Consider the following 56948-nt stretch of genomic DNA (forward strand, 5'->3'; position numbering starts at 1 on the left):
TTCGGCAGCCCAAGCTGCGGCTTTGGCGGCGCTGCGGTTGTACACGGTGACGTGGTGGCCCGCACGGGCCAAATGGCCCGCCATGGGGTAACCCATGACGCCCAAGCCCAAAAAGGCCACTTTTCGGGCAGGTGCGGTTTCGTATGTTTTGGCGGCGATTTGGCTCATGGTCGTCTCTTTGTAGAGTGAATAAAAAGACTAATTTAGCAGCCTGTCGGTGTTCTGGCGCGCAGCGGGTGCTTTAGGCTGACCGCTGGGCGACACGGGCGGGTTTGGTACGCTCGACGCCATGAACACTTCGATCGCCGACAACATCGCACGGGTGCGGGCACAAATGGCTGCCGCATGCCAATCCGCCGGTCGCGCGCCAGACAGCGTGCAACTGCTGGCCGTGTCCAAAACATGGGGGCCCGAGGCGGTCCGCCAAGCCCATGCTGCCGGACAGACCGCCTTTGGCGAAAACTACATCCAAGAAGCGGTGGACAAAATCGGCGCCTTGAAAGATTTGCCTTTGCAATGGCACTGCATTGGCCCCATCCAAAGCAACAAAACCCGTCTGGTGGCCGAGTACTTTGACTGGGTACACAGCATCGACCGCCTCAAAATTGCCCAGCGCCTGTCAGACCAGCGCCCGGCCCAATTGCCCCCTTTGCAGGTGTGCATTCAGGTGAATGTGGATGGTGGCGAGACCAAATCTGGGGTGAACCCGCCAGACTTGGCCGCGCTGGCGCAGGCTGTGGCCGCTTTGCCACGGTTGCAGTTGCGCGGCCTGATGACCATTCCCGAGCCTGCCGAGACCGATGCGCAGATGCGCGCCGTGCACCGCCAGGCCAAAGACCTGTTTGAACAATTGCGCGCGCACGGCCTGCCGCTGGACACCTTGTCGATGGGCATGAGCGCCGATATGGCGGCCGCCATTGCCGAAGGCAGCACCATGGTGCGGGTGGGCACGGCGATTTTTGGCAAACGCTGAGGTACCTGTCTCAGCGCTTCAGAACGAGCGGCTCTGACCCTTCAAGCTTGCGCGTCCATTTGCAGCTTGAACACGCTGCGCCGCTCCCCCACAGGAACACCCGCCACATTGAGCAGCACCTGGGCGCGCCAGGGTGCCAGTGCTTGGCGCTGCGCATCGTCCAACCAACCCAATTGGTCCATCGCTTCGACGGTGGCGGCAAACAAAGCGGCCTTGTTGCCGTCCATGATTTTGATGGCCAATGCTTGTCCACGTGAGCGACTGCCCACCACCTGCACGCCATCTGCGCCCACTTTGGTCACCCAATCGCCTTGGCCAGCCCGCATGAAGTCGGCGTCGTTGCGGTCCGTGCCCGAGACAAGCTCTGGGTGGGCGGTCATGGCCTCACCCAATTGTTTCAAGCTCTCACCATAAAGACCGTCCGACTCAGGCTTGGCCAAGCGTGCATAACTGCGAGCCAGTCGCGACAAGGGCATGGCGTAGTTGGGGGCTGAGCAACCATCAATGCCCAGTGCCAGTTGTTCTTCGGTCAACCCCGCCAAGTGCGCCACCGCTTGACGAATTTGCTGTTGCAGCGGGTGATCCACCTCGGTGTAATGGTCGGTGGACAGACCGTGCTGCACGCAATACGCCAAAAAGCCGCTGTGTTTACCGCTGCAGTTGTGGTGCCGCTCGTCGTAGGCAAATCCTTCGGGCATGGGGCGGTCAAGAAAAGTGAAGCGGTAGGGCACATGGCAGCCGCAGCGCATCTGGCGCGTGCTGCTGCCGCTTTTGCGCAGGATAGATGTGACTTGCTCGACATGCATGTCTTCGCCGTTGTGGCTGGCGCACATCATGGCCAGCTCTGGCGGTGTCAAGCCAAAATGCGCGACCCCGCCCGACTGGATCAGCGGCAAGGCTTGCATGGCCTTGAGGGTAGAGCGTGTAAAGCACAGCCAATGCGGATTGCCCACTTGGGCCAGCACGCGGCCTTCGGTATCGGTCACTGCCAATGCGCCCATGTGGACGCATTCTTGGATGCCGTTTCGGGTCAGCTCGATCAAAGGTTCAAAGTTCATGGCTTGGGTTTTGTGACGAGAAAAATCCAGTTTAATTTGTCGCGGACTTGACCCGCTGTCGCACGGGCAGCCCCGCACAATGAATGGATGCAAAACATCCATTCCCCTCTTCAGGCGCAACTGGTTCAATGGTTGGTGGCCCCCGGTTCGAACGTTGCCGCTGGCGACGTCTTGTTGATTCTGGAAGCCATGAAGATGGAGCACGAAGTCAGGGCCAACCAAGCTGGGCGTGTGGGCGAACTGTACTTTCAGCCAGGCGAGGCGGTGGGTGAAGGCGAGGTGCTGGGTGTGCTCATGCCCTTGACCGAAGATGCCCCCCAGCCAGAGGCGCGTAAGGTCAACACCCAAGCTGCTCTTTATTCAATGGACCGTGCCGACCTGCAAAAGCTGCTGGCCCGCCTGGCTTTCACGCAAGATGCTCAACGCCCAGAAGCCGTGGCCAGGCGCCATGCCTTGGGGCTGCGCACCGCCCGAGAAAACATTGCCGACCTGTGCGATGCGGGATCATTTGTCGAATACGGCGCTTTGGCTGTGGCCGCGCAAAGCCGCCGCCGCAGCGCCGACGATCTTGTACGCAACACGCCAGCGGACGGCATGGTCACGGGCATCGGCTGCATCAACGGTCAGCGCATGGTGGTCATGGCCTACGACTTTACTGTGCTGGCAGGCACTCAGGGTATGCGCAACCACCAAAAGACCGACCGCATGCTGAGCGTGGCCTTGCAAAACAAGCTGCCCGTGGTGCTGTTTGCCGAAGGCGGTGGCGGCAGACCGGGTGATGTGGACGTGGCCATCGTGGCGGGTCTGAACCTGGCCACCTTCGCCTCGTTTGCCCGTCTCAACGGCCGGGTGCCGGTAGTGGGCGTGGTGGCGGGGCGCTGCTTTGCAGGGAATGCGGCTTTGCTCGGCTGCTGCGACGTGATCATCGCCACGAAGGGCAGCAACATCGGCATGGGCGGCCCGGCGATGGTCGAAGGTGGAGGCCTGGGCGTGTTCAAGCCCGAGCAGATTGGCCCAAGCGAGGTGCAGCATGGCAACGGTGTGATCGATGTCTTGGTGGATGATGAAGCGCAGGCCGTCACGGCAGCGCGGCATTACCTGACGTTTTTTCAAGGGGTCACCCAGACCTGGCAAGCGCCTCCTGCCCAGGCCCTGTGCCATGTGGTGCCCGAAAACCGCTTGCGCGTGTATGACACACGCACGGCCATGCAGGGCATTGCCGACGAGGGCAGCCTTTTACATCTGCGCACTGCTTTTGGCACAGGCATCCACACCGCGCTGGCCCATATCGCAGGCCGCCCGGTGGGCCTGATGGCCAACAACCCGCTGCACTTGGGCGGTGCGATCGACGCCGATGCCGCCGACAAAGCCGCCCGTTTCATGCAGCTGTGCAACGCGCATGGCCTGCCCATCGTGAGTTTGGTGGACACCCCTGGGTTCATGGTCGGGCCCGACACCGAAGCCACGGCGCAGGTGCGCCACGTCTCTCGCCTGTTCGTGGCGGCGGCGCATCTGCGGGTGCCGCTCTTAAGTGTGGTGCTGCGCAAAGGCTACGGCCTGGGTGCGATGGCCATGACGGGCGGAGGCTTTCACGAAACGCTGGCCACGGTGGCCTGGCCCACCGGCGAGTTTGGCGGCATGGGCCTCGAAGGTGCGGTTCGCCTGGGTTACCGCAAGGAACTCGAAGCGCTGCCCGAAGGCTCAGAGCGCGAAGCGCTGTTTGAGCAACTGCTGGCGCAACAGTACGACAACGGAAGCGCCATCAACATGGCGGCTACGCTGGAGATCGACGCGGTGATCGACCCAGCCGAAACGCGTGCGTGGTTGATGGCGGGGCTGGAGGCTGGGTGTGTGAAGCCCTTGACAGGTTCACTGCCCATCGACACTTGGTGAGTCTGCTGCAGCCTGACCCAGTGCACTCACAGGTCTTGCAAAGCTGAGCTGATCTGCTGCTGAAAAAGCTGGGCATCGCCCAGAGCATTGGCGTTGAGCAGGGCAAGTTTGACGAGGAACAAGTTCGCTTTGTCCGGGCCAGCATCGTCGATGGCGGTGGCCAATGCGTCGTAAACGGCCTCAAGACCGTCGATGGTGAGTGTGGGTTGTGACATGGAACGTCCTTATTGGGGCAAGGCCGTGGCCAGCGCGGCTTGCAGTCGGGTGGCGTCGAGTGTGAGCCAACGCGCACAGATGTGTTGGTCGGGGCGCAGCAGGTACGCGCTGCCGTTGGCGGTGACGCCATAACGCTGTCGCAGATGACCCTCTGCATCAGGCAAATGCTTGTCGGCCCCGGCCACCGGCTGGGCCGCGCCGACCGCGATCACTTTCAAAGGCATGCCTTGTTGTCGTGCGGTTTGGATCACTTGCTGCAACGCTTCAGGCAAGGCCATGTCGGTGAAATACAGCAAGTCGAAGCCACCACCCAAGTGGTCGAGCAGAAATTCATCCGCAGCCAGGCGAACGTTTTGCGGTGGTGCCCCGTGTGCCGGACCGCTCTTGAACAGGCCATTGTCGTCATCCCTGCAGTTGAGCATGGAGTGGGTGTATTCGTGGGGCCGAGAGGTACGCCAGTGGTAGAGCGGTCGCACAAATTCGTGTGTCAGCGATAGCGACAAGACCGCATCGCGCAGAAGTCGGAAGCCGGGGCTCGGCGGCGCCATGAAACGGGTGCTTTTGCCCGCCTCGGTGATGATCTCGCGCGCCGCGCCCACCCGCTCGGTGCTGTGGTTGGTCAGCAGCTGTGGGCCCCCCAGTCCTTTGACCACAAAAGCCAGGTGCCAGCCCAGCGACTGCGCATCTTGAAAAGCGGTATTGGCCCCGCGTACACCAAAGATGGGCAGCAGGTGCGCGGCGTCACCGGTGAAGATGACGCTGCCGTTGACAAAGTCGGGCAGCGTGAGTGTGCGGGCCGAGTAGACCGAGGACCAGTCCATCTCCCACTTGGCCCCAGCGTGGCCGATCATGGCCAGCTGGGCGTCAATGCGGGTCTTGAGCGACTCTGGGCGCAGTGCCTCGTCGGGCGTTTCACCCGGGGGCAGCTGGTAGTCCACGCGCCAGATGCCATGGGGCTCGCGGTGCATCAAGATGGTGTTGCCGGGGTTCCACTCGGGGTCAAAAAAAGCCAGACGCTCGGTAGGAAAGGGCAAATCAATTTGGATGTCGGCGATCACGAAAAAGCCTTCGTAAGACGCGCCTTCCATCTGCAGGTTCATGGCGCTGCGGATGCCAGAGCGGCCCCCGTCAGCGGCCACCACCCAGTCGCTTTCCAGCGCATACGGCCCTTCGGGTGTGTCAACTTCAAGTACCGCATGAGCTTCTTTCTGCTCGATCTGGGTCACCTTGTTGCCCCAGCGGAAATCGATCAAGGGATTTGCTTTGCAGGCGTCGTGCAAGTACTCCTCCATGAACTGTTGCTGCACGTTGATGATCGGGAAAAAGCGGTCATCCGGATCGTGCGGTGCTTCCATGCGAAACACACGTTGGCCCCGGAAAAAAGAATTGCCAAAACGCCAGGGCAGCCCGCCTGCCGTCATGCGGTCGGCGACACCCACTTGTTGCAGGATTTCCATGGAGCGGCGCGTGAAGCAGATCGCCCGGCTGCCCTGCGAGAACTGCAATTCGGCCGACAGCACCACGCTGGACACGCCGTGGCGTGCCAGCTCCAGCGCGGTCACCATGCCAGCAGGGCCTGCGCCGACGATCACGACTTTTTTGCGGTCTTGCTTCGGGTGTGACGAGGCCAGCCAGGGCTGAAAGACCTCATACTGGTAATAGATCGAAGGCCGGGCTTCAGTGGTAGGGGTGTGCATGGTGTGGTGTCGTTGTATGGGCTTTAGCGAGGCCGCTTGCTTGGCTCGAGGGCGGTACGGACGTCCGTCGCACCGTCAACACCAGGCGCCTTGCCCACACCCGGTCTGGCATGGGCAATCAAACGGTCAAAGAGGGTGCTCAAAGTGCTTTGCTCCTTGTCCGTCAAGCAACCAAAAATGTCCTTGTTGCGCTGGTGGATCATGGCCATGGCGCGCTCAAACACTTCGCGTCCGGCAAGCGTCAGCGTCAGAACCACACCCCGAGCGTCGCCCGGGTGGTCGGCTTTGAGCACCAGCCCCTGATCGACCAAGGCCTGCGCGGCGCGGCTGGCCTGACCTTTGTTCAGGTTGGCTTTGTCAGCCAACTCCTTCACCGACAAGGGCTCAAAAGTGCCAATCGTGGTCAGGCACCGCCCATCGCTCATCGACAAGCCTGTGCGTTCAGGATAGACCGCCTGGCTGTCCATGTCCGTCATTTTGTGCAGCTGGTGCAGCCGGTAGGTCAGCGTGCGGTCGAGAGGCGTGGGCATTCGGCTCATCCGTCTGAAGGGGTTGAAGAAGCTGATATCTTAGGTTTATTTGGTTGCGCACGCAACCAAATAGATATAAAAAAGCCTGAGGCTTGCTCAGGCTTTTGGGGGACGTGAGGGCTCAAAAACGTGGCAAATCCGGGTGCTTGATCGCCCCCGCTCGCACCAACATGCGGCCATATTCGGCGCAGCGGTTCAGGGTCGGGATCACCTTGCCGGGGTTGAGCAAGCTTTGCGGGTCAAAGGCGCGTTTCACCGCGAACATCTGCTCGTTTTCTTCCGGACTGAACTGCACGCACATGCTGTTGACCTTCTCGATGCCCACGCCGTGCTCGCCTGTGACGGTGCCGCCCATGGCCACGCTGGTTTCCAGAATGTCGGCACCAAACAACTCGCAGCGGCGCAGCTGGTCGGCGTCGTTCGCATCGAACAAAATCAAAGGGTGCAGGTTGCCGTCGCCCGCGTGGAACACATTCAGGCAGCGCAGTGCGTATTTGGTTTCCATCTCCGAGATGGCTTGCAGGATGTCGGCCAAGCGCTTGCGCGGGATCGTGGAGTCCATGCACATGTAGTCGGGGCTGATGCGGCCCGAAGCGGGGAAAGCGTTTTTGCGACCGCTCCAGAACTTCAAGCGCTGGGCTTCATCGCGGCTGACCGAAATGGCCGTGGCACCGCAGTTGCGCAGCACCTCGCTCATGCGGCCAATTTCTTCTTCGACCTCTTCGGGCGTGCCGTCGCTCTCGCACAGCAAAATCGCAGCCGCGCTCAGGTCGTAGCCTGCATGCACAAAGTCTTCTACGGCAATCGTCATGGGGCCGTCCATCATCTCCAAGCCTGCGGGGATGATGCCTGCCGCAATGACAGCAGCCACCGCGTCGCCCGCTTTGCGCACGTCGTCAAAGCTGGCCATGATGCAGCGCGCCAGCTGCGGTTTGGGCACCAGCTTGACGGTGACTTCGGTCGTCACCGCCAGCATGCCTTCGCTGCCCACCAGCACGGCCAGCAGGTCGTAGCCCGACGTATCCAGCGCATCGCTGCCAAATTCAATCGGGTCACCTTCGACGGTGAAACCGCGCACTTTGAGCACGTTGTGCACCGTGAGGCCGTATTTGAGGCAGTGCACACCACCCGAGTTTTCAGCCACGTTGCCGCCAATCGTGCACGCGATTTGGCTAGAGGGGTCGGGCGCGTAATACAGGCCGTAAGGCGCCGCCGCTTCGCTGATGGCCAGGTTGCGCACACCGCACTGCACCACGGCCGTGCGGCTGACCGGATCCACGGTTTTGATCTGGTTGAAACGCGCCATCGACAGTGTCACGCCCATGCGGTGCGGCATCGCCCCGCCCGACAGGCCGGTGCCTGCGCCGCGTGCCACCACGGGCACCGCCAAGGCGTGGCAGGCCTTGAGCACAGCTTGCACCTGCGCTTCGGTCTCGGGCAAGGCCACCACCAAAGGCCGCTCGCGGTAGGCGGTCAGGCCGTCGCACTCGTAAGGCGTGGTGTCTTCGGGCGTGTAAAGAATGGCGTCAGCGGGCAGCACCCGACCCAAGGCCTGCACCACAGCGCGTTGGCGCTCGGCACGTTCGGTGGCGGTCAGTTGCTGGGTTTCGGCGGGGGTGTTGGCGCTCATGGCATTCAAAACCTTGAAATGAAGCCCCCAATGTACGCCCATCCGGACGCGGATGGGCTGAATATTCTTTGACGGGCTTGTGAAATCAGGCCAATGCTTTTTTCAGCCAGTCGGCAAAGGTGGCGCATTCCCAGCGCTCCATGGTGCCGGTGCGCCAGCACAGGTAGTGGGCATGCGGGCTGGGCACGCTGCGCTCAAACAAGCGCACGAGTTGCCCACTTTCGACCCATGGTGCGCCCAGCTTGGTGCGGATCAGGCCAACGCCCAAACCTTGGGCAGCGGCGTCGCACATCAGGCCAATGTCGTTGAAAGACGAGCCATCGGTGGGTTCGGGCCAATCCAGATCGTGCGCCGCAAACCAGGTGCGCCAGGGCTCCAGAGGGCTGCGCAACAGAGACACGCCGTTCAAGTCCTCAGCACTGGCAAAGGGGCCGTTCTCGCGCAGCCAAGCGGGTGAAGCCAGCGGGGTCACATCGTCTTTGGCCAAGCAAACATGTTCCACGTCCGAATAGCGGCCGGTGCCAAAACGGACCATCAAATCGGCGTCTTCGGCCACCACGTCGAGCAAAGGAATGCTGACCTGGAGCGTGATGTCGATCTCGGGGTAGGCGTCCAGAAAGTGCTTGAGCCTTGGCATCAATACCGAGCGCGCAAAAGTGGGCGTGACGGCCAGGCGCAGCTTGCGACGGCCAGGGGTGTTGCTGGCGCTGGGAAAGCGCTGCAACGACACCAGGCCTTCGCGCACATGGGCCAGGTATTCGTTGCCTTCGGTGGTCAGGGAAAAGTCGGCCCGGCCAAACAGCTTGGTACCGATGATCTGCTCCAGCTGTTTGACCCGGTGGCTCACCGCGCTGGGCGTCACGCACAGCTCTTCGGCCGCCTGGGTCACGCTGCGCAAGCGGGCCAGCGCCTCAAAGGTCAAGAGACATTGGATGGGCGGAATGCGAGAGGTGGCGGACATTGTGAATCAGTTGGGGACAGAGCTGAAGATCTGTCCCACAAAAACATTTATTTAAAAATCACGGTCTTGTGGCCGTTGATCAGCACGCGGTGCTCGCTGTGCCACTTCACGGCGCGGGCCAGCACTTGGCTTTCGGTGTCTCGACCTTGGGCTGTCAGGTCTTCCACGGTTTTGCTGTGGTCCACACGCGCCACGTCTTGCTCGATGATCGGGCCTTCGTCCAAATCGGCCGTCACATAGTGGGCCGTGGCCCCGATCAGCTTCACACCCCGGTCATGTGCCTGGTAATAGGGCTTAGCCCCCTTGAAGCTGGGCAAAAAGCTGTGGTGGATGTTGATGGCGCGACCGGCCAGTTTGCGGCACAGGTCGTCAGTGAGGATTTGCATGTACCGCGCCAGCACCACCAGTTCGGCCGCCTCGGACTGGATGATTTCGTATTGTTTGGCTTCGGCCTGCGCCTTGTTGTCCTTGGTCACCGGAATGTGGTGAAAGGGCACGTTGTAACTGGCTGCCAATTGGTAAAACTCGCGGTGGTTGCTCACGATGGCGCGAATGTCCAGAGGCAGCAGACCACTTTTCCAACGAAACAACAGGTCGTTCAGGCAATGGCCTTCTTTGCTGACCATGATGACCGTCCGCATGGGCTGGGCGGTGGCGTGCAAATCCCACTTCATGTCGAAGTTCTTGGCAAACGCAGCCCACTGAATGTTCAAAGTCTCGCCATCGAGCTGATCACACGCAAACTGAACCCGCATGAAAAACAAACCCGTGTCGTGGTCGTTGTATTGCGCCGCTTCTTCGATGTTGCCGCCACGCTCCAGCAAAAAACCCGACACAGCATGCACGATGCCGGTGCGGTCTGGGCAAGAGAGGGTGAGGATGTAGGTGGTGGTCATGGGGCATGAGCAGGGGAAAACAAAGTCTGCGGCCTGAGCACAAGGCAACGCACGGTGGGTCGTTTTTTAAACTTCTATTGTAAAGACCCCTCTCTTTGCAACAGGCGAACTGTCACGCCCGGGCGCTCACACGTCAATTTGCCCATTAAACTGAAAGGGTTTACCGATCCAAAGGAGTAACGACTGTGGCCCACACCGACTTCAACATGGACAACCAGTGGTTGCCCTTCACGCCCAATCGCACTTTCAAGCAAGACCCGCGGGTGTTTGTGGGGGCCGAGGGCATGCACTTCACGACCCACGACGGCAAAAAAGTCATCGACGGCATCTCCAGCTTGTGGTGCGTGGGCGCGGGCCACAACCGCCGCCCGATCAACGAGGCCATCAAAAAGCAGTTAGATACGCTGGACTACGCCACAGCGTTCCAGGCCAGCAACGACAAGGCTTTCAAGGCTGCGCAAATGATTGCCGACATGGCACCCGGCGACCTGAACAAGGTGCTGTTTTGCAACTCCGGCTCTGAGGCGGCCGACACCGCACTCAAAGTGGCGCTGGCCTACCACCGTGCCCGTGGCGAGGGCCACCGCAATGTGTTCATTGGCCGGGAAAAGGGTTATCACGGCGTCAACTTCGGCGGCATGAGCGTGGGCGGCTTACCCGCCAACCGCAAGGTCTACGGCGCGCAACTGCTGCCGCGTGTGGACCACATGCGGTTCATCCACGATCCGGTGAACCACGCCTACATTCACCACGAGGAGCCCGTGTGGGCGGAAGACCCGCTGCTGGAGCTGGAAAACCGCATCTTGGTGCTGCACGACCCGAGCAATATTGCCGCAGTGATCGTCGAGCCGATCGCGGGCAGTGCGGGCTGGTACATCCCGCCCAAAGGTTATGTGAAGCGCTTGCGCGAGATTTGCGACAAACACGGCATTTTGCTGATTTTTGACGAGGTCATCACCGGCTTTGGCCGCTTGGGCGTGAACTTTGGCGCTGATTTTTATGGCGTGGTGCCCGACATGCTGAACTTCGCCAAAGCGGTGACCAATGGCGTGATTCCCCTGGGTGGCGTGATTTGTCGCGATTTCATTTACGACGCGATGATGAACGCCAACTCGCCCCAGCATGCCATCGAGTTTTTCCACGGCTACACCTATTCTGGCCACCCGGTGGCCTGCGCCGCAGCCATTGCCACGCTCGATTTGATGAAAGAAGAGAACCTGTTTGCCCGCGCAGGACAAAAGGGTCGGGTGCTGGGCGACGCCCTGCACAACACCATGAAGGGCTTGCCCAACGTGGTGGGCATCCGTACGCTGGGCCTGGCGGGTGCGGTAGAGCTGGCCAGCATCCCGGGCTCGCCGGGCAAGCGGGCCTACGACATCTTCATGGACTGCTTCCACCACGGCGTTTGGGTGCGCCCCGCTGGAGAGAACATCGTCATTTGCCCGCCCTACATCGTGGAAGACGCCCACATCGACCAAATCGCACAAACGGTGGCCGACAGCATCCGCAGGCATGCCTGAGCTGACCCTCGCGGGTCGCAGCATCAGAACCGCATTCACTTTGCTGGCGGCACTGGCCGCCGCCGAACTGTGCGTTTGGCTGCGCACACCCATTCCCTGGATGCTGGGGCCACTGATGGTGACGGCATTGGCATCCATGGCAGGCGCGCCCACACGCAGCTCTAATTTGCTGCGCAACAGTGGGCAATGGGTGATTGGCTCAGCGCTGGGGCTTTATTTCACGCCACAAGTCAGCGCCTTGGTGCTGGCCCAATGGTGGGCCATTGCCTTGGCCGTGGTTTGGGCACTGGCATTGGGGGGTTTATTTGGCCTGTGGCTGCAACGCCGTCATGGGGCCGAATTGGCCCACATGTCCCCTCGGGCTTTGCTGGCGACCACGTATTTTTCTGGCGCCATTGGGGGTGCCTCCGAGATGACCTTGTTGGCCGAACGCTATGGGGCCCGCACTGATTTGGTGGCCGCCGCACACAGCATGCGCTTGGTGCTGGTGGTGATCGCCGTGCCCTTTGGTATGCAGTGGGCGCAACACCAATGGGGCTTGACGGTCGACGCCTCTTTGTTACCCGGCCCTCGCGAAGCCCAGTGGCCAGGCTTGCTTTGGCTGGGCTTGGCGACCGCAGCGAGCAGTGGGTTGATGACCCTGATGGGCCGCACCAACCCTTGGTTCATGGGGTCTTTGTTGGCGGCGATGGGTTTGACTTTGGCAGGCTGGGAAGGCTCGGCCGTTCCCACGGTGCTGACGAATGCGGCCCAACTGGTGATTGGCGTGAGCCTGGGGATTCGCTTCAGGCGGGAGTTCATCCAAACCGCACCCCTTTGGCTGAGTTCTGTGGCCTGGGGATCCTTGTGGATGATGGGCGCTTCTGTGCTTTTTGGCATGGCGATGGCATGGGGCACTGGATTGCACCCGGCGACACTGATTTTGGGGACTGCGCCCGGCGGCATCACCGAAATGGCCATCACGGCCAAAGTGTTGCAACTGGGGGTGCCCGTGGTCACGGCATTTCAGGTCTGCCGCTTGGTGGCCGTGCTCATTTTGGTCGGACCAATTTTCAAGTGGGTGACCAGGCATCCATAAGCCGCCTTGATCAAACCCGAGCCAGCGGTGGCTGATGGTCAGCGGTTATCTGGCAAGAGACTGTTTGAAGGCGAAAGCCGCTGTGTCAATGCACCACCACGGGTTGCTGGGCCAAACCGGTGTAGCCCTCCAGCGTGTCTTCAACTTCTTCTTGCGTCGGTGTGTGCTGCTGCCAGGCTTGGATCTGTTGTTGGAACATCTCTGCCCAAGAACCGTCCAAATAGACCTCTTTGCCAGAGCGCTTGTCCACGATTTCAAAACCATGCCGCTCCAGCACAGGCTGGCTGCTGGCCGGGGCCGTCTCACTGGGCGCATTGGCCAAAACATGCATGACAGCAAAAGTTTCAGATTCGTACAACAAGTTCATGCACTCATTCTCCCTTATCTTGTCGTTTGCACATGGGTCCGCATGCAACAACTTCAAGTGGCTGTGGTTTTTAGGCCGTGAATTAACCGGGGTTGGGGGTCAGGGACAAATCGGGCAAGGCCACACGGCCCGTCAACAGCAAGTCAATGAAACTGCCGCTGACTTGGGTGATGCGGATGCGAACGGGTAACCAGTCATAGGCAGCGGCCACCCAGAATTCCACTTTGGCATCAAAACGGTTGCGCGGTTGGCACACCCATTTGGTTGCAGCCAGCTTTTGTCCATCCATTTGCAGCGTCTCCTCTTGTTCCAAGGTCAACAGCCAAGGCAAGGCATCACGCACTGTGGCAGTTTGCACCTGCAAACGCGCGCCAGGCTGCAAACGCCCAGCCTCTTGGGCCATGAACGCCGCCAATTGGGGGTACAAGCTGATTTGGTCTTGAGCGCCGGGTTGCAACGTGGCGGCTGGGGCATTGCTGCTGAACACAATCCGGTTTTGAGCCCCCTCAAAATGCGTCGCCCTCTCGCTGCGCCAGCTGTCTGAGAATCGCACAGGTGCTAGACCTTGTGCCGTGATCAGGCCCTGACTTCGCCATTGCCTTGACCCCAACAAAAAAGCCCTGACCGTCAAAGACATGGCGTATGCACCTGCGTTGCGTTCCCAACGCAGCTCACCTGTCGCTTGGTAGGAAATGCCCTTTTCTTGACCATTCAAGCGATAACTGAGCAGCGCCGGTGCGGGCATTGCAGCCAAGCCCAAGGGCGGGAAGGCCATGGTGACTTCAGTCAATCCTGTGGGCTGTGCCGGTGCAACGGGTAGTTTGTCTGCGGTCGCTTGCAACAGGCTTTGTGCGCCATCTGCCAGTGCCTCTTGTCGCTCGGCGCCTGCCTCTTCCGGTTCCCTTGCCTTGTCCGTTTGTGCACGCTCTGTCAAATCCAAAGACTGTTGGGTGGGCTCAGCCCTGCGTTCGGTCGGTGCACCGGCGTGGGGTGACACAGGGCTTTGCACCGGCAAGGACTCGTCTGAGGGCCACAAAGAAGAAGGCGCTGATGACGATGCTGTTGGTGACGCAGCCGATTGAGGCACTATGCCTAAGCGCGTTTGGCGCTCCACTTTGGCTTTGGGTGCAGGGACCCGGGCAGTAGGCGTTGGCTGTGGCGCCAACAATCGGGTTTGCACAGGGCCCACACGCAGGGACTGAGGTCCTTGAATTTGCCAAACCGTTGCGCCCACCATCGCCATCCCCAAAGCCCCATGCAGCGCCAGCACCACCAAACCCCAACGCCACAAAGTCCCTGCTGCCGGGCCACTGGCCTGGGCATCAAGCCTTGGGACGGAGGTTGCAGCCATCGGCATGTTGAGAACGGACTTAGGCGGTACAGGACTGGACGGGGTTCAGGCTGAAGACCAACCCAAATCGAACGAGAGTTGCACCGCGAATGCGCGCAAGGCCTGCGCCACGGGGCCATTCCAATCGGTGTCCAACGTGGCTGTCGAGCCGAGCGACACCACACCCAAAGCCAAATGCCCATCCGCGTCAAAAACGGGGGCACAAAACCCGGAAATACCGGGCAACAAAACATTGACCACTCGGCCCAAACCTTGCGCTCGGGTTTCGGTGTTCATCGCCTGCACTTGAGCAGCCGTCGAGGGCAGATCGCTGCGTCCGAGTTTGCGGGCAAGCGCCAGCTCGGCCTCCATCATGGGCTGGGCCTTGTCGGCCGCACCACCATGACCCATGAAGGCGGCAAAACACCGACCCGTGGCCGAAGACAGCAGAGGCATCACATCGCCCAAACGCAAGCTGACGGGCATGGCCAAAGGGGCTTCTTGCCAGTGCACCAAGGTCGGGCCGCGGTTGCCCCAAACTGCCAAGGCCAGGGTGTGGCCCGTTTGATCCATTAAAGTTGGCAAGCGCTCACGCGCCAGTTTGACGGCGTCAAGCCTGGACAGTGTGGCCAGCCCTAAACGCAAAGTGGCCGGACCCAGCTCATAGCGGGTGTTGGCATCCTGCACCACCAAATTCAGGCGCTGAAAGCTCACCAGATAACGGTGGGCCTTGGCCGCACTCATGCCGGCCGCACTGGCCAGGTCGCGCAACATCAAAGGACCCGGCGCTTGGGCCAGCACATCCAGCAAGGCAAAACCCACCTCAACCGACTGGATGCCAGCGCGTTCTTTGTCCCCGTCTGGGGTCGTGTCCAAGGTGCTTTCGGTGGCCATATGCTCTAGAATCAGGTTTCGTTTAGTTAAACGAGTTTAACAATGCGTAATTTGCTGTGCCATTGAATTCATCATTGAATACAGCATTCAACCCGTGATTCAGCCCAGATACACTCGGCTTCAAATCACGGAACCAACAGGCAAACATCATGAAATTGGCGACCTATAAAGACGGTTCACGCGACGGACAACTGGTGGTGGTCTCGCGCGACCTGTGCACTGCACATTATGCGACCGGCATCGCCAACAAACTGCAACAGGTACTGGACGACTGGAACTTTGTGGCCCCGCAACTGGAAGACCTTTACAGCACCCTCAACCAAGGCAAAGCACGTCACGCTTTTCCTTTCGACCCGGAGCGCTGCATGGCCCCCTTGCCACGCGCTTACCAGTGGGCAGACGGCTCAGCCTATATCAACCACGTCGAGCTGGTCCGTGCGTCACGCAACTCCGAAGTACCCAGCAGCTTTTACACCGACCCCCTGATGTACCAGGGCGGCAGCGATGACTTCATTGGCCCCTGCGACCCGGTGGTTTGTGCCAGCGAAGCCTTTGGCATCGACTTCGAGGCCGAAATCGCGGTCATCACCGGCGACGTGCCCATGCAAACCAATGCCGACGATGCGATCGAAAGCGTGCGTCTCGTCATGCTGGCCAACGACGTGAGCCTGCGCAACCTGATTCCTGCCGAGCTGGGCAAAGGCTTTGGCTTTTTACAAAGCAAACCCGCCACCGCCTTCAGCCCCGTGGCCATCACCCCCGATGAGCTGGGCGACGCCTGGCAAGGCGGCCGGGTGCACCTGACGCTGCAATCGACTTGGAACGGCCGCAAAGTCGGCATGTGCGAAGCCGGCCCCGAGATGACCTTCCATTTCGGCCAGCTGATCGCCCATATCTGCAAGACACGCAACGTGCGTGCCGGCTCCATCGTGGGCAGCGGCACCGTGAGCAACAAGAGTGTGGAAGTGAATGGCCAGCCCGAGTGGCCCAAAGGCTACAGCTGCATCGCCGAAAAACGCGCCATCGAAACCATCCTGGACGGCAAGCCCTCGACCGAGTTCATGCAATACGGCGACACCATCCGCATCGAGATGAAGGGCCAAAACGGTGAGAGCTTGTTTGGGGCGATTGAGCAGGAAATCGTGCCATTGGCTAGCTGAGCCAGGGGTTCAAAAGCGCCACACCCGTTGCTTCAAAATCTGGCACGTTGCGGGTCACCACGGTGAATCTGTGTTCAAGGGCTGTGGCCGCGATCATCGCGTCCCGGTCTGAGCGCGGGTTGGGGCTGTGCAGTGATGCGCACACGGGTGCTGTGTTCTCTGCAAAGGGCAAGATGCGCCCGGCAAAAGCGGCGCGAACGCCTCCTAGCCAATGGCGCTGTGCGCTGCCCTGCGGCGGTGTTCTGCGCTCCAGCGCTTGAACACCCAATTCCAACTCAAGCAGCGTGATGGCGGACAAAAAGAGTTGGCTGCTGGGCTGGCCTGCGGCCCATTGACGCACCGCCATGGAAGGGTTGGGTTTGCCTTGGTGCAGCTCGAAAATGACGTTGGTGTCCAGAACGAACATGGATGCGAACAGCACCCGCAACTCACACCAACACAAGCGAGTCACACACTAAGGCTTACGGGGAACTCTCCGTGCTGTACGAGATGGGGGTGTTGGTCCAGACAGGCACGGAGCGGAGATGCGGCATCAGCTCACTACGGTGTCACTGGAAAGTTGGGCTGTGATCTCGCGACCTGCATGAGCCACTTTCCAAGTTTATGGTTCACGCAGCTCCGCTTTAACCGCCCAGCTTCGTCATCAACAGCGCATTCACCTGCCCCGGATTGGCCTTGCCCTTGCTGGCTTTCATGATCGGGCCCACCAGACCGTTCAGGGCCTTGGCGTTGCCGGCCTTGAACTCTTCCACGTTCTTGGGGTTGGCGGCCAGGACTTCGTCAATGATCTTTTCCAGTTCGCCGGTGTCGTTCATCTGCTTGAGGCCTTTGGCTTCGATGATGGCGTCGACCTCGCCTTCTTTGTTCCACAAGCCTTCAAACACCTGACGCGCTGCGTTGTTGCTGATGGTGTTGTCGGTGATGCGGCTGATAAGAGCCGCCAGTTGGGCGGCGCTGACCGGGGCTTGTTCAATCGACAACTCGCTGGCGTTCAAGCGGCGCGACACTTCGCCCATGATCCAGTTGCTGACCAGTTTGGCTTGGCCGCAGGCTTTGGCAGAGGCTTCAAAGTAGGCGGCGATTGCTTTGCTTTGGGTCAGCTGCGTGGCGTCGTATTCGGGCAAGGCGTAGTCGCGCACAAAACGCTCGGCCATCACGCGAGGCAACTCGGCCATCTCGCCTTTGACGCGCGCGACCCAGTCGCGGCCGATCACCAGCGGCGGCAGGTCGGGGTCGGGGAAATAGCGGTAGTCGGCGGCGTCTTCCTTGGTGCGCATGGCGCGCGTTTCCCCAGTGTCGGGGTTAAACAGCACCGTGGCTTGCTGGATGCTGTGGCCGTCTTCGATCTGGTCAATCTGCCAACGCACTTCGTAATCGATGGCCTGCTGCATGAACTTGAAGCTGTTCAGGTTCTTGATCTCTCGGCGCGTGCCCAAGGGGCCACCGGGTTTGCGCACCGACACGTTGGCATCACACCGGAATGAGCCTTCTTGCATGTTGCCGTCGCAGATACCGATCCAGGTCACGATTTTGTGCAGTTCTTTGGCATAGGCCACGGCCTCCTCGCTGCTGCGCATGTCGGGTTGGGTCACGATCTCCAGCAGCGGTGTACCGGCGCGGTTCAAGTCGATGCCACTCTGTCCAATGAAATCCTCGTGCAGCGATTTGCCCGCGTCTTCTTCAAGGTGGGCACGCTCCAGGCGCACGGTTTTGCGCACCGTCTCTTTGCCTTCTTCGAGGAAGAAAGACACCTCGCCGCCTTGCACCACCGGGATTTCGAACTGGCTGATCTGGTAGCCCTTGGGCAGGTCGGGGTAGAAATAGTTTTTGCGCGCAAAGATGCTGCGCTCCGCAATGTGCGCGTTGATGGCCAGACCGAATTCAATGGCACGTTCGACAGCACCGATGTTCATCACGGGCAGCGTGCCGGGCAGGGCCATGTCCACCGCGCAGGCTTGCGTGTTGGCTTCGGCGCCAAATGCTGTCGGAGCGCGGCTGAAAATTTTGCTGGTGGTCGAGAGTTGGGCGTGTGTTTCAAAGCCGATGACGACTTCGTAGCCTTGGACAAGTTTGCTCATGGTGTTCAGACTCCTGCCGGTTTTTGCAGGTGGAAATCGGTCGCTTGCTGCAAGCGGTGTGCGGCGTTCAGCAACTGGGCTTCCTTGAAGTAGTTGGCAATCAACTGCAAGCCCACGGGCATGCCGCCCGCCCCAAAGCCTGCGGGCACGCTCATGCCGGGCAAACCGGCCAGCGAGGCGGGCAGGGTGAAGATGTCGGCCAAGTAATCGGCCACCGGGTCATTGGCGTTTTCGCCAAACCTCCAGGCCACGCAGGGGGCTACAGGGCCAGCGATGACGTCGCACTCTTTGAAGGCGTTTTGGAAGTCGTCGGCGATCATGCGGCGGATTTTTTGCGCTTGCAGGTAGTAGGCGTCGTAGTAGCCGTGTGAGAGCACATAAGCGCCCGTCATGATGCGTCGTTTGACTTCGCCGCCAAAGCCTTCGGCGCGGGTTTTTTTGTACATGTCCACCAAGTCGGTGTAGTCCTTGGCGCGATGGCCGAACTTCACACCGTCGAAGCGGCTGAGGTTGGAGCTGGCTTCGGCCGGCGCAATGATGTAATAAACCGGAATGGACAACTCGGTGCGCGGTAAGCTGATGGGCACGAGCTTGGCACCGAGCTTTTCATATTCGCGCAAAGCGCCGTCCACAGCGGTTCGCACATCGGCGTGAAGGCCTTCGCCAAAAAACTCTTTGGGAATGCCAATGCGCAGGCCTTCAAGTGAGTTGTTCAGCGATGCTGCAAAGTCTTCGGTGGGCATCTCCAGCGAAGTCGAGTCGCGGTCGATGTCACCTCCGCACATGGCGCTCAGCATCAAGGCGCAGTCTTCGGCCGTGCGGGCCATGGGGCCGGCTTGGTCCAGGCTGGAGGCGTAGGCGATCATGCCGTAACGGCTGGCGCGACCATAAGTGGGCTTGATGCCGGTGATGCCGCAAAAGCTGGCGGGCTGGCGGATCGAGCCGCCCGTGTCGGTGCCGGTGGCCGCAGGCGCCAGGCCAGCGGCCACAGCGGCGGCGCTGCCGCCCGACGAGCCGCCGGGCACGCGGGCCATGTCCCAGGGGTTTTGCACCGGGCCGTAGGCCGAGTTTTCGTTGGCCGAGCCCATGGCGAATTCGTCGCAGTTGAGCTTGCCCAAAGTGACCATGCCCGCTGTGCGCAGGCGTTGCACCACGGTGGCGTCAAACGGCGAGCGGTAGCCGCTCAGGATTTTGGAGCCCGCGGTGGTGGCGAAATCGCGGGTGACGAACACATCCTTGTGCGCCACGGGCACGCCTTCCATCGGACCCGCAGTACCGTCCGCCAGTTTGGCGTCAGAGGCGCGGGCTTGGGCCAGCGTCACTTCGCTGTCGATGTCCAAAAAGGCATTGTGCGGATTGCCACCCATGCGGGCCAGAAAGCGTGTGGCGACTTCAACAGCGCTGACCTCTTTGGTGTGCAACAGGGTGGCCAGCGCTTTCACGCTTAAGTTGTGCAATTCACTCATGGCTTACTCGATGACTTTGGGGACCAGGAACAGGCCCCGCTCGACGGCAGGGGCGCTTTGCTGGTTCAGGTCGCGTTGGTTGGGCTCGCTGGCCACGTCGGGTCGCAGACGCAGCGTGATGTCCTGAATGGCCGCTACTGGGTGAGCCATGGGGGTGATGCCGGTGGTGTCCACCGCTTGCATGGCTTGGACAATGCCAAAAAAGCCATTGATTTGCGTGAGCATGCGCTCACTTTCTTCGGGCTGCAGCTCCAACCGGGCAAGGTTGGCGATCCGGGCAATATCCTGCGTGGTCAGGGACATGGTTTGCAAACAGTTGTAAGTGGCCGTGTTTTCCGGGCCTAACAAGGCGACGGAGCACCTGTTTTACCGGGGGATCGGGTATTATCCTGTGTTTGGTGCCGCTCGCCCTGCAGTCCTAGAGCCCGCCCTGACAACACCCCTGATTGACCGCCACACTCAACCCCTCAAGCCGCCATTTGGCAAGGTGAGAGTGCGTGCAAGGACCCTCGAATGTTTTCCTCTTTCCGCCGCTATTTTTCCAGTGACCTGGCCATTGACCTGGGCACTGCCAACACGCTGATTTTTGTACGCGACAAGGGCATCGTGCTGGACGAGCCCTCGGTGGTCGCCATCCGACACGAAGGCGGCCCCCAAGGCAAAAAGACCCTGCAAGCGGTGGGCCACGAAGCCAAGGCCATGCTGGGCAAAGTGCCCGGCAACATCGAAGCCATCCGCCCCATGAAAGACGGCGTGATCGCCGACTTCACGGTGACCGAGCAGATGCTCAAGCAGTTCATCCGCATGGTGCATCCCCGCAGCACCTTCCGCCCCAGCCCCCGCATCATCATTTGCGTGCCTTGCGGTTCCACCCAGGTTGAGCGCCGCGCCATCCGCGAGTCGGCGCTGGGTGCAGGCGCGTCTGAGGTGTATTTGATCGAAGAACCGATGGCAGCCGCCATCGGCGCAGGTCTGCCCGTCTCCGAAGCCTCGGGCTCCATGGTGGTGGACATTGGCGGCGGCACGACCGAAGTCGGCGTCATCTCTCTGGGCGGCATGGTCTACAAAGGGAGCGTGCGCGTGGGCGGCGACAAGTTTGACGAAGCCATCATCAACTACATCCGCCGCAACTACGGCATGCTGATCGGTGAGCCCACCGCTGAAGCCATCAAAAAGAACATCGGCTCGGCCTTTCCAGGCAGCGAAGTCAAAGAAATGGAAGTCAAAGGCCGCAATCTGTCCGAAGGCGTTCCTCGCAGCTTCACCATCAGCTCCAACGAAATCCTGGAAGCCCTGACCGACCCGCTCAACCAAATCGTCTCGGCCGTCAAAACTGCGCTCGAGCACACCCCGCCCGAATTGGGCGCCGACATCGCCGACCGCGGCATGATGCTGACCGGTGGCGGCGCTTTGCTGCGCGACCTGGACCGCCTGCTGGCCGAAGAAACCGGATTGCCCGTGCTGGTGGCCGAAGACCCGCTGACCTGCGTAGCGCGCGGTTGCGGCATGGCGCTGGAGCGCATGGACCAGCTGGGCAGCATCTTCACCAGCGAATAAACACGGGTTAGTCCGCCGCCCCGCATCCGGAGCACTCACCGCATGGCCCTGGATACTTATGAGCGCAGCGCCCCGCCGATTTTTCGGCAGGGCCTGTCCACCACCACCAAAATCGTTTTGCTCAGTTTGCTGTCGCTGATGTTGATGGCGGCAGACCATCGGCTGCAGATTTCACAACCCTTGCGGGCGGGCGTGGCCATCGCCTTATCACCTTTGCAATGGCTGTCGCTGCAACCCGCCCGTTTGTGGGATGTGGCGGGGAATTACCTTGGTGGTGTGGAGTCGGCCCGCGATGCCGCTTTGTCGTACGAAGCCCGAACCATTGCCCAAGCCCAGCGGCTTCAACAAGTCGAACAACTGAGCCAAGAAAACGCCGACCTGCGCCAACTGCTTGAGCTGCGCTCCAGCGTGGCGGGGCCGACCAAAGCCGTTGAAGTGTTGTACGACACAGCAGACCCTTACACACGCCGCGTGGTGGTAGACCGTGGCAACCTGGCCGGTATCCAAGCAGGTTCGGCTGTGATCGATGCCGCCGGGGTAGTAGGTCAAGTGACCCGCGTGTACCCCTTGGTGAGCGAAGTCACCTTGCTCACCGACCGCCAGCAAAGCATCCCTGTCATCAACGCACGCACAGGCACCCGGCACCTTGTCAACGGCAACCCCATGGGCGTTGGCGGCACCTTAGAGCTGAAGTTTGTGCCCTCGGGCACCGACATGCAAAAGGGCGATCTGCTGACCACCAGCGGCATCGACGGCATTTACCCACCGGGCTTGCATGTCGGGCGCATCTCTCAAATCGACCGCCGGGTCGATGCCTCTTTTGCCACCGTGCATGCCGAACCCACCGCGGTTGAGCGCGGACGTCATTTGTTGGTGCTGTTGCCCGTCAAAGATTGGCCTGCCAAGCCTGTGGCCGAAAAGACGCCCACGCCCCCCAGCAAAAGCAAAGCGGCCAGCAAGCCACCACAAAGCGCGAACACGGCAGGAGGCACGCCATGATCATGCCGGCTGGACGCCCGCTGCTTTTGCCTGCCAACCCGCGCTTCATCGGTTTGAGTTTGGTATTGGCCTTGTTGCTGCACATGTTGCTGGGCTTGTGGGGCCAAGACTGGGTGCCTGATGTACTGGCGATTGCCATGGTGTTTTGGACCGTGCACCAGCCCCGCAAAGTCGGTTTGGTTCTGGCTTTTGTCATGGGCCTGATGGTCGATGTGCACGAGTCCGCCTTGCTCGGTCAAAACGCGTTGTCTTACGTGGTGCTGTGCGGTTTGGCCACGGCCACCCAAAGGCGCATGCTGTGGTTTCCGTTGGGCGAGCAAGCCCTTCAAATTCTGCCTTTGTTCATCGCCGCTTCGGTGGTCGAATGGCTGACCCGATTGTTGGTGCATGACGCTTGGCCCAGCTGGTCGATGCTGTTGGCGCCATTTTTGCAGGCCGGCCTTTGGCCCTTGATCGGCGCCATGCTGTTGGCACCTCAACGCCGGGCATTTGAGCGCGATGACATTCGGCCACTTTGAGCATGTCACTGCACCTGCCTTCTCTTGCGGAATTGCGCGACACCCGCGTCGAGATTGACCGCTTTCAAACCCGGGTCGTCATCGTCCAGTGGGTGATTTTGTTGTGCTTCGTCTTGCTGGCCTCGCGGCTGATTTACCTGCAGGTGATCCGCCACGATGACCTCTTGACGCAAGCTGAAAGCAACCGCACGGCCATCTTGCCCACAGTGCCGCCGCGTGGCAATATTTTGGACCGCAACGGCGTTGTGCTGGCCAACAACTATTCGGCCTATACGCTGGAGATCACACCTTCCAAGGTGAAGGACCTGGAGGCCACTATGGACGCGTTGGCCGAATTGGTGGAAATACAGCCCAAAGACCGTCGCCGTTTCAAGCGTCTGCGTGAAGAGTCCAAGAGTTTTGACTCCTTGCCGATTCGCAACCGTCTGAGTGACGAAGAGGTCGCCCGCTTCAGCGCCCAAAGCTACCGGTTTCCTGGGGTTGAAATCAAAGCCCGCTTGTTCAGGCAATATCCCTATGGCGAGTTGGCAAGCCATGTGATCGGCTACATCGGCCGGATCAACCAGCGCGACAAAGAGATGCTGGAAGAAAACGACGACATCGGCAACTACCGAGGGACCGAATACATCGGCAAGCTGGGCGTTGAACAGCGCTACGAGCGTGAATTGCATGGCATCACGGGCGTCAACCAAGTAGAAACATCTGCCGGTGGTCGGGCCATTCGCAGCCTCTCCAACCGGCCCGCGACGCCGGGTCAAAACGTGGTCTTGTCGATCGACATCCAGTTGCAAAAAATGACGGAGGACCTGTTCGGCAATCGCCGAGGTGCCTTGGTCGCGCTGGACCCACGGACCGGTGAGGTGCTGGCGTTTGTGAGCAAACCCACCTTCGACCCTAATTGGTTCGTCGATGGCATTGACGTAGAAAACTGGCAAATGCTGAACGGCTCGATCGACAAGCCCTTGCTCAACCGCGCCTTGCGCGGAACCTACCCGCCGGGCTCCACCTACAAACCCTTCATGGCGCTGGCCGCTTTGGCCAGTGGCAAGCGCACTCCCAGCGCCATCACCCAGGATTCGGGTTCATGGACCTACGGTGGTCACACCTTTCGCAGCCACGGTGACCATGGCTTGGGTGCGGTGGACATGGTGCGCTCCATCGTGTCGTCGAGCAACGTCTATTACTACTCATTGGCCAACGACATGGGGGTGGACGCCATCCATGACTTCATGAAGCCCCTGTGGTTTGGGCAACACACGGGCATCGACTTGCCCGGCGAAGTGCGCGGCATCTTGCCCAGCACCGAATGGAAACGCAATTACTTCAAGAAACCAGAGCAAAAGAAATGGTTTGGCGGCGAAACCATCTCACTGGGCATTGGCCAGGGCTACAACACCTTCACCATGTTGCAACTGGCCTCGGCAACGGCCACTTTGGCCAACCGGGGCCTGCAGTTCCACCCGCGCGTGGTCACCGCCACGCAAGACGCCCTGACCCATGCGCAAGCCCAAGTGGGCGCGCAAGCACCACGGGATTTGGGCTACAAACCCGAGCACCTGGATGTGGTGCACAAAGGTTTGGTGGGCGTGGTGACCTCGGGCACCTCGGCCCGTGTGTTTGCGGGTGCAGGCTACACCAGCGCCGGTAAAACCGGCACGGCGCAAGCGGTGACGATTGGGCAAAAAGACAGATACGACGCAGCCAAGTTGTCGGAATACCAACGTGACCATGCGCTGTACATGGCCTATGCACCGGCCGAATCTCCGACGATTGCGGTGGCCGTGATCGTGGAAAACGCTGGCTTTGGCGCTGCGTCTGCTGCGCCCATTGCACGGCGGGTCTTTGACTACTGGGTGCTGGGCCAATACCCCAGCGAAGAGGACATGGCGGCCACACAAAGAGGCCAATCGTCCAGCCCGATTGGCAGGCCTCGCGCCAAGAAAGATGTGCCCTTGTTGAATCCCAAAGCTTTGGGGACAACTGACATGCGCGAAGTCACTCCACGTTGAGTTGAGGCGCTGTCAGGTGTTGTAGACCGTGTCCAAGTTGGCGAAACCCTTGACCTCAATCGGATTGCCAAACGGGTCCATGAAAAACATGGTCCATTGCTCACCCGGCTGACCCTCAAAACGCAAATGCGGCGGCACCACAAAGGCCATGTGGACCGCTTGCAAGCGATCGGCCAGATGCTGCCAGTCGTCTTTTTGCAAAACCAGACCAAAGTGCGGCATGGGCACCAAATGCTCGCCCACATGGCCCGTCAAAGTGGTCTTGAAGGGCTCACCCAAATGCAAAGAAATTTGGTGCGTGAAAAAGTCAAAATCCACCCAAGTGGATGTGGATCGCCCCTCCTGGCAACCCAGAACGCCGCCATAAAAGCGACGGGCTTCGTCCAAGTCGGTGACATGAAATGCGAAATGAAAAAGGCTGTGCATGCCCGAAAGCATATCAGCCCGTCAGGCTCAGGGGCAGCCGGAAGAACCCGAATCCACGCATCAACTTGGACCGGGCTGCAACAAGCGCTCAGGCCTGAGAGGGGTCTGCCGCCATCGTGTCAAATTTCTTGAAGTACTGCTTGGCCATGGCCACCAATTGTGCGTCCGAAGGGTGATCGCTGACGATGCTGTCGACCACTCCCGCTGCAATGCTTTTATGGTGGCGGGCACACCAATCTCGGAATTCGTTGCGCGCCAAGCCTGGGCCCGTCAACAGCACTTCGCGTGCGCCAGCCAGCGCTTTGGCCACCTCGGCGTAAAACGCAGCCGTGTCATCGGCCTTGCCTTGGTGTTTGTGGTGGCTGCGCGATGGGATGCGCTGGGCTTGAATGTGCTCACGGTCAAACATGACCACATGGGCTTCTTGGTGGTCCAGCCAGACCACCGCGTGAAAAGTGCTCATGAAAATCCTTGGTTAAAACATCACCGGCGCTGCTCGGCCAAAGTCTGGCAATCGATGCAGCGTTTGGCGGTGGGGTAGGCGCTCAGGCGTGCAGGTGGAATGGTCACGCCGCAGTCGGTGCACTGGCCATAGGTGCCCGCATCCACGCGTTCCATTGCGGCTTCGATGTCTCCCAGTTCGGCGGTTTCGTGTTCGTTGATGGCGAACTCGGTTTGTCGCTCAGTCCGGATCTGGGCGCGCGACTGGAAGCTGTTGTCAAAGTGGTCGGCGGCCATGTCAGCGCGCGAGACCAAGCCGCCGCGCTGCTCGGCGATGCGCTGCAACAGTTGCGTACGCTCGTGCAAAAGGCGCTCGCGGTGGAAGGAGAGGCTGGGGGTACTGGATGAAGTCATGGCTTCATCCTAGGCGCCTGGGGTGACGCGGTATTGATGTGGGTCAACCCCGATAGCCGCATGGCATCGACCATGGGACGGGGTTGATTTGTTTCAAGTGCTCAAGCGCACAGACTCAGTTTTTGGCTTTCATGCGCGACATCATCAATTCCATGTTGGCTTTGCGGTCCGCATTGACTTTTTGCATGTGGGGGCGTTCGCCCATCATCTTGAGGTAATCGCGCACAGGCAGCTCGGCCAAAAAGTCTTTGCCATAAACCAACTTGGTGGCGCCCGAAACCAAGGGCAGGTGCGTCACGGCGGCGCAATCGGCCAAGGTCAGGCTGTCGCCGGCAATGAATGGCGAGAACTTGACCAACTTGGCAAAGGCGGCCACGTTCTTTTCGAGTTGCGCACCAATTTTCTCTTTCACCGAGTCGCTCACCTTGCCGCCAAAAAAGGCTTCGGGGTACAGGTTGCGCGCGACCAGCTCCAGATGCAAGTCCAGAAACAGGGCCAATTCGCGCACTTTGGCAGCCGCAAAAGGGTCGGCAGGGATCAAGGGGTTTTGCGGGTACTTTTGCTCGATGTATTCCAGCATCACGGCCGACTCGCACATGGCGCCCTCTGGCATCTTGAAGTACGGCACTTTGCCCAAGGGGCTGGCCGAGGGATCGGTCTCACCCACCCAAGCGATCTCTTCTTCAAAAGGCACGCCTTTTTCAAGCAGGGCCAGTTTGACTTTGTTGTGGTAATTGCTGGCTGCAAAGCCGCAGAGTGTGAGCATGGGGGTCTCCAGTTGCGTGACAAAGACCCAAGATTAGCCCATGGCCCCGGGCCAAAGAGTCACCAAGATGCTTGTCAGGTCCATCCGGTGCTTTTGACGGCAACGGCCATACAGCGTGAGCCTTCGGTGCCATAATTCGCGCCATGTTCAGCCTGCAACCCCTGCGCAACGCCCACCACCTCACCCGCTTCGTGCTGGTGTGGTTTGCGTTGTTTGTCGGGGCGGCCGTGGCTTCGCCGCTGGTCAAGCCTGAAGCTGTTCACCTGGTTTGCAGCGCCATGGGCGGCGTGAAACTGGTGCCGCTGGATGCTGCAGGTGACGATGTGGATGGGACGAGGGCACACACCGCGCTCGACTGCCCCGCCTGCTTGCCCCTGATTGCGCCCCCAATGGCCGACGTGCTGGCCGAGTTGCCAACGGGTCATTTGTCCCATGTTCTGCAGCCTCTGCTTGCGGCTCGGCTGGCCAGTTTGCTGGGTCAACCCTGGCAAGCCCGCGCACCCCCCTTCTTTTTCGCCTGAAACACCGCCCCTTGATGCGCTGACGCGCCGGGGCTGAGTCGGTTTCGGCATCCCCCTGTGCCTGTGCACCCCGCTTGATGGGGTTTGCCGTACGCACTTTCTCTTCATCGTTCGATAGCCTTCAGGAGTGATCCATGTCCCGTTCCGCTTTGTCTGTGTCTGCCCTTGTTTTGGCCATGACCGTGTCCCTGGCTGCCCAAGCCCAAGTGACCGTGAAAGACGCTTGGGTGCGCGCCACCGTGCCCCAGCAAAAGGCCACTGGCGCCTTCATGCAGCTGCAATCGGCGCAAGACGCCAAACTGGTCTCGGCCCAATCGCCTGTGGCGGGTGTGGTCGAAGTGCATGAAATGGCCATGGACGGCGGCGTGATGCGCATGCGTGCTGTGCCCAACTTGGATTTGCCAGCAGGCAAAGCCGTCGACCTCAAGCCGGGCGGTTACCACGTCATGCTGATGGACCTGAAGGGCCAAGTGAAAGACGGTGACACCGTGCCCGTGACCCTGGTGGTCGAAGGCAAGGATGGCAAACGCCAGTCGGTGGAGCTGAAAGTGCCCGCTCGCAGCGCCGCCGCACCGACCATGAAGCACGGCGAAGGCCACAAGCACAAGCACTGATTGCCCATTCACTGCTTGATACCCTCTTGATCAGCCCATGACTTGGACTTCTGCCCCACTGCACCGCCTGGCCCGCCTTGTGCTGGCCTGGTACGTGCTGTTTGTGGGCGTCTCGGTTTTGGCTTCAACGCTGCAGCCCAAAACCATGGAAGTGGTTTGCTCCAGCATGGGCATCATGAAATTGGTGGTGCAGGGCGAGGAGAGTGAAACCCAAGTGCGCAGCAGCATGGACTGCCCGCTGTGCGCTCACGCCACGCCCGCCTTACCGCCGCCCACGTTGGCCGATCTGGCCCATGTGCCCAATGCACTCGCGCTCATTGTTCAGCGTCTGTCAGAGGCTGTGCTGATCGCAAGCACGGCCCCGCCTTTGCCCTCTCGCGGGCCACCTGTTTTGAATTGATCCATTCCACAACGTGTTGAACACCGTTTGGTGCTCGGTACGTGTCAATGCCTTTGGCCTGAACGGCTGATGGGGTCCGATCGATTGAAAACTTGTCATGAAAATTTCCCTTGCACTTTCTCCTTTGTCTTTGGCCATGCTTGGCCTGTTCGCCAGCCTGAACAGCCATGCAGTGGCCCAAACCACCAAAGCGCTGGACACCATCGTGGTGTCGGGCTCCCGTTCAGAAACCAAACTGTCTGAAACCCCTGTGTCCATCGGCTCTGTCAGTCGTGCCGAATGGGATGCGGATAAGCCCAAAACCATGGGCGAGATCATCAACCGCATTCCAGGCGTGTTCTGGAACGACCTGGGCAACGAACAACACAGCATGGGCATTCGTCAACCCATCAGCACCCAGTCGGTTTACCAGTACCTGGAAGACGGCATCCCAATTCGGCCTTTGGGCGTGTTCAACCACAACGCGCTCAACACCATCAACACCAACGGCGCCAGTGGCGTCGAAGTGGTCAAAGGCGCCGCATCTTCTCTGTATGGCAGCAATGCGGTGGGGGGCGCGGTCAACTTTCTGACCCAGCGTTCATCTCTCACCCCAACGGGCTACATGGGCATTCGCCATGACAACACCGACGGCTTCACCCGGATCGATTCGGGTGCCAGCAACACCTGGGGTGATCTGGGTCTGCGGTTTTCGCATTACAGCTCTCAGCGTGACAGCCTCAATTGGCAGCAACACAGTGGTGGCACCAAAGACTCTTTCTCTTTGCGCGGCGACTACAACCTGAGCGCCACTTCATGGATGCGGGCTTCCTTGGTACACACGAACCTGGACTCCGACACCCCTGGCAGTTTGTTTGAAAACGACTTTCGCACCCACCCCGGCAAGAGCATCAACACCTTCACCTGGCGCAAGGACAAGACCACACGCGCCAACGTGGCCTGGGAAGGCGAAACCACCCGTGGCGGCCTGACCACCGTCACGCTGTTTGCCCGCAACAACGACCACGCCCAGCTACCCAACTACACCATCACCGGATGTCAAGGGGCCAGCTGCAGAGGTACGATCAACAACAACCACGTCCAATCGCTGGGCGTGGACATCAAACACACGCAGAAACTGGACAGCCTGCGGGCACGGCTGGTGACAGGTGTTTACATCGACCGCAGTCAGAATGACTTTGTCTCTGACAACCTGGCCATCGTGCGCGATGTGCCCACAGGGCGTTACACGGGTTATAGCCTCAACAGTGTCAACAACCCCAATGGCGTACGCAACTACGGTGTGGGCATCGCCAACGATGCCGCATTTGCGCAGCTGGAATTCAGCCCGAGCGAGAAAATTCGGGTGGTTGCAGGCGGGCGATACGACAGCATTCGCTACGATTTCAAAAACAACCTGACGCCCGGTGCCAACTTTGGAGCACCCAATGAGGTGCGAAACTTCGGCCAATTCAGCCCCAAACTGGGCGCCACCTATGCCCTGAGCGCCAGCAGCAGTCTTTACAGCAACCTGAGCCTGGGCTTTACACCACCGGAAGTCAGCCAGCTCTATGGCCGCACCGCCATTCCTGAATTGAAGCCCGCCACTTACGACAACATTGAACTCGGCTGGCGTGCTGTCTTGGGCTCCGGCGTTCGCATCGACTCGGCGCTGTACCAACTCAGTGGCAAGGACACCATCGTGTCTTACACGCCAGAGGTGGGCAACAGCTTTAACAAAAATGCGGGTGACACCCGCAGCCGTGGTTTTGAATTGAGCCTGAACCAACAACTGCGCTCATGGGACTGGCGCATGGGATCGACTTGGGCAGAGCACACGTATGTGGATTACCGCCTGAGCGATGCCGCGGGTGCCATCGAAGACTATTCGGGCAAGGGCATGCCCCAGGCCCCGAACCACACCCTCAACGCCCAAGTGGCTTGGAATTTCACGCCAACATCTCGACTGGCATTGAACGTGGTGAAACAAGGCAGCTCCTGGATGAACAACGCCAACACGGTGCGCTACGCAGGCCACACCTTGCTCAACCTGACGATGAGCCACAAGCTGCAGGGCGGCTGGGAAGTCTGGGGCCAGGTACGTAACTTGACCGACAAAAACTATTCGGACAATGCGGCCAGCCGGTTCATCCCGGGCAGGGGCGCCTACAACCCCGACACCCAGAACACCTATGCCGCAGGTGCGCCGCGCAGCATCATGGTGGGCTTGAACAAGTCGTGGGGTGGCCGATGAAGCAATGGACACACTTTCGTTGGCCCCTTCATCGTGGGTCCATTCATTGGCAGCTTTGGCTCTGCGCCCTGACGATCTGGTGCATTGCATCGATGCCACAGGCCATGGCGCAAGACGCCAGCGCATCGGCGGGTCATGCCCGCCACCAGCGCCCCCAGCTGGCCACGGGCGCGGCCATTGCGCCCGATGGTCGCTTGTGGGTGGTGGGGATCAATGCACAGGCGCAGCTCTTTGTGCAGACAACGTCATTAGATCGTCCTGCTTTGGGCGGTCCTGTGCAATGGAGCGAACCGCGCATCTTGAACACCGGCCAAGACCCGGTCGCCGCCGATGGCGAAAGCCGCCCCAAAATTGCTTTTGGTCCGAACGGCTGGGTGGTGATCAGTTACACCATGCCGCTGGCCAAGCGCTTCACCGGCTTTGTGCGCATGCTGCGCAGCAGCGATGGCGGTGTCAGCTTTGGTGAACCCTTCACGGTGCACCAAGACCGGCAGGAAATCACGCACCGCTTTGATGCCATTGCCTTCGATGGCCAAGGTGTTTTACACACCCTGTGGATCGACAAGCGCGATCAAGCACCCAAAGGCGCTGCACAACCCTACGTTGGGGCCGCCATCTACCGCAACGCCTCCACGGATGGCGGTGCCAGATTTGGCCGCGACACCAAAGTGGCCGATCACTCTTGCGAATGTTGCCGCATCGGGCTGGCCCGTAACGCCCAAGGTGAACTGAAAGCCACTTGGCGACACGTGTTTGACGGCAATACGCGCGACCATGCGTTTGCCAGCGTCAGCGCTGCGTCCAACCGCATCACACGCAGCACTTTTGATGGCTGGCAAATCAACGCCTGCCCGCACCACGGACCAGGCTTGGCTGCCGATGCCCATGCCGGCGCCAACGGTTTTCACACCGTTTGGTTTGGCATTCGCAAAGTCAATGGACAAGACCAAGCGGCCGTGCGCTACGCACGGCTGAATGCCCAAGGTGAGCCGCTGCGCAAAACCGAAAGGGTCTTGCCCGACCCGCGTGCCGAACATGCCGACGTGATGGCCCATGGCGCCAAAGTAGCCGTGATCTGGCGCAGCAGCGAAGGGACCGCCACAACACTCAAAGCGTGGCTGTCGCAAGACGGCGGGCAAAACTTCACGCTCAAAACTCTGGCCCAAACCACGGGCCACAACGACCACCCACGTCTTGCCCAATACGGTGAACGGATGGTGGTGGTCTGGCGCAACACCCAGGAGATACAAGTCCATGAACTCCATTTTTAAATCCACTGGCCGCTTGAGCGCAGTCCTGGCGATCGGCGCACTGGCACTTGGCCTTAAAGCCCCACCGGGGCTGGCGCAAGCACACCCGCATGCCGGAGCGCACAACCATTCAAGCCGGACGCAGGCGGCTGGCACGGTCCTGCCTTTTGACGAAAAAACCTGGGCACATCTGTTGCAACACGGGCCGCGCCCGGCCGCTTATGTGTTCACCACCTCATATTGCAGCACTTGCCCAGCGGCATTTACAGCAGTGCACCAGGCCGTGAAAAACCGCAAAACCAAACCCGAGCTCCATGCGGTGGTGATGGATGTGACGGGCGCACAAGCCTGGCGTCACGCCGCGCACTTTGAGGGCATGACCCGCATGTACGCGTTTGACGGGTTTGAGCCCGCCATCCGGCAGGCCATCGATCCCAGCTGGCCCAATGTGACGCCCTATGTGGTGCTGCTGGACGCCAAGGGCCAGACTCAACGCGTGATTGGCCCTCCCAGCGCAGCCGCGCTGAAACGGTGGTTGTCACCGGCTTGATGTCTCTCATCTTGATGCTCATGACACATCAGCAGCGCTGAATAGATTCGATAGAGATTAGGAAATAGAAAAACAGTCGTTTGAGTTTGAGCAAGCCACTTCCAAAATTCATCCCATCAGCTTTTTGATGTGTGTTTTTTTGGAGTGATTCAAATGAAAACCAAACGCCAATTTCTGAAGTTCGCAGCGCTGCTGGCCTTGACCTGGTCGGGTCTGACCGCGCAAGCCCAGACCCCCGTCAGCCTTCTCAACGTGTCGTATGACCCGACCCGTGAGCTGTACACCGAGTTCAACCAGGCTTTTGCCAGGCACTGGAAAGCCCGCACCGGTCAGGACGTGACCATTAAGCAGTCACACGGCGGCTCGGGCAAGCAGGCCCGCTCCATCATCGATGGACTGGACGCCGATGTGGCCACGCTGGCCCTGGCCGGTGACACCGACGCCCTGCACACCAACGGCAACCTGATTCCCAAAGACTGGCAAAAACGCCTGCCGCACAACAGCACGCCTTACACCTCGACCATCGTGCTGGTGGTGCGGCAAGGCAACCCCAAAAACATCAAGGACTGGGACGATCTGGTGCGCCCGGATGTGAAGGTCATCACGCCCAACCCCAAAACCTCGGGCGGCGCACGATGGAACTATCTGGCCGCGTGGGAGTTTGCCAAGCGCAAATACGGTGGTGATGACAAGGCACAAGAGTTTGTGAAAAAACTCTACCAAAACGTGCCGGTGCTGGACACAGGTGCCCGGGGCGCGTCGGTGACCTTTGCCCAGCGCAACCAGGGCGATGTGTTCCTGAGCTGGGAAAACGAAGCCTATTTGCTGGAGAAGGAATTCGGCAACAAGGTGGATTTTGTCTACCCCTCGATCTCCATCCTGGCCGAACCCGCTGTGGCCTTGATCGACAAAAACGTGGACAAAAAAGGGACCCGGGCGGTGGCCCAGGCCTACCTGGAATACCTCTACACCGAAGAAGCGCAGGACCTGATTGGCAAGCACTTCTACAGACCCCGATCGGCCAAAGCCCAGGCCAAGTACGCCAAACAGCTGCCCAAGCTGAACCTGTTCACGATTGAAGAGGCCTTTGGCGGTTGGGACAAAGCCAGCCAGATGCACTTTGTTGATGGCGGCAAGTTTGACCAAATTTACACCCGCAAGTGAAAAGCTCCTTAGCCGCTTATTCACATAAGCAAACAACAAATGATTCGTTTGAGATTTAACGGTCCGATCCCACAATCGCAGTCATGAAGGGGTACTGGTCGGTCAAGGTGATCGACCCCAAGGTCCCAAAACCTCCATTGCTCGGACCCAATCACCATGAAAAAACTCACACACATCGCTTTGGCCGCCACCCTAGCCTTATCAAGCCTGTCGGCCAGCGCGCAAACCTTGCTCAACGCCTCGTACGACGTGGCCCGCGAGTTCTACAAGGACTACAACGCCGCGTTTGTGGCGCATTACAAGAAGACCACCGGCAAGGACGTGAAGATTGACCAAGCCCACGGCGGCTCCAGCGCCCAGGCGCGTGCCGTCAACGACGGGCTGGACGCCGATGTGGTGACCATGAACACCACCACCGACGTGGACTTTTTGGCCGGCACCGGTGTGGTGGCCAAAGACTGGAACAAGCGCTTTGCGCACAACGCTTCGCCCACCACCTCGACCATGCTGTTCCTCACGCGCAATGGCAACCCCAAGGGCATCAAAGACTGGGACGACTTGGTCAAGCCCGGCATCAAGGTGATCATGGTCAACCCCAAGACCGGCGGCAACGGCCGCATGGCTTACATGGCTGCTTGGGGCTATGTCAAAAAGAAAGGCGGCTCGGACACCGAAGCTTCGGAATTTGTGAGCAAGCTCTACAAAAACGTGCCGGTTCTGGCCAAAGGCGGACGCGATGCGACCACCATCTTTTTGCAGCGCAACATCGGCGATGTGCTGATCACTTTTGAGTCCGAGGTCATCTCGGTAGACCGCGAATTTGGCACAGGCAAAGTCGACGCCATCCACCCATCCATCAGCATCGTCGCTGAAAACCCAGTGGCGGTTGTCGAGCGCACCGTGGCCAAAAAAGGGACGGGCGAGCTGGCCAAAGCCTATTTGGATTACCTGTATTCCGAAGAAGCCCAAGAAATCGCCGCCAAGCACGCCTTGCGTCCACGCAACGCTGCGGTGCTGAAAAAGCACGCCAACACCTTCAAGCCTTTGCAATTGTTCACCGTGAACGAGGTGTTTGGCTCCTTCGCCGATGCACAGCGCGTGCACTTCAACGACGGCGGTTTGTTCGACAAAATTTACACCGTCAAATAAGTTTTCCCCATGTCTGCTTTGCCCATTGCGGCGACCGCCAAAAGGCGGTCGCCAGCCAGGGTGTTGCCCGGGTTCAACCTGACCCTGGGTTTCACCATTTTTTACTTGAGCCTGATCGTGCTGATACCCTTGTCGGCGCTGGTCTTCAAAACCTTCACCCTCACCTGGGAACAGTTTTGGGCCGCTGTCACGGGGCCCCGCGTCATGGCTTCGTATCGATTGACCTTTGGGGCATCGTTCATTGCAGCGCTGGTGAACGTCTTCTTTGGCCTCCTGATCGCATGGGTGTTGGTGCGCTATGACTTTTTTGGCAAAAAAGTTGTGGACGCACTGGTGGATTTGCCCTTTGCACTGCCCACTGCGGTGGCAGGCATCTCGCTCACCGCGCTGCTGGCGGGCAATGGTTGGGTGGGCCAATACCTGGAGCCGCTGGGCATTGAGCTGGCCTTCAACCCCAATGGCGTGGTGATCGCGCTCATCTTCATCGGTCTGCCCTTTGTGGTGCGCACGGTGCAGCCGGTGCTCGAAGACGCCGAAAAAGAACTGGAAGAAGCCGCCACCTGCCTGGGTGCGACGCGCTGGCAAACCTTCAGCCGGGTCATTTTCCCGACCATTGCACCCGCGTTGCTGACGGGCTTTGCCATGGCATTTGCACGCGCCATCGGCGAATACGGCTCGGTCATCTTCATTGCGGGCAACATGCCCATGGTGTCCGAGATCACGCCGCTCATCATCATCGGCAAGTTAGAGCAGTACGACTACGCAGGCGCCACCGCCGTGGCCCTGGTGATGCTGGTGGTGTCGTTCATCTTGCTGCTGGTCATCAACGGCTTGCAAACCTGGCAACGCCGCCGCTCGGGAGCTGCATCATGAGCACCACACTGAACTCACTGACTTCACCCCCCGCCAACAAAGTCCAAGCCGGCACCACCGAGGCCCGTTGGATTCGCCGCGGCCTGATTGGCCTGGCCCTGTGCTTCATGTTTTTGTTTTTGGTCTTGCCGCTGGCTGCGGTGTTCACCGAAGCTTTGCGCAAAGGACTGGGCGCTTACCTCGAAGCACTGAAAGAACCCGATACATGGTCTGCGATCCGATTGACCTTGATCACGGCTGCAGTGGCTGTGCCTCTGAACTTGGTGTTTGGCGTGGCTGCGGCTTGGGCTATCGCCAAATACGAGTTCTGGGGCAAATCGCTCTTGACCACATTGGTAGACCTGCCGTTTTCAGTCTCGCCCGTGGTGGCGGGCTTGGTGTATGTGCTGATGTTCGGGGCGCAAGGCTGGTTTGGCCCTTGGCTGCAAGCCAACGACATCAAGATCGTGTTCGCGGTGCCCGGCATCATTTTGGCCACGGTGTTTGTCACCTTCCCCTTCATTGCCCGCGAGTTGATTCCGCTCATGCAAGCCCAGGGCAACGACGAAGAACAAGCGGCCATCGTGCTAGGCGCGACCGGTTGGCAAACCTTTTGGCGCGTGACGCTGCCCAACATCAAATGGGGCTTGCTGTACGGCGTCATCTTGTGCAATGCGCGGGCCATGGGCGAGTTTGGCGCGGTGTCGGTGGTGTCGGGGCACATCCGAGGGCAGACCAACACCATGCCGCTGCACGTCGAGATCCTTTACAACGAATACCAGTCAGTGGCCGCGTTTGCGGTGGCATCGCTGCTGGCCTTGCTGGCCTTGGTCACCTTGGCCGTCAAGTCCTTCATCGAATGGCGGCATGAAAAAGAGCTGAGCGCTTCGGCCAACACGCCGCCTGAGCGGCCTACACCCTGAAACACCTCTTTGACAACGGTTTGAACCATGAGCATCGAAATTCGCAACATCGACAAACAGTTTGGTGACTTCACGGCACTGAACAACGTCAGCCTCGACATCGAGTCGGGCGAACTCGTCGCCTTGCTGGGGCCGTCTGGCTGCGGAAAGACCACCCTGCTACGCATCATCGCGGGGCTAGAGACGGCCGACCAAGGCACCATCGCATTCAGTGGCGAGGACACCACCCATGTGCATGTGCGCGAGCGCCAAGTAGGCTTTGTGTTCCAGCACTACGCGCTTTTCCGCCACATGACGGTGTTCGAAAATGTGGCCTTTGGCCTGCGCGTCAAGCCGCGCCACCAGCGCCCCAGCGAATCCGAAATCAAGCGTAAAGTGCATGAACTTTTGAGCTTGGTGCAACTCGACTGGTTGGCTGACCGTTACCCCTCACAGTTGTCCGGCGGTCAGCGCCAACGCATTGCATTGGCGCGTGCGCTGGCGGTAGAGCCCAAGGTGCTGCTGCTCGACGAACCGTTTGGCGCACTGGATGCCAAGGTGCGAAAAGAGCTGCGCCGCTGGTTGCGCCGTCTGCACGACGAGTTGCACGTGACCAGCATCTTTGTGACCCACGACCAAGAAGAAGCGCTGGAAGTGGCGGACCGCGTGGTGCTGATGAACAAGGGCAACATCGAGCAAATCGGCTCGCCCCAGCAGGTGTGGGACCACCCAGCCAGCCCCTTTGTGTATGGCTTTTTGGGCGATGTGAACCTGTTCCATGGCCGCGCCCACGAAGGCGAGATGCTGATAGGCGCTGACCAGCATGCCATCCGCCTGGCAAGTCCGGAACACGGCCAAGTGCAAGACGCCAAGGCCTTTGCCTATGTGCGCCCGCACGACCTGGATGTCACGCGTTTCACGCCGGGCACCGCCCACACCGGCATCGTGGCCAAGCTGACCCGCGCCATCGTGGTCGGACCCGTGGCACGCCTTGAACTCGAACCCGTCGAAGCTGGCATGTTCGGCAAAGATGCGGTCATTGAGGCGCAGTTGTCGGCCTCGCAATTCCGCCAGCAAAACTTCAAAGAAGGCGAGACGCTGGTGCTGACACCGCGCAAAGCACGGGTGTTTGTGGAAGGGTGATTCCAAAACAGCCACGCCTTTGGACGCGGGTCAGTCCGTTTTGAAAGCGTCTTCGGGTAAGCTTTGCAGATCACTTTTTAAGGATCTGCCATGAGCGAGCCTTCTGCCTTCGGCTTTGGCCAATTTGTGCCGGGCTTTGACTTTTTACAAAACCTGTCCAAAACCGCATCGGCTGCCCAACCCTCTGCAGCTGGCGGCATGCCAGGCATGGCCAGTTGGGTCGCCCCCACGCTCAGCATCGAAGACATCGACAAGCGCATCCAAGAATTGAAGTCGGTGTTGTTTTGGTTGGAACAAAACACCACGGCGCTGAAAGCCACCATCCAAGCGATGGAAGTGCAAAAGATGACCTTGACCACCCTGCAAAGCATGAACGTCAACATGGCCGATTTGGCCAAAGCGTTCACGGCCAAGCCCCCGGTCAGTGAGCCCGCACAGGCCGCACCCTCAGGCACCGCCAGCGCAGCCAAGTCTTCGCTGTTCAGCCCCAAGCCTGAGTCTCAAGCGGTCCCCCCACAGTCCGCGCCAAGCGAAGCCCCCAAGGAAGAGGCAAGCCCGGCCAGCGAAGCCAAGACCACTGCCTCTGCGAGTGAGCCTGCCGTGGACCCGATGCAATGGTGGGGCGCGTTGACACAGCAGTTTCAGGGTATTGCCGCCGCCGCTTTGAAAGACGTAGCGGGCGAAGCCATGAAGGCCGGCATGCGCGCCAAAAACGCCACGGCCAAAGCGCCCCGCAAGCCCGGTGCGTCTTCGGCCACCGCTCGGGGGCAAGGCGCCAAGCCCTCGTCTGCGAAACCTGCCAAACCAGCTGTGACTGCCAAATCGGTCAGGCCCGTCTCGGTCAAAAAATCAGCGGCCAAGCCAGCCACTCGGGCTGCGCGCAAAACCGCTCTGAAATGAATTGCCTATGAAGTTGTTTCCCTGTGGCCACGCCACGCACCCACAGTGGCGCATGGCTACGGGCTTGGTATTGGCTCAATTACAAGCCCAAATGGCGCTGCCCGACTACGCCACTCAGCCTCGCTTGGGCCTGTTGTACATCACCGACCATTACGCGCCGCACGCGCAGGCGCTGCTGGACCATTTGCGGCAGGCCTTGCCCGGTGTGCCCGACTGGGCGGGCACGGTGGGCATCGGTGTGGCGGTCAACAACGCCGAATACTTTGACGAACCCGCCATGGCACTCATGCTGTGCGACCTGACGCCCGAGCAATACCGGGTGTTTTCTGGCGTGTCGCCTCTGCCTGCGGCATGGGCCGATGCGGCACTGGTGCACGCAGATCCGAACACCCCCGACCTGGCCGAGCTGATCACAGAAATGGCGGGCCGCACGCAGCAAGGCTATTTGTTTGGCGGCCTCAGTGCCAGCCGCACGCGCAACATGCAGTTCGCCGTGCGTGCCGAAGATGCCGGCGGATCAGAAGTCAACGGCGGCGTGCTCGAAGGCGGCTTGAGCGGCGTCGCTTTTTCGCGAGATGTCTCTTTGATCTCTCGCGTCACGCAGGGCTGTCAGCCGGTTTCCCCTGAGCGGGAAATCACCCAATCCGAAGGGCATGTGGCGCTGCAACTGGCGGGCCAACCTGCACTCGATGTGATGCTGGCCGACTTGGGCATCAGCCTGAGCGAGCCCCAAAAAGCCATTGCCGTGGTGCGCTCCACTTTGGTGGGCTTGAGCGCGGCCGGGCATTCTGGCGTGGGCCGAACCGGCCATTTGGGCAACGATGTGCGTGTACGGCACATCATTGGGCTGGACCCTTTGCGCCAAGGTGTGGCTGTTGCAGAAAACCTGGAACCCGGCATGCTGCTCACCTTTTGCCGCCGCGATGTGCAGGCCGCACGGGCCGACTTGGTGCGTGTGTGCGCCGAAATCCGCGAAGAATTAGAACCCGAGACACTGTCAATCGAAGCCATCCATGCACTCAGCGACAACCCCTTGCCCACACTGCCCACTTCGGGTTCACGCATCGCCGGGGCGGTGTATGTGAGCTGTACCGGGCGCGGCGGCCCGCATTTTGGGGGGCCAAGCGCCGAGTTACAAATCATTCGCCACGCTTTGGGCGATGTGCCCTTGGTGGGCTTTTTCGCTGCAGGCGAAATCGCCCGCAACCAGCTGTACGGCTACACCGGGGTGTTGACGGTGTTCACGACCCCCTGAGCCAAGGGGCCGCTCAGACCCATAAAGCTCAAATCACGCCTGAGGCCATTTGCGGCGGCCCACTTCCTGGATCATGTGCTTTTTGAAAGCCAGCGCCAAAGGCGATAACTTTTTACTCGCCGGGTACACGATGTGCCAAGCCGACGACACCGGAAAGCCTTCGATGTCAATCACACTCACACCGTTTTCTTTTTTGTGCCCGTGCAAAGCATGGCGTGACACCACGCCCAAGCCCAAGCCTCCGGCCACCGACTCCTTGACCGCTTCGTTGCTGCCCAACTCCAATCGGATGTCGGGGCGGAACTTCATCTTACGGAAAAACTGATCGGCGGCCATGCGGGTGCCTGAGCCCTTTTCGCGCACGATGAAACGGCGCTGCGTTAACTCATACAGACCCACCTGTGTGCGTTTGGCCAAAGGGTCGGCGTTGGGTGCGATGAGCACAATCGGGTTCGGCATGAAAGCCTCGTCGCCCAAATCCATGTCTTTGGGAGGCATGGACATGATGTACAGGTCATCGAGGTTTTCACGCAATCGGTGCACCACGCCATCGCGGTTCAAAATTTCAAGAGACACGTCGATGGCCGGATGTTTGGTGCAAAAACTGCCAATCAAATGCGGCATGAAGTACTTGGCCGTGCTCACCACCGCCACCCGCAACTTGCCCCGAGACAGGCCCTTGGCCGCATCGACGTTTTGCTCAAAAGCGTCCCACGTCTGGGCCACCGCACGCGCGGTGACCGCCAGTTCTTTACCCACCTCTGTGAGGTAAATCTTTTTACCAATCACCTCGTAAAGCGCCAGGCCCACCGACAAGCTCATCTCCTTGAGCTGCATCGAGGCGGTGGGTTGGGTCACATGCATCACCTTAGCCGCCGCACTCACACTGCCCGTTTCGGCCAAGGCCAAGAACAAACGCAATTGACGAAACGTGACATTCATAGACTTTTACCTATAGCTGAGCTTATAAGAATCGATTTTACAAGACGCCTACAAGTTTTTAAGATCGTGCCAAGGAATAACCAATGCAAAACCTGATCGATCCTGCGATTCTCTTTTTCATCTTTGGCGTGCTGGCTGGCACCGTCAAATCGAATCTTGAAATCCCCCCCGCCATTTCCCGCTTCTTGTCGCTCTACCTGTTGATGGCTTTGGGCCTCAAAGGCGGCTTTGCACTTTCACAGTCAGGCTTGACCGCCAATGTGGGCATCAGTCTGGCCGCCGCCGTCGGGCTGGCCATCGTCATCCCCTTGATCGGCTACGCCATCTTGCGCCGCTTTGTGTCTGGTTTTGATGCCGCTGCGGTCGCCGCCACCTATGGGTCGGTCAGTGCGGTCACTTTTGTCACCGCTGTTCAATTCTTGGAAAATCAAGACATTGCCTATGGCGGCCACATGGCTGCGGCGATGGCCTTGATGGAGTCACCCGCCATCATCTTGGCCGTGGTGTTTGCCAACTCGTTGCGACAAAAAGCGGCCAAGGGCTCAGTGCCCTCAGCCGACAGCGCACCCGCACCCAAAACCGGTGTCTCGGTCGGCAAAATCCTTCACGAGTCCTTCACCGACGGCGCGCAATTGCTGCTGCTGGGCGCGATGGCGATTGGCATGATCACTGGCGACGCAGGCAAATCCGCCATGCAACCCTTCTCGGTCGACTTGTTCAAGGGCATGCTGGCTTTCTTCTTGCTCGACATGGGCTTGATGGCGGCCCGCAACCTGCCGCAGGTCAAAGGCAAGTCGCCTGTGTTGGTGGCCTACGCCATTGTGGGCCCCATCGTGCACGCCACAATGGCTTTGGGCCTGGCATTTCTGCTAAATTTATCGGCTGGTGATGGTGCCCTGCTCATGGTCTTGGCGGCCAGTGCGTCTTACATTGCGGTTCCAGCGGTGCTGCGGTACGCACTGCCCGAGGCCAACCCTTCCCTTTATTTCGGTTTGAGTCTGGGCATCACCTTTCCCCTGAACATTGTGTTCGGAATCCCCATTTATGTGGCTGTAGCCCAAGGGGTTCTGATGTAAGGTTGGCATGAGCAGATTGAAAGAGAGCCCTTATCTGGCTCGCCGCGTTGCGTTTCTCACGCAACACGGCAAACAAGATTTGGTCAAAGCCCCCCTAGAGTTGGCGTTGGGCTGTGAACTGGTTCACACCGACGCCTATGACACCGACCAGTTGGGCACCTTCACCCGCGAAATCGCCCGGCCAGGCTCCCAACTGGATGCAGCACGCCGCAAAGCCGAGATCGGAATGGCCCTGACCAGCGCACCAGTCGGCTTGGCCAGCGAAGGCACTTTCGGCACGGATCCATTTGGCGGCTTCATGCCATGGAACACTGAACTTCTTTTATGGGTCGACCCCGCACACCAACTCGAGGTGACCGGCATTGCTCAAGGCCCTGCTCAAAGCCTGCACAGAACCGTCACCAGCTTGGAAGCGTTGAGGCGCTTTGCCCAAGACGCCAAGTTTCCAGAGCACCAGTTGGTGATGCGCCCAGAACACGAGGACCATTTGCAGATCGTCAAAAACATCCATGACGAACAAACACTCGTTCGGACATTTGCAGAGCTTCAAGCCCAGTCGGCCAATGGCATGGTGTTTGTCGAAAACGACTTGCGCGCGTTTTGTAACCCCACAAGGCAGGAACTCATCCGCAAGGCTTGCGACGATTTGATCAGCAAGCTGCAGTCTCAATGTCCACAATGCCAAAGCCCTGGCTTCTGGATTCAATCTCGAATAGCGGGTTTGCCATGCAGCGCCTGCGGCCAAAAAACGCGGCTGCCGATTGCACAGGTGTGGCACTGCAAGACTTGCCAACACGAAGAGCAACGCCCCTTGTCTTCAGCCGCCTGGGCTGACCCAAGCCGCTGCGACTTTTGTAACCCTTGATGCCTGGCGCCTAGGCCAAGCTCAAAGGGAACGCATCAGACCACCGTCGATGCGAAGACTTTGGCCCGTGATGTAGGCCGCGCCCTCAGACACCAAAAAGGCAATGGTGGCTGCCACTTCTTCGCTCGTGCCATAACGCTGCATGGGCACGCTCTCACGACGCTCTTCTTTGGCGGGCAGGCTGTCGATCCAACCAGGCAAGACATTGTTCATGCGCACGTTGTGCACGGCATGCTCGTCGGCAAACAGTTTGGTGAATGCGGCCAAGCCCGCACGGGCCACGGCCGAGGTCGGAAACATCGAACTGGGCTCGTCCACCCATGCGCTGGAGATGTTGACGATGGCCCCCGTCTTTTGCTGAACCATGATGGGGGTCACCACCCGAACAGCCCGCACCACATTCAAAAAGTACATGTCCATGCCCAAATGCCACTGCGCATCGGTCAACTCCAGCACGGGGCCTTTGGGGCCGTGGCCAGCACTGTTGACCAACACATCGATGCGGCCCCAACGGGCCATGGCTTGATCGGCCAAGGTTTGCAAGTCTTCGGGCGATTGGTTAGAGCCAGTCAAACCAATGCCCCCCAAATCGCGCCCCAGCGCCTCACCCTTGCCGGACGACGACAGCACCGCCACTTGAAAACCATCCTGTGCCAGCTTGCGCGCCGCAGCTGCACCGATGCCGCTGCCGCCACCGATTACCATGGCCACTTTGTTGCTCATGCTTTGCTCCTTGTTTGTGTGAATCTTCGAAACATCCGGCCAGACCATTGGCCCAAATCATCCAGGTAGGTGAACACCACCGGGATCACCAGCAAACTGAGCACGGTGCTGGTGAGCAAGCCACCGATCACAGCAATCGCCATGGGCGAGCGAAAGCTCGCATCGGCCGCGCCCCAGCCCACTGCAATGGGCAGCATACCCGCGCCCATGGCGATGGTGGTCATGACAATCGGGCGCGCCCTTTTGTGGCAAGCGTCCAACATGGCGTCCCATCGGTTCATGGCAGGCACAGCAGGGCGGTCCCCCTCAGCAGGTTTTCCGCGCCGCGCTTCAATCGCGTACTCCACCAACAAGATCGAGTTTTTGGTGGCGATGCCCATGAGCATGATGAGACCAATCAGCGAGGGCATCGAAAAGCTCTTGCCCGCGATCAAGAGACCGACAAACGCGCCACCCAACGACAGCGGCAGCGCCGCCAAGATGGTGATCGGATGCAAGAAACCCTTGAACAGCAAGACCAGCACGATATAGATGCACAACACACCGATCGTCATGGCCAGGCCAAAACTGGCGAACAGTTCGCCCATGACTTCGGCGTCACCCACCTCCACCACCTTCACGCCCGGCGGCAGGCTTTGCAAGGCGGGCAGCTTTTGCACTGCCTGCGTCACATCGCCCAGCGGCATGCCCGACAACTCAATCTCAAAGTTGATGTTGCGCTGGCGGTCGTAGCGGTCGATCACGGCCGGGCCGCCAGCCACCTCGATGCTGGCGACCTGGCCCAGCATGACAGGGCCTCGGCTGCCGGGCACCATCAGGCGCTCAAGTGTGGCCAGGTCATGCCTGGATTCGTGGCCCAGCTTGACCACGATGGGCACTTGGCGCTCGGACAAATTGAGTTTGGGCAGCGCCTGATCGTAGTCGCCCAGGGTGGCCACGCGCAAGGTGTCGCTGATGGCTGCGCTCGTCACACCCAGGTCGGCAGCCTTGGCAAAGTCGGGCCGCACGGCGATCTCGGGGCGTACCAGGCTGGCCGTCGATGCAATCGAGCCCAAACCTGAAATGGTGCGCAAATCGCGCTCCACCGCCATGGCAGCGGTTTGCAGGGCTTGCGGGTCCTCGCCGGTGAGCACCAGCACGTATTTTTCGCCAGACCCGCCCAAACCCACCTTGGTGCGCACACCGGGCAATTGCTGCAGCGCGGTGCGAATGTCGTTTTCAATCGCTTGCTTGCGGGGGCGTGTACCGCGCTCGGTCAACTGGATGGTGAGCGTGGCCTTGCGGACCTCGGCTGCGCCGCTACCGGTAAAAGGATCACTGCCCGCACTGCCGCCGCCAATCGTGGTGTAGACGCTTTTCACATCGTTCACCGCCATCAACAACTTGCGGGCGTGTTCGGCGCTGGCTTGGGTCTGCACCAAGGTGGAGCCGGGGGGCAGCTCCACATACACCTGGGTTTGAGAGTTGTCATCGGGCGGAATGAAGCCCTTGGGCAGCAAAGGCACCAGCATGATGGAGCCGATGAAGAACAGCGTGGCCAGGACCATGGTGACCAGGCGGTGCCGCATGCACCAGGTGGCCCAAACCATGTAGCGCTTGAGCCAGCCCGGCTCATGCGCGGCCGTGACGATGGGCTTCAAAATATAAGCCGCCATCATGGGCGTGAGCACCCGCGCCACCACCAAAGAGGCAAACACCGCGAGTGACGCCGTCCAGCCAAACTGCTTGAAGAACTTGCCCGGAATGCCGCTCATGAACGCCGTGGGTAAAAACACCGCGATCAAGGTGAAGGTGGTGGCGATCACGGCCAAACCAATTTCGTCGGCCGCCTCCATGGCCGCCTGATACGGAGACTTGCCCATGCGCAAATGGCGCACGATGTTTTCCACCTCGACAATCGCATCGTCCACCAACACACCAATCACCAAAGACAGCGCCAGCAAAGTCACCACGTTGATGGAAAAGCCCAAGTAAGCCATGCCAATGAAGGCGGGAATGACCGACAGCGGCAACGCCACAGCCGACACAAACGTGGCCCGCCAGTCGCGCAAAAACAGCCACACCACCAGCACCGCCAAAATCGCGCCTTCGTAGAGCAAGACCAACGAGCCGCTGTATTCCTCTTCCACCGGGGTCACAAAATCAAAGGCCTCGGTGATCTCGATGTCCGGGTTTTGCAGCCGATAGTCGGCCAAGGCCTGACGCACCAAGCGGCCCACGGCCACTTCGCTCTCGCCCCTGCTGCGCACCACCTCAAAGCCCACCACCGGATTGCCGTTCAGGCTGGCCGCCGAGCGGGCATCGGCCAACGTGTCGCTCACCATGGCCACCTGGTCCAGCCGCACTCGGCCACCACGCGATGTGGCCAGCTCGATCTGGCCCACCTCTTGCGCTGTCTTGACAGTCGCCAGGGTGCGCACGGGCTGCTCACCCACGCCCAAATCCATGCGTCCACCCGAGCCTTCTTGCTGCACCTGCTTGAGCTGACGCGACACCTCGGCCGCCGTGATGCCCAGCGCCTGCAAGCGGTTCACATCCAACGCCACGCGCACCTCACGCGTCACGCCGCCCACCCGGTTGACCGCGCCCACACCGCGCAGTGACAAGAGCTTGCGGGTGATGTCTTTGTCCACCAGCCATGACAGGGCCTCGTCGTCCATGCGCGTCGAACGCACGGTGTAGGCCAGGACGGGGGTACCCGCCAGGTTGAGCTTTTTGACCACCGGATCGCGCAAGTCGCTTGGCAAGTCGGCGCGCACGCCCTGAATGGCCGAGCGCACATCGTCCACCGCCTCCTGGCTGGGCTTTTCCATGCGGAACTCGGCGGTGATGGACACCACGCCGTCTTGCACCTTGGTGGTGATGTGTTTGAGGCCTTGCAGCGGGGCCAGCGCGTTTTCAAGCTTGCGGGCCACATCGGTTTCAAGCTGCGTGGGTGCAACACCGGGCAGGCTGGCGGTCACCGTGATGGTGGGGACATCCAAGTCCGGAAAGTTTTGCACCTTCATCGAACCGAAAGCGATGAAACCTGCCACCGTCAGCAGCACAAACAGCATGACGGCGGGAATAGGGTTTCGAATCGACCACGAAGAGACGTTGAACATGGCGTCCCTTTATTTGACGGCAGTGGCGGCTGGTGCAGCTTGGGCGGCTGGCGCGTCGACCACACGCACCGTGTCGCCGTGGTTCAAAAACGCGCCGCCACTGGCCACCACGCGTGCATCGGCTTGCAGGCCGCGGGTCACCTCAACACGGTCAGCATTTTGGCGTCCGGTTTGAACTTTGAGTTGACTGACTTTTTGGTCGGCCCCGACCGTGTAGACATAGCTGAACCCATCGCGCACCACCACAGCGGTTTGGGGCACCGTGAGCGCCTGACTTTGACCCAAACTGATCTCACCCTGAGCGTACATGCCCGCTCGGGCGCTGCCGATGGCGGCAGGCAAATCCACATAAACGATGGCATTTCGGGTTTGCGCATCCACCGCAGGCGCGACCACACGCACCTTACCCTGCAGCACCTGCCCACTGGCGGCCTTGATTTGTGCGGGCGCACCCACCTGGATGCGGCCAATTTCAGAGGCGGTCACCTCAGCACGCCATTCGATGCGCCCTTGGCGAATCAACCGGAACAACTCGACTCCTGCACCCACCACACTGCCCACCGTGGCTTGCCGTGCTGAGATCACGCCCGCATCCGGCGCACGCACCTGGGTTTGCGACAGGCGCACGTTTTGCAGTTGCACCAAGGCCCGGGCCGATTGCACGCGCGCCACGGCAGATGCCTCCGCGGCCAACGCTTGGCTCAGCTGTGCGTTGCTGAAAAATCCTTGCTGCTGCAGACTGCGCGCCCGCTCGGCCTGGGCCTTGGCCTCTTGGGCGCTGGCCGCCGCTTCAGCCAGTGTGCCCTCGGCCTGAGCCAGCTCGGCCCGCAAACTGTCGGCCTGCAAAACGGCCAGCACGTCGCCGCGCTGAACCCTGTCGCCCACATTGACCCGTACCTCGGTGATCTTCAAGCCATTGGCTTCGGCGCCAATGATGGCCTCTTGCCAGGCAGCCAGGCTGCCGTTGGCGTTGATCTTTTGGGCCAGGTTGACAGTTTGGGGCGTGGTGACGGTCACTGTCAGACTGGGTTTGGCGCTGTCTGGTGGCTTGGGCGTGGTTTGAGCCTGTACCGTCCCGCCCAAAAGCAAAACCAAGCCGCTGATCTTCGTGAGCCACAGAAAAGACTTTTTCATTTCACAAAACACCCATAACTGATTCGTTTGAGTTTACGTTCGTTTTAGTCTCCATCCAAATGAGGCGAACTAAAAATGCCCTTCGAGATTGGTCTTTCCTGAGCCTGCGCAACAAATGTCGGTTTGAAGGCATGCCGCGCCTTGCAGACGTGCTGGACTGGGTGGGAAGATTCGGGGTGAATCAGCCCATCACCCGTTGCCAGAGCAACAAAATTGCAGCGCGCTCTTCAACCCAAAGGTTCACGGGAACATCGGTCGGCTCCTCGTTCAAGCGTGCTTGGTGCTGGATACGGCGCATTTCCCGATACGCGTTGGCTGACGACGCACCCATGCCCAAGGGCAATAAGCCTGCTTTTTCAGCCCGTTGCAGCAAGGCAATGTTGCCCACGTTATCAGCCAGCTCAGGGTGGTCAGCGGTATGCAGCAAGACCAGGTATTGCACGGCAAACTCGGCGTCCACCATGCCGCCAAGACTGTGCTTCACGTCAAAACGATCGGCCTTGACCGGATGGCCTTGTCGCACGCGTTCGCGCATGGCCACGATCTCGGCCTTCAGACTGACCGCATCGCGTGAAGCGCTGATGACCGCATGGCGCACAGCATCAAAACGCGAAGCCAAACTGGGCAAGCCCATGACAAAACGCGCACGGGTCATGGCTTGGTGCTCCCAAGTCCAAGCGGTATTGCTGCCACGTTGTTGCTGGTAATCGGCATACGCCTGAAACTGCGTGACCAACATGCCTGCACTGCCATTGGGGCGCAGGGCGGTGTCGATCTCATACAAGTCACCCTCGCCGGTTTTGACGGTCATCCAATTGATGAGCTTTCGCACATAGTTGGCATAGACCTCTTGGGCGCGCTCATCACTGTCTTCGTAAACAAAGACAATGTCCAAATCGCTGCCGTAGCCCAGTTCTTTGCCCCCCAACTTGCCATAACCAATGATGGCAATCGCTGGCGTTTCACGGTGACGAATTTTGAGACGATCCCAACACCAACGGGCGGTCACGCGCAATACGGCATCGGCCAAGGCGCTCAGGTCATCGGCCACTTGCTCAACCGTGAGCACCCCCTCCACATCCCTTGCCAGCGTGCGAAACTGCTCCGCATGGTGCGCACGTCGCAGCAAGTTGAGCAAGCTTTCTTCGTCGTCCTCGCCTGTGCGCTGCAAGGCGATCAAACGCGCTTGCAACTCGCCCTCAAACTCAAGGGCATCAAAACGGCTGCTGAAAAGATTGCCCCCGGCCAATTCGTCGATCACACCGGGGTGCTGCAGCAGATAACGTGCCGGCCATTTGGCCGCACCCAACAAGCGCAGCAAGCGTTCGTGCACGGAGGGGCGCTCCAGCATGAGCGCCAAATAACTTTCACGGCGCAACAAGGGCTCAATCCAATCCACCATGCGCAAGACGGCGTCTTCGGTGACGCGCCCAACATCAAGCCACTGCGCTGTGCGCTGCAACAAGCGCACCAGGCGACCGCGTGCGTCATCCCGCAAAGCTTGTACCCGCGCGTTATCGGCCCACAAAGCCAACCGGGCGCGAACGGGCCCTTTGAAATCGGTCAATACCGCTTCCAAGTCAGCATGCTCGCGTGCATTTTTTCCGGTTTTGCCGTTGCATCCCTTGCAATCTCGATCGCCACCCAACAGGGTGTCAAACTCCTGCGCGACCACTTCACGGTGGGCGTCCAACTCGGACAAAAAGGCGCAAGCCGTGGGATGGCCCAAAGTTTTCGCGATCCAAGCCAAATCGTCGTCTCGGGTGGGCAAAACATGGGTTTGCTGGTCGTCCAAGTACTGAATGCGGTGCTCGACCTGGCGAAGAAACACATAGGCTGCGCTCAAGGCCTCGGCGGTGGCTTGGGGCATGAGGCCCGCTTTGGCCACACGCTGCAAAGCGTCTAAGGTAGGCCGTGTGCGCAACTCGGGGAATTGCCCACCACGCACCACCTGCAAAAGCTGCACGGTGAACTCGATTTCGCGGATGCCGCCTCGCGACAGTTTCACGTCATTCGCGCGTTCTGGGTGACCGGCACTGCGTTTGGCTGCGTGGTCTCGGATTTGCTGGTGCAGGGTGCGCAGCGACTCGAACACGTTGTAATCCAGATAGCGACGGAACACAAATGGCAAAACCACGGCACGCAGTGCTTGGGCGGAACCATTGAGCGCAGCACTGCGTGGGGCCACCACACGGCTTTTCATCCAGGCAAAACGCTCCCACTCGCGCCCCTGCACCAGCAAATACTCTTCAAGTGCGTCCAAAGAAACCACACTCGGTCCAGAATTGCCATTTGGGCGCAGCGCCAAATCGACACGGAACACAAAGCCATGCTCGGTGGTGTCACCGATCAGGGCATACATGCGTTTGACGGCACGGGTGAAGTAGTCCTGACACGACACTTTGTTGCGGCCCTCGCTGTTGCCCAGCGACTCGCCGTCTTCGTCGTAGACATAAATCAGGTCAATGTCACTCGAGACGTTCAGCTCGCGTGCGCCCAACTTGCCCATCCCAATGATCCACATCTCTGCGCGCTGACCATCGGCCTTGGTGGGCGCACCGTGCAAGGCGTCCAAATCGGCAGAGACTTGCTGCCAAGCAATGTCCAGCGTCACTTCGGCAAGCCAGGTCATGCTGCGGGTCACGCTGTCCAAAGAGGCCTGACGAGCGCAATCGAGCTGGGCCAAACGTTCCAGGGTGAGTTGACGCAAAACCCGCAGCGCTGCAGGGATATCAAGACCCGTGAGCGTCAAAGCCATGAAGGCTGCCGACAAGGTTTCTCGCGTCGGGGCACCCGGCGCGAGCAAGGGCAGAACATCCACGTAACGGCGATGCAAACGTTGCACGAAGCGCGAATACAGGTGCTCATGGGTCGCATCCAGCGCCGACGCGCCATGACCCAACGGGGCCACGGCGGGGTGACTGACATCCATCGACGGGCTGCGGGTCATAATTCCTGCTGACTTTCTAATCGTATGTTTGTGCCGCATCCACCCGTTTTGTCTCCCGTAGAACCCCGTCTGCAGCGCTGGCTGACCAGACTGGTTCGACTGTTTTTATGGGGCTTACTGGTCACAGGTCTGGTGCTGGGCATGACCTGGGCTGGCTTGCATTTTTGGATTGTGCCGCGAATCGACGAATTCCGCCCCGCCATGGAACGGCTTGCCCGTCAATCTTTGGGTATACCCGTTCGGATTGGCTCTGTCACCGCGCAAAGCACGGGTTGGGTGCCATCCTTTGAGCTGCGTGATATCGAATTGCTCGACAGCGTCAACCGTCCTGCACTGCTTTTGCCCAAAGTCATCGTGGCCCTGAGTTTGCGCTCTGCACTGCTTTTGAAGCTGGACCAACTGGTGTTGGATGCCCCCGAATTGGACGTTCGGAGAACGGCCGATGGGCTTTGGCAGTTGGGTGGAATAACTTTAGGACACCCGGGGGAAATCGACTCGGCCGCTGCAAATTGGCTGTTTTCTCAACGCGAAGTTATTGTGCGATCAGGGGTGGTGCGCTGGCATGTGGGCGGTGTCTCAGACCCCCTTGACGCCACAACAGCACCTGCCGTTTTGAAAGAGATGGATCTGGTCATCCGCAACTCGTCGCGAACGCACAGCTTGCGCGTGGACGCAACGCCACCAACCGCCTGGGGGGAGCGTTTTGTCCTGATGGGTCAATTCAAACGCAAAGTTTTGTCAACAGACGCTGGCCGATTTGCCGATTGGTCGGGACAAACCTATGCTTTTTTTCCAAAAATCGATTTGGCCCCCATTCGCACAGCGGTTGAAGCGGATGGGACCGGCAATCTGGGCCAATTGCAGGGCCAGGGCACTTTGAGGTTATGGGCAGACGTGGACAAAGGGCAATGGCAAAGTGCCATGGCCGATGTCAGCTTGGTGGGTCTGAAAGCTCGGCTGAGTGAACAGGGCTTGCCTTTGGCTTTTGAACGCCTGTCTGGACGTTTGGGCGTGCAGGTTCACAAAGAGGGCTTTTTGGCCAGCACACAAGGCCTGTCCTTCGTCAACGAGGAAGGCCTGCAATGGCCTGGTGGCAATGTCTCGCTGGACTACACCCAAGCTCAGGGCTCGCGCCCGGCACGAGGTGTTTTACAGGCCGATCAACTGGATTTGCACGCGCTGCGTGAACTGGCCTTGCGCCTGCCACAGGCCTCGGCCATTCACCCGGCTTTTCAAGCGCGCGAACTTTCAGGCTTGGTCACCCACCTTCACCTGCGTTGGCAAGGTCAATGGCCGCAGCCCGAAACCTACGAGGCCAAAGCCAGCATTCAAGGGCTACGCTGGCAGCCCGATGCACGGGGCTTGGCCACCACGCCCACCACGCAGTGGGGCAAATGGCCGGGGGTGCGCGGCGCCGATGTGAATTTGGAGGTTGGCCACGATGGCGGGCAACTGGATGTGCGCATGGGCCAAAACAGCGCCATTTGGTTGCCAGGCGTGCTGCTGCCCGCTGAAGTGCCCCTGCAAAATCTGCAAGCCAATGCGCGCTGGGTGCGCCTGTCTCGCCCAGAAGGCGACGCTTGGGAAGTGCCCGCATGGACACTAAAAATGGCCAACACCGACCTCCAAGGCGAATGGCGCGGCCAATGGAAAAGCACTCCCGATGGACCGGGCGCATTGACGCTGGACGGGAAATTGAACACCTTGAACGCCGCAACGGCGCATCGGTATTTGCCCCTTGTTCTGCCCGTTTCTGTTCGTGAATACCTGCGAGACGCCTTGGTCAAAGGCACTTATTCGGACGTCAACGTCAAGATCAAAGGCGATTTGGCCAAAATCCCATTCACCAACCCTCAAGACGGTGAATTTCGCTTTTCGGGACGCGTCCAAGACGTCCTGCTCGACATGGTGCCCCCCGCCCTGTTGCCCGCAGGCGGCGCACCATGGCCGCGCCTGAGCGGCTTGCAAGGTCGGCTTTCATTTGACCGTGCGGGCATGCGCCTGAGCGAGGCCAGTGCACGCGCCGGCGAGGGGAATCAGGCCATCGTGCTGACCGCCCCGCTGGTTGAAATCGCAGACATGACCCAGCAACCCTTGCTGAAAGTGCAAGCCGAAAGTCAAGCCAAGGCGCCCCAGTTGTTGGAGTTGATTCGAAAATCGGCCTTGAACGACTTGTTGTCTGGCGTGCTGAATGATGCCCAAGCGCGTGGCGACACGCAAACACGGTTTGAATTGCGTTTGCCATTGCAAAATCTGAAACAAACTCAGGTGCAAGGGTCTGTGGCCCTCAAGAACGTGGATTTGCGCATGCAAGCCGAAACGCCTTGGCTTGACAACATACAAGGCCAATTGCATTTTCATGAGTCAGGCTTTGAACTGCGCCAATTGCAAGCCCAGCTTTGGGGCGGGCCGCTGTCATTGGAAGGTGGCATGCGCCCTTCAAGAAGCAGCCCCGCCTCCCCATCGCTCATCGAGTTTCAAGCCCGTGGCCGCGTCAATGCCGAGGGCTTGAGAGCAGCCCACGAGTTTTACCCTTTGGACTGGCTGGCGCAGCATGCCCAAGGCAGCACCAGTTACACCGCCCAACTGGCTTGGCGAGATGGAAAGCCTGATTTGTCCGTCAACAGCAACCTGGAGGGCATGGCTGTTCAACTGCCCGCGCCGCTGGGCAAATCTGCGGCCAGCACCCGGCCACTGAACATTGTTTTGCGCTCACAACAGGAAAAGTCCGGGCCGCATGACCACATTCAAGTCACTTTGGCCGACACGGTGCGTCTGGCCTACCTGCGCAACTTGACGGGCAAAGTGCCTCAGGTGGTACGCGGTGTTTGGGGTGTGGGTATCCCTGCCCAACAAATGCCGACATGGCCTGATTCAGGCGTCTCCGCCCAACTGGTGGTCGACAAACTGAACGTCGATGAATGGCTGGCCTTGCTGCCAAGCACGACATCCCCAGCACCAAACAACGCACCCCCTGCATGGCAAAGCTACCTGCCCAACCGCATGGGTCTCAAAGCCAACACCCTGACGATGAACGACCGCAGCTTGCACAAAGTAAGCGCCGGTGGCACCCGCGATGGCGCGCAATGGCGCGCCAACATCGAAGCCCAAGAAATGTCAGGCCACTTGGGGTTTCAACAGTCGTACACGGGCCAAGCGGGCCTGCTGTTCGCCCGCTTGAGTCGACTGAACCTGCCGCCTTCAGAACTGGCGGAGGTTGAAGCCTTGCTCGAAGCACCCCCCACCAAACTGCCTGCACTGGACATCGTGGTGGACGCAGTGGAACTGCGCGGCATCCAACTGGGGCGTGTTGAAATCGAAGCCGTGAACCAAGAGGCCAGCCCCGGCCGTCAATCGGCTGGGCCTGAATGGCAGCTGAAGAAGTTCAATGTGCTGCTGCCGGAAGCACAGCTCAAAGGCACTGGGCGGTGGTTGCCAACTCGTGACGCCCAAGCGAAGCGTAAAACCGAAATGAATTTCGTCCTGGACATTCAAGATGCTGGTGCCTTGCTCAGCCGCTTGGGCACGCCCAATGCTTTAAAAGGTGGCGTGGGCCAACTGGCGGGCGCCGTCAATTGGCAAGGCTCCCCTTTGGCACTGGACTACCCGAGCATGAATGGTCAGTTCGAAGTCCGCATGGGTCGCGGTCAGTTTCTCAAGGCCGATGCGGGTGTCGCCAAATTGCTGGGTGTTTTAAGCCTGCAGGCCTTGCCCAGACGCTTGTTGCTGGATTTCAGGGACGTGTTTGCCGAGGGTTTTGCTTTTGACTCTGTGCGCGGCGATGTGGGCATCACCCAAGGCACGGCTCACACCAACAATTTGCAAATCAAAGGCGTCAACGCCTTGGTCTTGCTGGACGGACAAGCCAACATCGCGCAAGAGACGCAAAAGCTCCGCGCCCAAATCTTGCCCACTGTTGACACCAACACCACCTCTTTGCTGGCAGGTCTTGCATTGAACCCTGCCGTGGGACTGACCGCTTTTGTCGCGCAATGGCTTTTGAAAAACCCGTTGTCACGGGCTTCAAGTCAAGAGTTCATCATCGATGGGAGCTGGGGCAATCCCCGCGTCACCCGGATAGACAACCGCCCATGACTGCCAACACACGGGTCCATTTGGCGCCTTCTCAATTCGGGCGAATCACTTCTTGGTGGCACGCCTTTGAAGAAGCCTTGCCCGGGGGACGCGGACGGCGCACACTGTGGTTGGCCTTGATCGCTTTGGTGATGGGGGTTTTGATCACTTTGGTCTGGTTGGCAGGACGTTACGAAGCCAGTCAACTGCAATCCGAACTGGAAAGCGACACCACAGAGGCTGTGAGTGATTTGCGGCGTCAACTGGCACGCCAAACCCAAAGCCTTCTAGGCTTGCAATCCAACACGCCCATTGAAACATTCTGGAACACCGAAGCCCAAGCGCTTTTGCGTGAACACCGGGAGTGGCTGCGCATTGAATCGCGTGATCCCGAACTGAACCTGAAAAACCAGGTCGACACGCCCTTGCGCAAACCGATTTTCAAACGCGTTTCGCGCACAGACTCGCTCAATGAAACTGTGCAAGCGTGTGCAAAAGCACGTCGCAGCAATGGTCCCAGCTATTCCAGCTCTTACTTTTTGCCTCAGAACGATGGCTTGGGTTTTGAAGTCATGGAAATGTGTTTGCCCCAAACACAAGATGGTGTGTTGATCGGCTTCACCATCGTGACCTACGGTTTGCAAGAGATGCTCAATGAACTCTTGGGCGACAGTTTCGGCCGCCGCAACGAAATCTCATTCACCGAACCCGATGGCACCCGACTGGCCATTGCGGGCAGTCAAAGTCGAGGGCTGCGGGTCTTCACCTCACAACAATTGCTGAATCTGCCTGGCAACACCTTGGTGCTGCGGATGGACGGACGGCGCGGCGAGGCCAATATTTTTCCAAATGTCTTGACCGCATTGGTCACCGCCATGTCCATCGCCTTGGTGACGGTGATGGTGCTGTTGGTCAAAGACTCCCGTCGGCGCTTGAAGGCAGAGCGCGACTTGGCAGAGGCCTTGGCCTTTCGCAAAGCCATGGAAGACTCGCTGGTGACCGGTCTTCGGGCGCGTGACCTAGAAGGGCGCATCACCTATGTGAACCCCGCCTTTTGCCAGATGGTGGGCTTTGAGGCAGAGACTCTGAATGGACGCAATGCGCCCATGCCGTATTGGCCACCCGAGATGGTCGACGAATACCGGCAACGCCAAGCCATCCGTTTGGCGGGCAACGTGCCACCACGCGAGGGGTTTGAATCGGTCTTCATGCGCCAAGACGGCACACGGTTTCCGGTGCTCATCATTGAGGCGCCATTGATCAGCGTGCAAGGCGAGCAAACCGGCTGGATGGGCGCCGTGATTGACATCAGCGAACAACGCCGCATCGAAGAAGTCTCTCGCGCCAGCCAGGAGCGCCTTCAGGCCACGGCCCGTTTGGCCACGGTGGGCGAAATGGCGTCTTTGCTGAGTCATGAACTGAACCAACCCTTGGCCGCCATCGCCAGCTATGCCAATGGCTCTTTGAACCTGCTGCAAAACCCATCGGCCGTGCCGCAAACCCTGGACGATGTGCACATGGCGCTGCGCCGAATCGCCGAGCAGGCCGATCGTGCGGGGCGGGTCATCAACAGCGTGCACGATTTTGTCCGCCGCCGCGATCAAGACCGTGAGCCCTTGCCACCCAAAGCCTTGTTTGACGCGGTATCGCCATTGGTCCAACTGCAAGCGCGCAAACTGCGGGTCACGGTTCAAACCCAAATCGACCCTCAATTGCCAGACGTGATGTGCGACCGCACCATGGTTGAACAGGTTTTATTGAACCTGGCACGCAACGGCATGCAAGCCATGGACAAACCCGACTGCACAGACCGAAGACTGCTGCTCAAGGCACGCCGAGCGGCCTCCAACGCCGAACAAGCCTGGGTGGAGTTTTCAGTGACCGATGTGGGCGAAGGCATCAGCGAAACCGTGGCCAGCCAGTTGTTCACACCCTTCTTCACCACCAAAGAAGAAGGCATGGGCTTGGGTCTGAGTCTGTGCCGGACGGTGGTGGAGCAGCACGGTGGCCATTTGGAGTTTGCGGCGATGGAGCCCAGAGGGACTGTTTTCCGTTTCACCTTGCCTGTCAAGACCGCCTTGCTTTTGGATAAGATCCCCGCATGAATTTCACCGACACGCCCACCGTTTTCATTGTGGACGACGACGCGAGTGTGCGCGAAGGCATGGCTTGGCTGCTGCGCACCCGGCGCTTGCTCAGCGAGTCCTTTGAAAGCGCAGAGTCTTTTTTAAGCATGCTGCAAAGCAACTTTCAAGACACCGGCAATGGCC

General features: G+C 59.7%; 50 protein-coding genes and 1 pseudogene (2 of these 51 cut by a window edge). 27 read left to right on the forward strand and 24 right to left on the reverse strand.

Annotated features, from left to right (window positions below; all coding sequences use genetic code 11):
• Positions 1-168, reverse strand: the beginning of a protein-coding gene (locus tag Q1M54_RS00275; RefSeq protein WP_300552299.1) for an NAD(P)-dependent oxidoreductase. 738 nt of this gene lie to the left of the window's left edge; only the first 168 of its 906 coding nucleotides appear in the window; its start codon is at positions 166-168; the stop codon falls past the left edge of the window.
• 121 nt (positions 169-289) lie between these two features.
• Between Q1M54_RS00275 and Q1M54_RS00280 the strand changes: the two genes are divergently transcribed.
• A complete protein-coding gene (locus Q1M54_RS00280) occupies positions 290-973 on the forward strand; it encodes a YggS family pyridoxal phosphate-dependent enzyme (RefSeq protein WP_300552302.1) in 684 nt (227 codons plus the stop codon).
• A 41-nt stretch (positions 974-1014) separates the two neighbouring features.
• Here Q1M54_RS00280 and Q1M54_RS00285 read toward each other — a convergent pair whose 3' ends face one another.
• Positions 1015-2031 carry an asparaginase gene (locus Q1M54_RS00285; protein WP_300552305.1) on the reverse strand — a complete coding sequence of 339 codons (1017 nt, stop codon included), beginning with the start codon at positions 2029-2031 and terminating at the stop codon, positions 1015-1017.
• A gap of 96 nt (positions 2032-2127) precedes the next feature.
• Between Q1M54_RS00285 and Q1M54_RS00290 the strand changes: the two are divergent.
• Positions 2128-3924, forward strand: a pseudogene (locus Q1M54_RS00290) (carboxyl transferase domain-containing protein); the annotation flags it as partial.
• A gap of 26 nt (positions 3925-3950) precedes the next feature.
• Here the strand turns inward: Q1M54_RS00290 and Q1M54_RS00295 are convergent.
• The 6 genes from Q1M54_RS00295 to purU form a co-directional block, all read right to left on the reverse strand.
• Positions 3951-4139 (reverse strand): DUF2783 domain-containing protein, encoded by a 189-nt coding sequence (locus tag Q1M54_RS00295; protein WP_300552308.1) that lies wholly within the window; start codon positions 4137-4139, stop codon positions 3951-3953.
• A gap of 9 nt (positions 4140-4148) precedes the next feature.
• Positions 4149-5837 (reverse strand): FAD-dependent monooxygenase, encoded by a 1689-nt coding sequence (locus Q1M54_RS00300; RefSeq protein ID WP_300552310.1) that lies wholly within the window; start codon positions 5835-5837, stop codon positions 4149-4151.
• A 23-nt stretch (positions 5838-5860) separates the two neighbouring features.
• Positions 5861-6367: a MarR family transcriptional regulator gene (locus tag Q1M54_RS00305; protein WP_366146235.1), complete on the reverse strand. Its 507-nt coding sequence runs from the start codon at positions 6365-6367 to the stop codon at positions 5861-5863.
• A gap of 121 nt (positions 6368-6488) precedes the next feature.
• Positions 6489-7997 carry an FAD-linked oxidase C-terminal domain-containing protein gene (locus Q1M54_RS00310; protein WP_300552315.1) on the reverse strand — a complete coding sequence of 503 codons (1509 nt, stop codon included), beginning with the start codon at positions 7995-7997 and terminating at the stop codon, positions 6489-6491.
• Positions 7998-8082: 85 nt separating this feature from the next.
• Positions 8083-8958 carry a LysR substrate-binding domain-containing protein gene (locus Q1M54_RS00315; RefSeq protein WP_300552318.1) on the reverse strand — a complete coding sequence of 292 codons (876 nt, stop codon included), beginning with the start codon at positions 8956-8958 and terminating at the stop codon, positions 8083-8085.
• Between the two features lie 47 nt (positions 8959-9005).
• On the reverse strand, positions 9006-9854 hold the full coding sequence (purU, locus tag Q1M54_RS00320) for a formyltetrahydrofolate deformylase (RefSeq protein ID WP_300552321.1): 849 nt from the start codon (positions 9852-9854) through the stop codon (positions 9006-9008).
• Between the two features lie 185 nt (positions 9855-10039).
• Between purU and Q1M54_RS00325 the strand changes: the two genes are divergently transcribed.
• Together Q1M54_RS00325 and Q1M54_RS00330 are read left to right on the forward strand one after the other, a co-directional pair.
• A complete protein-coding gene (locus Q1M54_RS00325) occupies positions 10040-11374 on the forward strand; it encodes an aminotransferase class III-fold pyridoxal phosphate-dependent enzyme (protein WP_300552324.1) in 1335 nt (444 codons plus the stop codon).
• Positions 11367-12452 carry an AbrB family transcriptional regulator gene (locus tag Q1M54_RS00330; protein ID WP_300552327.1) on the forward strand — a complete coding sequence of 362 codons (1086 nt, stop codon included), beginning with the start codon at positions 11367-11369 and terminating at the stop codon, positions 12450-12452. Before Q1M54_RS00325 ends, Q1M54_RS00330 begins: the two co-directional genes overlap by 8 nt.
• An 85-nt stretch (positions 12453-12537) precedes the next feature.
• Here Q1M54_RS00330 and Q1M54_RS00335 read toward each other — a convergent pair whose 3' ends face one another.
• The 3 genes from Q1M54_RS00335 to Q1M54_RS00345 form a co-directional block, all read right to left on the reverse strand.
• Positions 12538-12819 carry a DUF3567 domain-containing protein gene (locus tag Q1M54_RS00335; RefSeq protein WP_300552330.1) on the reverse strand — a complete coding sequence of 94 codons (282 nt, stop codon included), beginning with the start codon at positions 12817-12819 and terminating at the stop codon, positions 12538-12540.
• 82 nt (positions 12820-12901) lie between these two features.
• Positions 12902-14170 carry a DUF3108 domain-containing protein gene (locus Q1M54_RS00340; protein WP_300552332.1) on the reverse strand — a complete coding sequence of 423 codons (1269 nt, stop codon included), beginning with the start codon at positions 14168-14170 and terminating at the stop codon, positions 12902-12904.
• Between the two features lie 45 nt (positions 14171-14215).
• Entirely contained in the window at positions 14216-15043 is an 828-nt protein-coding gene (locus Q1M54_RS00345) for an IclR family transcriptional regulator (protein ID WP_300552334.1), read from the reverse strand.
• A 149-nt stretch (positions 15044-15192) separates the two neighbouring features.
• Between Q1M54_RS00345 and Q1M54_RS00350 the strand changes: the two genes are divergently transcribed.
• On the forward strand, positions 15193-16203 hold the full coding sequence (locus Q1M54_RS00350) for a fumarylacetoacetate hydrolase family protein (protein ID WP_300552336.1): 1011 nt from the start codon (positions 15193-15195) through the stop codon (positions 16201-16203).
• Here Q1M54_RS00350 and Q1M54_RS00355 read toward each other — a convergent pair.
• The 4 genes from Q1M54_RS00355 to gatC form a co-directional block, all read right to left on the reverse strand.
• Positions 16196-16609, reverse strand: coding sequence for a type II toxin-antitoxin system VapC family toxin (locus Q1M54_RS00355; RefSeq protein ID WP_300552338.1), 414 nt, complete (start codon positions 16607-16609; stop codon positions 16196-16198). The two genes, Q1M54_RS00350 and Q1M54_RS00355, sit on opposite strands and share 8 nt — an antisense overlap.
• Before the next feature lie 217 nt (positions 16610-16826).
• Positions 16827-18281, reverse strand: coding sequence for an Asp-tRNA(Asn)/Glu-tRNA(Gln) amidotransferase subunit GatB (gene gatB, locus Q1M54_RS00360; RefSeq protein WP_300552340.1), 1455 nt, complete (start codon positions 18279-18281; stop codon positions 16827-16829).
• A 5-nt stretch (positions 18282-18286) separates the two neighbouring features.
• Complete coding sequence (gene gatA, locus Q1M54_RS00365; RefSeq protein ID WP_300552343.1) at positions 18287-19747, reverse strand: Asp-tRNA(Asn)/Glu-tRNA(Gln) amidotransferase subunit GatA; 1461 nt, start codon at positions 19745-19747, stop codon at positions 18287-18289.
• Positions 19748-19750: 3 nt separating this feature from the next.
• Positions 19751-20050 (reverse strand): Asp-tRNA(Asn)/Glu-tRNA(Gln) amidotransferase subunit GatC, encoded by a 300-nt coding sequence (gatC, locus tag Q1M54_RS00370; protein ID WP_300552345.1) that lies wholly within the window; start codon positions 20048-20050, stop codon positions 19751-19753.
• 210 nt (positions 20051-20260) lie between these two features.
• On the opposite strand from gatC, the gene Q1M54_RS00375 reads away from it, so the two are divergent.
• Genes Q1M54_RS00375 through mrdA form a run of 4 tightly spaced genes read left to right on the forward strand, consistent with a single transcriptional unit; the run spans position 20261 to position 24830 of the window.
• Complete coding sequence (locus tag Q1M54_RS00375) at positions 20261-21304, forward strand: rod shape-determining protein (protein ID WP_019426173.1); 1044 nt, start codon at positions 20261-20263, stop codon at positions 21302-21304.
• 42 nt (positions 21305-21346) lie between these two features.
• Positions 21347-22303 (forward strand): rod shape-determining protein MreC, encoded by a 957-nt coding sequence (gene mreC / locus Q1M54_RS00380; protein ID WP_300552350.1) that lies wholly within the window; start codon positions 21347-21349, stop codon positions 22301-22303.
• On the forward strand, positions 22300-22821 hold the full coding sequence (gene mreD / locus Q1M54_RS00385) for a rod shape-determining protein MreD (protein ID WP_300552352.1): 522 nt from the start codon (positions 22300-22302) through the stop codon (positions 22819-22821). The genes mreC and mreD overlap by 4 nt, the downstream gene beginning before the upstream one ends.
• A gap of 2 nt (positions 22822-22823) precedes the next feature.
• On the forward strand, positions 22824-24830 hold the full coding sequence (gene mrdA, locus Q1M54_RS00390) for a penicillin-binding protein 2 (protein WP_300552355.1): 2007 nt from the start codon (positions 22824-22826) through the stop codon (positions 24828-24830).
• A gap of 12 nt (positions 24831-24842) precedes the next feature.
• Here mrdA and Q1M54_RS00395 read toward each other — a convergent pair whose 3' ends face one another.
• The 4 genes from Q1M54_RS00395 to Q1M54_RS00410 all read right to left on the reverse strand — a co-directional run bounded on the left by Q1M54_RS00395 (position 24843) and on the right by Q1M54_RS00410 (position 26877).
• Complete coding sequence (locus Q1M54_RS00395; protein WP_300552357.1) at positions 24843-25256, reverse strand: VOC family protein; 414 nt, start codon at positions 25254-25256, stop codon at positions 24843-24845.
• 88 nt (positions 25257-25344) lie between these two features.
• Positions 25345-25719 (reverse strand): hypothetical protein, encoded by a 375-nt coding sequence (locus Q1M54_RS00400; protein WP_300552359.1) that lies wholly within the window; start codon positions 25717-25719, stop codon positions 25345-25347.
• Positions 25720-25739: 20 nt separating this feature from the next.
• Entirely contained in the window at positions 25740-26111 is a 372-nt protein-coding gene (locus tag Q1M54_RS00405) for a TraR/DksA C4-type zinc finger protein (protein ID WP_300552361.1), read from the reverse strand.
• Positions 26112-26226: 115 nt separating this feature from the next.
• On the reverse strand, positions 26227-26877 hold the full coding sequence (locus tag Q1M54_RS00410) for a glutathione S-transferase (protein ID WP_300552363.1): 651 nt from the start codon (positions 26875-26877) through the stop codon (positions 26227-26229).
• Positions 26878-27020: 143 nt separating this feature from the next.
• On the opposite strand from Q1M54_RS00410, the gene Q1M54_RS00415 reads away from it, so the two are divergent.
• From Q1M54_RS00415 to Q1M54_RS00475, 13 genes are all read left to right on the forward strand, one after another.
• Positions 27021-27398 carry a DUF2946 domain-containing protein gene (locus Q1M54_RS00415; RefSeq protein ID WP_300552365.1) on the forward strand — a complete coding sequence of 126 codons (378 nt, stop codon included), beginning with the start codon at positions 27021-27023 and terminating at the stop codon, positions 27396-27398.
• A gap of 134 nt (positions 27399-27532) precedes the next feature.
• On the forward strand, positions 27533-28012 hold the full coding sequence (locus Q1M54_RS00420) for a copper chaperone PCu(A)C (protein WP_300552367.1): 480 nt from the start codon (positions 27533-27535) through the stop codon (positions 28010-28012).
• 37 nt (positions 28013-28049) lie between these two features.
• Positions 28050-28412 carry a DUF2946 family protein gene (locus tag Q1M54_RS00425; protein ID WP_300552369.1) on the forward strand — a complete coding sequence of 121 codons (363 nt, stop codon included), beginning with the start codon at positions 28050-28052 and terminating at the stop codon, positions 28410-28412.
• 97 nt (positions 28413-28509) lie between these two features.
• Entirely contained in the window at positions 28510-30645 is a 2136-nt protein-coding gene (locus Q1M54_RS00430; RefSeq protein ID WP_300552371.1) for a TonB-dependent receptor, read from the forward strand.
• 92 nt (positions 30646-30737) lie between these two features.
• Positions 30738-31916, forward strand: coding sequence for a hypothetical protein (locus Q1M54_RS00435; RefSeq protein ID WP_300552373.1), 1179 nt, complete (start codon positions 30738-30740; stop codon positions 31914-31916).
• The gene (locus tag Q1M54_RS00440; RefSeq protein WP_300552375.1) at positions 31900-32445 is read left to right on the forward strand and encodes a hypothetical protein; all 546 of its coding nucleotides are present in this window, start codon (positions 31900-31902) and stop codon (positions 32443-32445) included. The genes Q1M54_RS00435 and Q1M54_RS00440 overlap by 17 nt, the downstream gene beginning before the upstream one ends.
• A gap of 153 nt (positions 32446-32598) precedes the next feature.
• The gene (locus Q1M54_RS00445) at positions 32599-33609 is read left to right on the forward strand and encodes a sulfate ABC transporter substrate-binding protein (protein WP_300552377.1); all 1011 of its coding nucleotides are present in this window, start codon (positions 32599-32601) and stop codon (positions 33607-33609) included.
• A gap of 156 nt (positions 33610-33765) precedes the next feature.
• On the forward strand, positions 33766-34758 hold the full coding sequence (locus Q1M54_RS00450) for a sulfate ABC transporter substrate-binding protein (RefSeq protein ID WP_300552379.1): 993 nt from the start codon (positions 33766-33768) through the stop codon (positions 34756-34758).
• Positions 34759-34767: 9 nt separating this feature from the next.
• A complete protein-coding gene (cysT, locus tag Q1M54_RS00455) occupies positions 34768-35631 on the forward strand; it encodes a sulfate ABC transporter permease subunit CysT (protein ID WP_300552381.1) in 864 nt (287 codons plus the stop codon).
• The gene (cysW, locus tag Q1M54_RS00460) at positions 35628-36533 is read left to right on the forward strand and encodes a sulfate ABC transporter permease subunit CysW (RefSeq protein WP_300552383.1); all 906 of its coding nucleotides are present in this window, start codon (positions 35628-35630) and stop codon (positions 36531-36533) included. The genes cysT and cysW overlap by 4 nt, the downstream gene beginning before the upstream one ends.
• A 27-nt stretch (positions 36534-36560) precedes the next feature.
• Positions 36561-37655: a sulfate ABC transporter ATP-binding protein gene (locus tag Q1M54_RS00465; RefSeq protein WP_300552385.1), complete on the forward strand. Its 1095-nt coding sequence runs from the start codon at positions 36561-36563 to the stop codon at positions 37653-37655.
• Between the two features lie 90 nt (positions 37656-37745).
• The gene (locus Q1M54_RS00470; RefSeq protein WP_300552386.1) at positions 37746-38555 is read left to right on the forward strand and encodes a PhaM family polyhydroxyalkanoate granule multifunctional regulatory protein; all 810 of its coding nucleotides are present in this window, start codon (positions 37746-37748) and stop codon (positions 38553-38555) included.
• Between the two features lie 7 nt (positions 38556-38562).
• Complete coding sequence (locus Q1M54_RS00475) at positions 38563-39810, forward strand: FIST N-terminal domain-containing protein (RefSeq protein ID WP_300552388.1); 1248 nt, start codon at positions 38563-38565, stop codon at positions 39808-39810.
• 33 nt (positions 39811-39843) lie between these two features.
• On the opposite strand, the gene Q1M54_RS00480 is transcribed toward Q1M54_RS00475, so the two are convergent.
• Entirely contained in the window at positions 39844-40752 is a 909-nt protein-coding gene (locus tag Q1M54_RS00480; protein WP_300552390.1) for a LysR family transcriptional regulator, read from the reverse strand.
• An 83-nt stretch (positions 40753-40835) separates the two neighbouring features.
• Here Q1M54_RS00480 and Q1M54_RS00485 point away from each other — a divergent pair, with 83 nt between their 5' ends.
• Complete coding sequence (locus Q1M54_RS00485; protein WP_300552392.1) at positions 40836-41828, forward strand: sodium-dependent bicarbonate transport family permease; 993 nt, start codon at positions 40836-40838, stop codon at positions 41826-41828.
• 7 nt (positions 41829-41835) lie between these two features.
• On the forward strand, positions 41836-42693 hold the full coding sequence (locus Q1M54_RS00490) for a DUF6671 family protein (RefSeq protein ID WP_300552394.1): 858 nt from the start codon (positions 41836-41838) through the stop codon (positions 42691-42693).
• 21 nt (positions 42694-42714) lie between these two features.
• Here Q1M54_RS00490 and Q1M54_RS00495 read toward each other — a convergent pair whose 3' ends face one another.
• The 4 genes from Q1M54_RS00495 to glnE all read right to left on the reverse strand — a co-directional run bounded on the left by Q1M54_RS00495 (position 42715) and on the right by glnE (position 50604).
• Positions 42715-43416 carry an SDR family oxidoreductase gene (locus Q1M54_RS00495; protein ID WP_300552396.1) on the reverse strand — a complete coding sequence of 234 codons (702 nt, stop codon included), beginning with the start codon at positions 43414-43416 and terminating at the stop codon, positions 42715-42717.
• Complete coding sequence (locus Q1M54_RS00500; protein ID WP_300552398.1) at positions 43413-46520, reverse strand: efflux RND transporter permease subunit; 3108 nt, start codon at positions 46518-46520, stop codon at positions 43413-43415. Before Q1M54_RS00500 ends, Q1M54_RS00495 begins: the two co-directional genes overlap by 4 nt.
• Positions 46521-46529: 9 nt before the next feature.
• A complete protein-coding gene (locus Q1M54_RS00505) occupies positions 46530-47654 on the reverse strand; it encodes an efflux RND transporter periplasmic adaptor subunit (RefSeq protein ID WP_300552400.1) in 1125 nt (374 codons plus the stop codon).
• Positions 47655-47835: 181 nt separating this feature from the next.
• Complete coding sequence (gene glnE, locus Q1M54_RS00510; protein WP_300552402.1) at positions 47836-50604, reverse strand: bifunctional [glutamate--ammonia ligase]-adenylyl-L-tyrosine phosphorylase/[glutamate--ammonia-ligase] adenylyltransferase; 2769 nt, start codon at positions 50602-50604, stop codon at positions 47836-47838.
• A 24-nt stretch (positions 50605-50628) separates the two neighbouring features.
• Here glnE and Q1M54_RS00515 point away from each other — a divergent pair, with 24 nt between their 5' ends.
• The 3 genes in view from Q1M54_RS00515 to Q1M54_RS00525 are tightly spaced (each overlapping or abutting the next) and all read left to right on the forward strand, a layout consistent with a single transcriptional unit that may run on beyond the window.
• The gene (locus tag Q1M54_RS00515; RefSeq protein ID WP_300552404.1) at positions 50629-54699 is read left to right on the forward strand and encodes a YhdP family protein; all 4071 of its coding nucleotides are present in this window, start codon (positions 50629-50631) and stop codon (positions 54697-54699) included.
• Positions 54696-56783: a PAS domain S-box protein gene (locus Q1M54_RS00520; protein WP_300552407.1), complete on the forward strand. Its 2088-nt coding sequence runs from the start codon at positions 54696-54698 to the stop codon at positions 56781-56783. Before Q1M54_RS00515 ends, Q1M54_RS00520 begins: the two co-directional genes overlap by 4 nt.
• Positions 56780-56948 carry the 5' end (the start) of a response regulator gene (locus Q1M54_RS00525; protein ID WP_300552410.1) on the forward strand. 497 nt of this gene lie beyond the right edge of the window, so the window shows 169 of its 666 coding nt (coding positions 1-169); its start codon is at positions 56780-56782; the stop codon falls past the right edge of the window. Before Q1M54_RS00520 ends, Q1M54_RS00525 begins: the two co-directional genes overlap by 4 nt.

It is taken from the genome of Limnohabitans sp. Rim8 (assembly GCF_943326455.1).
Classification (GTDB): Bacteria; Pseudomonadota; Gammaproteobacteria; order Burkholderiales; family Burkholderiaceae_C; genus Limnohabitans_A.

What these genes read in the sequence shown, in the direction of transcription:
- Q1M54_RS00465 (WP_300552385.1), top strand. Translation starts at nt 36,561, where the DNA reads ATGAGCATCGAAATTCGCAACATCGACAAACAGTTTGGTGACTTCACG.
- cysT (WP_300552381.1), top strand. Translation starts at nt 34,768, where the DNA reads ATGTCTGCTTTGCCCATTGCGGCGACCGCCAAAAGGCGGTCGCCAGCC.
- Q1M54_RS00500 (WP_300552398.1), bottom strand. Translation starts at nt 46,520, where the DNA reads ATGTTCAACGTCTCTTCGTGGTCGATTCGAAACCCTATTCCCGCCGTC.
- Q1M54_RS00305 (WP_366146235.1), bottom strand. Translation starts at nt 6,367, where the DNA reads ATGCCCACGCCTCTCGACCGCACGCTGACCTACCGGCTGCACCAGCTG.
- Q1M54_RS00310 (WP_300552315.1), bottom strand. Translation starts at nt 7,997, where the DNA reads ATGAGCGCCAACACCCCCGCCGAAACCCAGCAACTGACCGCCACCGAA.
- Q1M54_RS00300 (WP_300552310.1), bottom strand. Translation starts at nt 5,837, where the DNA reads ATGCACACCCCTACCACTGAAGCCCGGCCTTCGATCTATTACCAGTAT.
- Q1M54_RS00410 (WP_300552363.1), bottom strand. Translation starts at nt 26,877, where the DNA reads ATGCTCACACTCTGCGGCTTTGCAGCCAGCAATTACCACAACAAAGTC.
- Q1M54_RS00425 (WP_300552369.1), top strand. Translation starts at nt 28,050, where the DNA reads ATGACTTGGACTTCTGCCCCACTGCACCGCCTGGCCCGCCTTGTGCTG.
- glnE (WP_300552402.1), bottom strand. Translation starts at nt 50,604, where the DNA reads ATGACCCGCAGCCCGTCGATGGATGTCAGTCACCCCGCCGTGGCCCCG.
- Q1M54_RS00355 (WP_300552338.1), bottom strand. Translation starts at nt 16,609, where the DNA reads ATGTTCGTTCTGGACACCAACGTCATTTTCGAGCTGCACCAAGGCAAA.
- Q1M54_RS00315 (WP_300552318.1), bottom strand. Translation starts at nt 8,958, where the DNA reads ATGTCCGCCACCTCTCGCATTCCGCCCATCCAATGTCTCTTGACCTTT.
- Q1M54_RS00295 (WP_300552308.1), bottom strand. Translation starts at nt 4,139, where the DNA reads ATGTCACAACCCACACTCACCATCGACGGTCTTGAGGCCGTTTACGAC.
- Q1M54_RS00480 (WP_300552390.1), bottom strand. Translation starts at nt 40,752, where the DNA reads ATGAATGTCACGTTTCGTCAATTGCGTTTGTTCTTGGCCTTGGCCGAA.
- Q1M54_RS00400 (WP_300552359.1), bottom strand. Translation starts at nt 25,719, where the DNA reads ATGAGCACTTTTCACGCGGTGGTCTGGCTGGACCACCAAGAAGCCCAT.
- gatA (WP_300552343.1), bottom strand. Translation starts at nt 19,747, where the DNA reads ATGAGTGAATTGCACAACTTAAGCGTGAAAGCGCTGGCCACCCTGTTG.
- Q1M54_RS00515 (WP_300552404.1), top strand. Translation starts at nt 50,629, where the DNA reads ATGTTTGTGCCGCATCCACCCGTTTTGTCTCCCGTAGAACCCCGTCTG.
- Q1M54_RS00475 (WP_300552388.1), top strand. Translation starts at nt 38,563, where the DNA reads ATGAAGTTGTTTCCCTGTGGCCACGCCACGCACCCACAGTGGCGCATG.
- mreD (WP_300552352.1), top strand. Translation starts at nt 22,300, where the DNA reads ATGATCATGCCGGCTGGACGCCCGCTGCTTTTGCCTGCCAACCCGCGC.
- Q1M54_RS00490 (WP_300552394.1), top strand. Translation starts at nt 41,836, where the DNA reads ATGAGCAGATTGAAAGAGAGCCCTTATCTGGCTCGCCGCGTTGCGTTT.
- purU (WP_300552321.1), bottom strand. Translation starts at nt 9,854, where the DNA reads ATGACCACCACCTACATCCTCACCCTCTCTTGCCCAGACCGCACCGGC.
- Q1M54_RS00485 (WP_300552392.1), top strand. Translation starts at nt 40,836, where the DNA reads ATGCAAAACCTGATCGATCCTGCGATTCTCTTTTTCATCTTTGGCGTG.
- Q1M54_RS00440 (WP_300552375.1), top strand. Translation starts at nt 31,900, where the DNA reads ATGAACTCCATTTTTAAATCCACTGGCCGCTTGAGCGCAGTCCTGGCG.
- Q1M54_RS00375 (WP_019426173.1), top strand. Translation starts at nt 20,261, where the DNA reads ATGTTTTCCTCTTTCCGCCGCTATTTTTCCAGTGACCTGGCCATTGAC.
- Q1M54_RS00415 (WP_300552365.1), top strand. Translation starts at nt 27,021, where the DNA reads ATGTTCAGCCTGCAACCCCTGCGCAACGCCCACCACCTCACCCGCTTC.
- Q1M54_RS00420 (WP_300552367.1), top strand. Translation starts at nt 27,533, where the DNA reads ATGTCCCGTTCCGCTTTGTCTGTGTCTGCCCTTGTTTTGGCCATGACC.
- Q1M54_RS00280 (WP_300552302.1), top strand. Translation starts at nt 290, where the DNA reads ATGAACACTTCGATCGCCGACAACATCGCACGGGTGCGGGCACAAATG.
- Q1M54_RS00445 (WP_300552377.1), top strand. Translation starts at nt 32,599, where the DNA reads ATGAAAACCAAACGCCAATTTCTGAAGTTCGCAGCGCTGCTGGCCTTG.
- Q1M54_RS00450 (WP_300552379.1), top strand. Translation starts at nt 33,766, where the DNA reads ATGAAAAAACTCACACACATCGCTTTGGCCGCCACCCTAGCCTTATCA.
- Q1M54_RS00435 (WP_300552373.1), top strand. Translation starts at nt 30,738, where the DNA reads ATGCCACAGGCCATGGCGCAAGACGCCAGCGCATCGGCGGGTCATGCC.
- mrdA (WP_300552355.1), top strand. Translation starts at nt 22,824, where the DNA reads ATGTCACTGCACCTGCCTTCTCTTGCGGAATTGCGCGACACCCGCGTC.
- Q1M54_RS00340 (WP_300552332.1), bottom strand. Translation starts at nt 14,170, where the DNA reads ATGGCTGCAACCTCCGTCCCAAGGCTTGATGCCCAGGCCAGTGGCCCG.
- Q1M54_RS00505 (WP_300552400.1), bottom strand. Translation starts at nt 47,654, where the DNA reads ATGAAAAAGTCTTTTCTGTGGCTCACGAAGATCAGCGGCTTGGTTTTG.
- Q1M54_RS00335 (WP_300552330.1), bottom strand. Translation starts at nt 12,819, where the DNA reads ATGAACTTGTTGTACGAATCTGAAACTTTTGCTGTCATGCATGTTTTG.
- cysW (WP_300552383.1), top strand. Translation starts at nt 35,628, where the DNA reads ATGAGCACCACACTGAACTCACTGACTTCACCCCCCGCCAACAAAGTC.
- mreC (WP_300552350.1), top strand. Translation starts at nt 21,347, where the DNA reads ATGGCCCTGGATACTTATGAGCGCAGCGCCCCGCCGATTTTTCGGCAG.
- gatB (WP_300552340.1), bottom strand. Translation starts at nt 18,281, where the DNA reads ATGAGCAAACTTGTCCAAGGCTACGAAGTCGTCATCGGCTTTGAAACA.
- Q1M54_RS00330 (WP_300552327.1), top strand. Translation starts at nt 11,367, where the DNA reads ATGCCTGAGCTGACCCTCGCGGGTCGCAGCATCAGAACCGCATTCACT.
- gatC (WP_300552345.1), bottom strand. Translation starts at nt 20,050, where the DNA reads ATGTCCCTGACCACGCAGGATATTGCCCGGATCGCCAACCTTGCCCGG.
- Q1M54_RS00405 (WP_300552361.1), bottom strand. Translation starts at nt 26,111, where the DNA reads ATGACTTCATCCAGTACCCCCAGCCTCTCCTTCCACCGCGAGCGCCTT.
- Q1M54_RS00430 (WP_300552371.1), top strand. Translation starts at nt 28,510, where the DNA reads ATGAAAATTTCCCTTGCACTTTCTCCTTTGTCTTTGGCCATGCTTGGC.
- Q1M54_RS00285 (WP_300552305.1), bottom strand. Translation starts at nt 2,031, where the DNA reads ATGAACTTTGAACCTTTGATCGAGCTGACCCGAAACGGCATCCAAGAA.
- Q1M54_RS00350 (WP_300552336.1), top strand. Translation starts at nt 15,193, where the DNA reads ATGAAATTGGCGACCTATAAAGACGGTTCACGCGACGGACAACTGGTG.
- Q1M54_RS00520 (WP_300552407.1), top strand. Translation starts at nt 54,696, where the DNA reads ATGACTGCCAACACACGGGTCCATTTGGCGCCTTCTCAATTCGGGCGA.
- Q1M54_RS00495 (WP_300552396.1), bottom strand. Translation starts at nt 43,416, where the DNA reads ATGAGCAACAAAGTGGCCATGGTAATCGGTGGCGGCAGCGGCATCGGT.
- Q1M54_RS00470 (WP_300552386.1), top strand. Translation starts at nt 37,746, where the DNA reads ATGAGCGAGCCTTCTGCCTTCGGCTTTGGCCAATTTGTGCCGGGCTTT.
- Q1M54_RS00345 (WP_300552334.1), bottom strand. Translation starts at nt 15,043, where the DNA reads ATGGCCACCGAAAGCACCTTGGACACGACCCCAGACGGGGACAAAGAA.
- Q1M54_RS00395 (WP_300552357.1), bottom strand. Translation starts at nt 25,256, where the DNA reads ATGCACAGCCTTTTTCATTTCGCATTTCATGTCACCGACTTGGACGAA.